The sequence below is a fragment of the Variovorax sp. WDL1 genome (genome assembly GCF_001541225.1).
Taxonomy (GTDB): domain Bacteria; phylum Pseudomonadota; class Gammaproteobacteria; order Burkholderiales; family Burkholderiaceae_C; genus Variovorax.
Genome location: NZ_LMTS01000163.1, coordinates 84,723 through 126,261, shown reverse-complemented (window position 1 = coordinate 126,261; position 41,539 = coordinate 84,723). Strand labels below are relative to the sequence as shown.

Here is a 41,539-nt window from a genome sequence, read left to right as displayed (position 1 = left end):
CCGGCGAGCCGCTGGTGGCGCTGGCGGCGGCCAGGCTCGGCTCGACGAGGTTGATCGACAACCTGGAAATCGACTCCTGAATTCCTGATGAGCGACGGCGTCCCGGTTCAGGCCGCCGGCGGGTCGAGCTCCGCGTCGATCCAGCCCCGCAGGCTGTTCACGAAGGCCAGCGCCTCCACCCGCGGCAGGTCCTGCAGGCGCACCACCGACTCCGCCATCCGGCCTTCGCGCAGCCAGCGCTCCCGGCCGACCCCGCCCAGCAGGCCGCAGGCCAGCGGCGGCGTTACCCAGCTGCCACCGATCAGCAAGGCGACGTTGCCGCGCGTGCATTCGGTCAGCTCGCCGCGCAGGTTCCAAAGCAGGGTGTCGAACACGCCCGCACGCGTGGGTGCGAAGGCCTCGTAATGCGAGCGGCGTGTAGTCTTGAAACGCACGAACTCGCTGCCTGATGCGCCGAAGGCCCGGTCGGCCAGCTGCAGGCGCACGCGCTGCGGCGCGGCGCTCTGCGCGTCGGCCTGCACCTGCACGCGGCCGCCGTGGTCGAGCAGAAGGCGCACGCGCCAGTGGCCCCGCGGATGCGCCTGGCGCAGCGCTTCCAGGCGCTGCGCTGCGGCAAGCTCCTGCCAGGGGTAGCCGAAGTGCCCTGCCGCGGCGGCCATGCGTGCGAGGTGCGCCGGCGCATCGCGCAGGCGGCCGTCTTCCAGCGCGAGCGTCTCCAGCAGTTCGAAGGGCGTGCTGGCGCGATCGAGGAAGGCGCGCTTGTGCTGCCATTCCAGCCATTCGCCGTCCGGCTGCGATTCGGCGACGACGCCGCTGCCGATGCCGCAACGGGCCACCCCACCGCGCAGCGTGACGGTGCGGATCGGCACGTTGAAGGTGGCATCGCCGCCCGGCCGGACCACGCCCACGGCGCCGCAGTAGACGCCCCGGGGCCCGGGCTCCAGCGCGCGGATCATGCGCATGGCACCGACCTTGGGGGCGCCCGTCACCGATCCGCACGGGAAGAGCGCCGCGAACACGTCGGCCAGCGTGCAGCCCGGCCGCGTCCGCGCCTCGATGTCGGAGGTCATCTGCCAAACGGTCGGCAAAGCCTCGGCATGGAACAGCCGGGGCACGCGCACCGAGAACGGCTCGGCGAGGCGCGACATGTCGTTGCGCAGCAGATCGACGATCATGACGTTCTCGGCGCGCTCCTTGGCCGATCGGCGCAGGCGGGCCGCAGCCTCGGCATCTTCCTGCGCGGTTGCGCCGCGCGCGGCCGTGCCCTTCATGGGGCGCGCGAGCAGCCGGCCGGCTCGCCAGTCGAAGAACAACTCGGGCGACGCCGACAGGACTTGCTCCTCGCCATCGTCGATGAAGGCCGCGTAGCCGCCGGGCTGCGCACGCTGCAGGGCAGCAAACAGGGCGCGCGCCGCGGCATGCGGGCCCGCACCCGCAGCCACGTCGAGACGGCCGCGCAACATCGAGGTGTAGTTCACCTGGTAGAGATCACCGGCAGCGATGGCCTCGCGCAGCCGGGCCAGCGCGAGGTCGAACTCGCGCCGGGACAGCGTCTCGTCCCACGTCAACGCCGGCTGGGCCGCATCGTGATCGTCTCCGGGCCAGGGCAGCGCCCTCTCGTGGATACCGAACCAGGCGAGCGGTCCGTCTGGATCGTGCACCGCCAGTGCCGGATCGAAAGCGCAGGCGGCCTCGTAGCGCAGGTAGCCCACGCACCAGCGGCCGTGCCGGGCCTGCGCCTGCACTGCGTCCAGCAAGGGCCGGACCTCGGCCGCCGTGCGCGCCTGCAGGATCTCGCGCGGCACTCCGAAGGCATGCCGCAGCCGCGGCGCATCGCGCGTTTCGCCGGGAGAAGAAAAGTCGATGAGCGCGGAGACGGGCGCCATCAGGCCGCGCCGATACCGGTGACCAGGCTGCCCGCCGGAAGCCCCTTCTTGAGGCCGGCTGTGAAGGCCAGCATGCGATCGATCGGCACGCGCGCACGCAAGCCCAGCGCGGCGTCGACGTGCACCTCGCCCTCGCCTGTCTCCAGCACGCGCGCCAGGCCGGCCAGCCCGTTCATCGCCATCCACGGGCAGTGCGCGCAGCTCTTGCAGGTGGCGCCGTTGCCGGCGGTGGGCGCCTCGATGAAGGTCTTGCCGGGGTTGAGCGTGCGCAGCTTGTGCAGGAGGCCGGTGTCGGTGGCGACGATGAATTCGCGCGCATCCATGCGCTGCGCGGCGGCGAGGATGCCAGAGGTGGAGCCCACGGCGTCGGCCAGCGCAATCACCGGAGCCGGCGACTCGGGATGCACCAGCACCTTCGCGCCTGGATGGGCCTCGATCAGCAGTTCGAGCTCGAGGGCCTTGAACTCGTCATGCACGATGCAGGCGCCGTCCCAGCTCAGCATGTCGGCGCCGGTCTCGCGCCGGATGTAGTCGCCCAGGTGCCGGTCGGGGGCCCACAGGATCTTGCGGCCTTGTGCGTGCAGGGCACCCACCACGTCGAGCGCACAGCTGGAGGTGACCAGCCAGTCGGCACGCGCCTTCACGGCTGCGCTGGTGTTGGCATAGACGACCACCGTGCGGTCGGGGTGTTGGTCGCAGAAGGCGCTGAAGGCTTCGGCCGGACAACCCAGGTCCAGCGAGCAGGTGGCGTCCGGGTCGGGCATCAGCACGCGCTTCTCGGGCGAGAGGATCTTCGCCGTCTCGCCCATGAAGCGCACGCCGGAGACCACGAGGGTCCGCGCCGGATGGTCGCGGCCGAAGCGCGCCATCTCGAGCGAATCGCTGACGATGCCGCCGGTCTCCTCGGCCAGGTCCTGCAGGTCGGGATGCACGTAGTAGTGCGAGACCATCACCGCATTGCGCTCGCGCAGGAGACGGCGGATGCGGGACTTGAGCGCCTCGCGCTCGTCCGGCGAGGGCTCGGCCGGCACGCGCGCCCAGGCGTGGCGCGTGTCGCAGGCGGCACCGGAAACCGGCTGCTCGTAGTCGACGCTGATGACTGCTGATGTCATGGATCACGCTTCCTGGAAACGCATCGAGAAATCGATCGCCTTGATGTCCTTGGTCAGGGCACCGATGGAGATGCGGTCCACGCCGGTCTCGGCCAGGCCGCGCACGCTGTCCAGCGTGACGCCGCCCGAGATCTCCAGCACGGCGCGGGTGCTTGCGGCCGCAGCGTTTCGGCGCACGGCCTCGCGCAGGGTCGGCAGGTCCATGTTGTCCAGCAGGATCATGCGGGCGCCCTGGGCCAGCGCCTCGTCGAGCTGGTCCAGGGTCTCCACCTCGATCTCGACGAACCTGGCCCGGCGACCTGCTTCACCGGCGGCCCGCAGCGCAGCGCCGACGCCGCCGGCGGCAGCGATGTGGTTCTCCTTGATGAGGATGGCGTCGTAGAGGCCGATGCGGTGGTTGGTGCCGCCGCCGGCACGCACGGCGTACTTCTGCGCCAGGCGCAGGCCCGGCAGGGTCTTGCGGGTGTCGACGATCACGGCGCGCGTACCGCGCACCGCCTCCACGTAGGCGGCCGTGCGCGTCGCCACTGCGCTGAGCAGTTGCAGGAAGTTGAGCGCGGTGCGCTCGGCAGTCAGCAAGGCGCGGGCGTCGCCCTCGATCTCCAGCACCACCTGGTCGGCCGCGCAGCGTGCGCCTTCCGCGCCATGCCAGGCGATCCGCGCCTGCGGATCGAGCTGCCGCACGACGGCCTCCACCCAGGGCGCGCCACACAGCACGGCGGGCTCGCGCAGCAGCACGCGCGCAACGGCACGTGTGCCGGCGGGCACCAGGGCGGCGGTGAGGTCGCCGTCGCCGGCATCCTCGCGCAGGGCGCGCGCGCCATCGGCAGCGGCCAGCTCGGCAATCCGGGCCGGGGAAAAGTCGAAGAAGCTGTCGTCCATATCGTGTTGTTCTGTCCGTCTTCGAGCGGAAGCCGGCTTCAGGGCGCTTCTACGCCGGGCTCGCGGCTCATCAGTTCCGTGACCGCCTCGGCGGGCCGCACGCGACCGTCGAGCAGGGCCACCACGCTCTCCGCGATCGGCATCTCGACGCCGAGGTGGCGCGCGCGCTGAACCACGGTGCGCGCGCAGTAGACGCCCTCGGCCACATGGCCGAGCGAGTCCACGGCCTGCGCCAGCGTCTGCCCCTGGGCCAGGAGCAGGCCGACCTTGCGGTTGCGAGAAAGGTCGCCGGTGGCGGTCAGCACCAGGTCGCCCAGGCCCGAAAGCCCCATGAAGGTGTCGGGCCGTGCGCCAAGGGCCACGCCCAGGCGCGTCATCTCGGCGAGGCCGCGGGTGATCAGGGCCGCGCGTGCATTGAGGCCGAGAGCCAGGCCGTCGGCCAGGCCGGTGGCGATCGCCAGCACGTTCTTCACGGCGCCGCCGACCTCGACCCCCACGATGTCCTCATTGGCGTAGACACGCAGGCTCGGACCGTGGAAGGCACCGACCAGCGCCTCACGCAGACCGGGATGGGCGCTGGCGGCGACCAGCGCGGTGGGCCGGCCCTGCGCGACCTCCTGGGCAAAGCTGGGACCGCTGAGCACGCCGGCCACCAGGCCGGGCGCCACCTGGGCCTGGATCTCGTGGGCCAGCAGGCCGTCGGCACCGGCCAGGGCGGGCTCCACGCCCTTGCACAGCCAGGCCACCGGGCAGGCCGCATCGCGCAGCAGCAGGAGCTGCTCGCGCAGGGCGGCCATGGGAGTGGCGATGATCGCCAGATCCGCATCGGCGACCGCGGCGGGAACGGTGCCGCTGCGCAAGGCAAGGGACGGCGGAAGCGGGATGCCGGGCAGGTAGCGCGCGTTCTCGCGCGCCGCCATCATGGCCTGCACCTGGGCCGCGTCGCGCGCCCAGAGGCTGACCGCATGGCGGCCGGCCGCATTGACCGCCAGCGCCGTTCCCCAGGCGCCGGCGCCGAGCACGCAGATCTTCATCGGCGGCTGCGCAACGTGCCGAGGTCTTACTGCGTGATGATCGGCGAGGCCTGGCCGGCCGCCTGGGCCTGCTGCTGCTCGAACATGGCCTGGAAGTTGATTTCGGCCAGGTGAACCGGCGGGAAGCCGCCGCGCTGGATCACGTCGGCCACGTTGCCGCGGAGGTAGGGGTAGACGATCTGCGGGCACGCAATGCCGAGGATCGGGCCCATCTGCTCTTCGGGCAGGTTGCGGATCTCGAAGATGCCGGCCTGCTTGGCCTCGACCAGGAACACGGTGCGGTCCTGGATCTTGGTCTGCACGGTGGCGGAGACGGTGATCTCGAAGATGCCGTCGGTCACCGGCTGGGCATCGACGCCGAGCTGGATGTCGACCGTGGGCTGCTCCTGCTCCAGCAGGATGGCCGGCGAGTTCGGCTGCTCGAGCGACAGGTCTTTCAGGTAGACGCGCTGGATCTGGAAGACGGGGTCTTGGGCTTGCTGGTCGGCCATGGCAGAACTTTCGAAGGTCAAAACAACGCCCGCCGGGGGAAAAGATGTCCCGACGGCGGGCTGGCGTGTTTGGATGGGTGGGAAAAGGGCGATTATCGCCCCGCGGCGTCAGTCGCCCTGCAGCAGCGGCACCAGCGCGCCGCGGCTGTCGAGCGCGATCAGGTCGTCGCAGCCGCCGACATGCGTGTCGCCGATGAAAATCTGCGGGACGGTGCGCCGCTGGGTGATGTTCATCATCGTGATCCGGGCTTGCGGATCGCTGTCGATGCGGATTTCCTCGATCTGTTCGACGCCCTTGGCTTTGAGAATCTGCTTCGCGCGAATGCAATAAGGGCAGACGGCGGTGGTGTACATCTTGACGGCTTGCATCGTGCTCATGTGGGTGGGAAGTTCAGGCCTTTTCGACCGGCAGGTTAGCCTCTTTCCAGGATTTCAGCCCGCCGGCCACCGCTTGGGCTTGCTCGTAACCGAGTTTCTTGGCGATGGCCACGGCACGCTGGGCCCGCGCTCCGGTGGCGCACACCAGCAGCAGGGGCACCGTCTTGTTCTTGACCGCGGCAGCGAGCTTTTCCTCGAGCTGGTTGAGCGGCACGTTCTTGGCGCCGGTCATGTGGCCGGCGGCGAATTCCTCCGGCTCGCGCACATCGACCACCACGGCGCGCTCGCGGTTGATCAGCTGCACCGCGCCCTGCGCCGTCAGTGATCCGGAGGTGGCTCCACGCAGCAGCGGCCAGGCCAGCATGCTGCCGGAGCTGAGCGCAATCAGGATCAACATCCAGTTGTCGACGATGAATTTCACGGTGTTCTCTTGAGTGGCAAACCGCGGATTTTAGAATGTCGGGTTTTGGCAAGCGTTCCCAAAGGCCTCCCCCATGCACAAACTGGTACTGATCCGCCACGGCGAATCGACCTGGAATCTCGAAAACCGCTTCACCGGCTGGACCGATGTCGACCTCACTCCACTCGGCATCGAGCAGGCCAAGCAGTCTGGCCGGCTGCTGAAGGCCGAGGGGTATGACTTCGACGTCGCCTACACCAGCGTGCTCAAGCGCGCCACCCGCACGCTGTGGCACACGCTCGACGAGCTGGACCGCACCTGGCTGCCGGTGGTGCATTCGTGGCGCCTCAACGAGCGCCACTACGGGGCGCTTCAGGGCCTCAACAAGGCCGAGACGGCCAAGAAGTACGGAGACGAGCAGGTGCTGATCTGGCGCCGCAGCTACAGCGTGCCCCCGCCGGCGCTCGACCCCGGCGATCCGCGCAGCGAGCGCGGCGATCCGCGCTACGCCAAGCTCGCACCCGAACAGGTGCCGCTGACCGAATGCCTGAAGGACACGGTGGCGCGCGTGCTGCCCTTCTGGAACGAATCGATGGCGCCGGCGATCCGCGCCGGCCGGCGGCTGGTGGTGGCAGCGCACGGCAACTCGATCCGCGCGCTGGTCAAATACCTGGACGGCATCTCCGACGACGACATCGTCGGACTCAACATTCCGAATGGCATTCCGCTGGTCTACGAACTCGACGACGAGCTCAAGCCGCTGCGGCACTACTACCTCGGCGATGCGGCAGCCGCCGAGAAGGCTGCAGCGGCCATCGCCGCACAAGGCAAAGCCCGAGCCTGAAAATCTGCTGCGGCGCCATCGGGTACGCGGAACCACGGCAGACAACTTGCTTCCAAGCTGTGTATATTGGTTTGACAGGCGACAAGGATATTTAAATGGGGCAGAAACTCAAGATCACGGGCTGGGTCGCAGCCGGCGCCTTTGCAGGCGCGCTGACCACGGTCTCGTTGCAAACAGTTGCACGAGGTTCGCTGGCCCCACTGCCGCTGGAAGAACTGCAGCAGCTCGCAGCCGTGTTCGGGATGGTGAAGAGCGATTACGTCGAGCAGGTCGACGAGAAGAAGCTCATCTCGGACGCGATCTCCGGCATGGTCGCCGGGCTCGACCCGCATTCGCAGTACTTCGACAAGAAGTCCTTCAAGGAATTTCGAGAGGGCACCACCGGCCGCTTCGTCGGCGTGGGCATCGAGATCTCGCAGGAAGACGGCCTGATCAAGGTGGTGTCGCCGATCGAGGGCTCGCCCGCCTTCCGCGCCGGCCTCAAGCCCAACGACATGATCACCCGCATCGACGACACGGCGGTGCGCGGGCTCTCGCTCAACGAGGCGGTCAAGCGCATGCGCGGCGAGGCCAACACCAAGGTGCTGCTGACGATCTTCCGCAAGGATGAGAACCGCACCTTCCCGGTGACCATCACGCGCGAGGAGATCCGTACGCAGTCGGTGCGAGGCAAGGTGATGGAGCCGGGCTACGGCTGGATCCGCCTGTCGCAGTTCCAGGAGCGCACGGTCGACGACTTCGTCAAGAAGGTCGAGGAGATCTACAAGCAGGAGCCCAACCTCAAGGGCCTGGTGCTTGACCTGCGCAACGACCCGGGCGGCCTGCTCGACGCGGCGGTGGCCATCTCGGCTGCGTTCCTGCCCGAGAACGTCACGGTGGTATCCACCGACGGCCAGTTGCCCGAGAGCAAGTCGGTCTACAAGGCCGCGCCCGAGTACTACCAGCGCCGCGCGGGCAGCGACCCGCTGCGCAACCTCCCGCCCTCGCTCAAGACGGTACCGCTGGTGGTGCTGGTGAACGAAGGTTCGGCTTCCGCCAGCGAGATCGTGGCGGGTGCGCTTCAGGACCACAAGCGCGCGATCATCATGGGCAGCCAGACCTTCGGCAAGGGCTCGGTGCAGACGGTGCGCCCGCTCGGCCCGGACACCGGCCTCAAGATCACGACGGCGCGCTACTACACGCCCAGCGGCACCTCGATCCAGGCCAAGGGCATCGTGCCCAACGTGCTGGTCGATGAGAGCGCCGAAGGCAGTCCCTTCGCGGCGCTGCGCATGCGCGAGGCCGACCTTGAGAAGCATCTGGCGAGCGGCCAGGGCCCCGAGGCCAAGGACCCCGAGCGGGAGAAGGCCCGCGACGAAGCGCGCAAGCGCCTCGAGGAGGAAGCCAAGAAGCCGCCGCAGGACCGCAAGGTGCCCGAGTTCGGCAACGAGAAGGACTTCCCGCTGATGCAGGCGCTGAACCGGCTGAAGGGCCAGCCCGTGCTCGTGAGCAAGACGCAGGTGATCGTCGAGAACAAGGAAGAAAAGAAGGAAAACTGATCCGGCACGCCAGCTCCCGTCGGGGGAGCGCCGGCATCGGCCCGCGCGGCGCATGGAAGACCAGGACCTGCTGCGCTATTCGCGCCACATCCTCCTCGAGGAATTCGGCATCGACGGCCAGGGACGCGTCAGCGCCGGTCACGCGCTGGTGATCGGCGCCGGCGGACTGGGCTCGCCGGTAGCGCTCTATCTCGCGGCGGCCGGCGTCGGCCACATAACGCTGGTCGACGACGACGAGGTCGACCTCACCAACCTCCAGCGCCAGATCGCCCACAGCACTGCCCGCGTCGGCCAGGCAAAGGTCGAGTCGGCGGCCGCGGCGATGCGGGACATCAATCCGGAGATCCGCATCGAGACCCACGTGCAGCGCGCCGACGAGGCCCTGCTGCATCGGCTGGTGGCAGCGGCCGACGTCGTCATCGACTGCAGCGACAACTTCTCCACCCGGCAGGCCGTGAACCGCGCGTGCGTGGCTCACGCCAGGCCACTGGTGGCCGGCGCGGCGATCCGTTTCGACGGCCAGCTGAGCGTGTACGACACGCGCGATGCCGCCTCGCCCTGCTACGCCTGTCTGTTTCCCCCCGATGCACATTTCGAGGAAACGCGCTGCGCAGTGCTGGGGGTGTTTGCGCCGGTGGTCGGCACCATCGGGATGCTGGAAGCGCACGAAGCGCTGAAACTGCTCGCTGGCATCGGCCCCTCGCTGGCGGGCAGCCTGCTGATGTTCGACGGACGCCGCACGGCCTTCGACACATTGCGCGTCGCGCGCGATCCGGCTTGCAGCGTCTGCGCCCACCGGCCGGCGGCGACCTGATCGCCACCGCGCAACCTCTTCGCGACTGTTACTGCTTCCTGGCCTTGGCTGCGCCGGCCGCCGCCTCGCCCGCACCAGGCCGCTTGGCTTGGGCCAGGACACCCTGGCAGTCCGCATCCGCGCCCGGCCCGGTCTCGACGGTAGCGGCAAGCGCGAGCAAGGGGTTGAGGGCTCCCAGCACGATGGCCGCAGCGCCGCGCGTGGCCAGCGATCCAGCCTCCAGACCGGCGCTGGGCGAGGCAAACGTGCCGCCAATGATCAGCGGCGTGCGCAGGGACAGGATGCTCCTGTCCTTCGGCTGGGGCCTCACCACGAAGTCCAGCGTCTCCTTTGACAGGTTGATCTGGCCGCTCGCGTTGAACAGGGTGTCCTCCGTATCAAGCACGACGCTGCGGCTCACCATGGTGCCCTTTTCGACGTCGAAGGCCATTGCGGCACAGCGCAGCACCACGTTCTCGTCGCCGCGCAGAAGAAACTTGATGATCTCGCCGCCATCCAGCCCCATGAACTCCAGCAGCAGGTTGCTGAACTCCCCGCGACCCGTCAGCGCGGCAACGTCGCCGGAAGCATTGCCCAGCCAGCTCGCCACCGAGTTGCCGCGCCCGGAAAGATTGATCCGCCCATCGAGCTTGCCGAAACTGGTGCGCATGGTTTCGACCTTGGGAATCAGCCGGCTGAGTTGCATCCTGCGCACGTCCAGCGCCGCCCGGATGTCGGCCGGGTTCTGCGCGCCGTCGATGCGCACGGCACCGGCAAGCGACCCGCCGGCCACTCCCAGGTTGAGCGGATCGAGCGTCAGCACGCCGTCCCGCAGCTTCACTTGCACGCTGCCCTTGTCCAGCGGCAGCTCACGGACGTTCCTGATCCGGTCGGCCGTGTACTTCACCTCGGCGTTCATGGCGCGCAGCCGCTCGAAGTCCAGCGTGGCGGTGGGCAGCACCTTGCGGCCGGGATCGCGCCGCGCACGCTTGACCTCGGTGATGCTCGGCGGCGGTGCCAGGCCCTCGATGGCCTTGGCCGAGCGCTCGGTGGGCGGCAGGCCGATCAGCGGGCCGAGGTCGTCCATGTCCATCACGCGCGAGCGCAGGGCACCGGACAGGAAGGGGACCTTGTTCGACTGGTCGAACTTCATGTCGCCCCCGATGTCGGAGAGGCCCAGCTTGCCCTGGAGACCCGCCGCCTCCCATAGCTTGGCGCGCTTGCGCAGCTCGCCGCTCAACGCATAGGGCGAGGTCTGCGGCAATGCGATCCCGAGCAAGCCGTACAGGTCGCCCAGGTTCTGGCCCTTGAGCTCGAAACGGGCATCGACGCCGTCCAGGTTTGCCAGCTCCGCCACCGTGCCCTTCGCCTTCAGGCGCGTGTGGCCAGCGGCCGCATCGATCTCCAGCGGGAACGGAGGCTGGCCGGCCGCGTTGAGCTGCAATACGTTGCCGGTCCGCCCCTCAGCCGTCAGCGGCTGTCGCTGGTAGCGCCCCTTGATGCGAAAGTCGAGCGGCAGCTCCCCGCGACTGCTGTCGTAACTGAAGTCGGCGCCCAGATCGACCCCGAGGTGTGCGGCCAGGAAGTCGAGCGTGCCCCGGTCGACCTCCAGAAGGCCGATCACCGGGACGGTGCCTTCGTCCGCGGTGTCCTTGCCCAGGGCCCAGGTGCGCCGGCCGTCCTCTTCCATCTGCAGGCCCAGCGCGGGCGAGGCCAGAAAAATGCGTGGAATCACAACCCGCTTCGACAGCAGCGGCCACAGCCGGATGTCGAAGGTCGCGCGCTCCGCCCGGACCAAGTAGGGCTCCCGCGCCCATGGGGGGTTGGCAAACTCGATGCCGTCGAGTTTGACGGTGGCCGCGCGCCACCCCAGATCGACATCCAGGCGGCGAGTGATCTCGAACTTGCGGCCTGTCTGCTCGCTGACATAGCGATTGACCGGCCCGCGCAGCGCATCCCACGGAAACAGGGCCAGCAGCAGCAGCAGCGCCGCCAACAGCCCCAGCACCACCGCGCCGACCCTCATCCAGATCGACAGACGCGGCTTGGGGGCGGGCGACGCGGTCACGGCACGGTCGTCTTCTGATCCGGCGTCGAGGTGATGGAGGCGGGAGAGGCGAGGAAGCCCAGGGCAGTGGTGCCCACGGTAGCGGCCGCGGTGGCGGCCTCGACCACCTTCAACTCTGCGCTCGCGGGTTCCCCGAGAGCAACGACTGCGGCGGCGGCCAGGGTCAACAGGCTGATGGCCCCGTAGTTCCACATCATCTTCATCTTGGCACCTCGGCGACGGAACTCGAAGCTGCGGCAGGAGCGCCGCAACTCTATCCCCCTGAAGGGTAAGGAGCGCCGCCCTGCGCGAGGGTCGGCATCCGACCGCAGCGGTTGTGAGGCTCGGCCTACGGGCAGTCAGACCACAGAACTCGTAAGAACGCGCCTACATCCGCACGGCGCCGCAGGCGGCATGATCCGGCTCAGTCATTCGTAGCAACATTTACAAACTAGCTTTCATCGCGGTCATCCGCTAAGGTCGCGGAGTTTCATTCCAGGCAGACACGCGGTTCTCCATGGACCTCAGATTGAAAACCTACATCGTCGAAGACAACGTCACGATCCGCGAGAACCTCGTCGGCACTCTGGAAGAGCTCACGTGCATTTCGGCAGTCGGCTTCGCCGAAACCGAGGCAGAGGCTGTCCGCTGGCTTGCGGAGAACAGCGAGCACTGGGAACTGGCCATCGTCGACCTGTTTCTCAAGCAGGGCAGTGGTCTCGGCGTGCTGCAGGCTGTCAGCACGCGCCGGCCCGATCAGAAGATCGTGGTGCTCAGCAACTACGCCACGCCCGACATCCGCAAGCGGTGCGCCCAGTTCGGGGTGGATGCGGTCTTCGACAAGTCGAACGAGATCGATGCGCTCATCGACTTCTGCATCGAGCAGGCCTCGGCGCTGCGGCAGACCTCGGGTTCGAGCTGAAGCCACGCAACCCGATTGCGCTCATGGCCCCGCCCATGCGGCGCCCCCGTTCCGCTAAGGGCGCCTTCCGCGCTTCAATCGATCAGCTTGTTCTTCAGCGCGTAATACGTGAGGTCGCTGTTGGAGGAGAGGTTCATCTTTTCCATGAGCCTCGTGCGATAGGTGCTGACTGTCTTGACCGAGAGCGACAGGGTCTTGGCGATGTCACCCGCCGTCTCTCCCTTGGCCAGCTTGAGGAAGACCTGGAACTCGCGTTCAGACAGCTGCTCGTGCGGGGCCGCGTCGTCCTTGCGGTCGAGCTGCCGCGCCAGCAGTTCGGCCACGGCGGGCGTGATGTAGCGGCGGCCCAGCGAGATGGTGCGAATGGCGTTCACGATTTCCATCGGATCGCATTCCTTGTTGAGGTAGCCGCTCGCGCCCTGCCGGATCAGGTTCATCGCGTAGTGCTCCTCGGGGTAGCCGCTGAGGATGAGGATGCCGACGTCCGGAGCCTTGGCGCGGATCATTGCCAGCGCGTCGATGCCGCTCTGCCCGGGCATCGAAAGGTCCATCACCAGCACGTCGAGCTCCGTGGTGCGCACGAGCTCGATCGCCTCGCGCCCGCTCGCTGCCTCCCCGACCACGCGCAGATCGACGTGCTCCGAGAAGAACTGGCGCAGGCCGGAGCGCACGATGGCATGGTCATCCACAATTCCGATTTTGATCATCTGATACCTTCTTTGTCGTGTCGCGGCCTTTTGCGTCGCTGCAAACTGCCCCCTGGTTCACGTCGATTATTCCTGAATTTGAACTGCTCGCGTCCCGCGGAGACCCCATGCGCTGGTTAGCTTTCCCCAAGATGGCCGCCGGCCTCACGCTCGCGATGCTCGCGGCGCTTGCGCTCGTGGGCATCAACGAGGCAGGCTACCGGCAATCCACGAAGGCGCTGACCGAGGTCAGCGAGGCGCAGCGCGTTCGACTCGCGCTCAATCTTCTGCTGCAGAGCATTGTCGATGCCGAAACGGGTCAGCGAGGCTATTTGTTGACCGGAGAGGCACGCTATCGCGAACCTTATGACAGCGCCGTCAAGAAGGTCGATGGCCAACTGGCCGCGCTCCAGTCGCTCTACGCCCATCGCCCTGCCGAAACTGCGCGGCTGGCCGAGCTCACCAAGCATGTCTCGCGCAAGCTCGCCGAGATCGACATGAGCGTACGGCTGCGGCGGGAGGGCAACGACGATGCCTGGAAATTCGTGATCACCACCGATGTCGGCCGCGAGGAGATGGAAGCCATCCGGCAGCAGACCGCCGAGCTGACAGCGCTCAGCAACGAAGCCCTGATGCGGGGGCAGGCACAGATCGCGAGGTCGCTGCGCTTCGCCCGCATCGGCATCGGGCTGGTGGCGCTGGCGGGGCTGGCGGCCTTCTATCTCTACCTGCGCCAGACGCATGCCCTGCGCTCGGCCGGCGAGCGCCAGCAGGAAGCCTTGCAGCGCGAGCGCAACGCGCTGGAGGACGAGGTGCGCGAGCGGACTGCGACGCTCGCCGAGCTCGCCACCCATCTCCAGGAGGTGCGCGAGACCGAGCGCGGCTTCCTGGCCCGCGAGCTGCACGACGAACTGGGTTCCCTGCTGACCGCTGCCAAGCTCGACGTCGCACGGTTGAAGTCCCGCCTGGTCGATTCGCCGGAAGCGATACAGCGGTTGCAGCACATGAACGAACTGCTCAACAGCGGCATCGCTCTCAAACGCCGGATCATCGAGGACCTGAGACCGTCCTCGCTCGCCAACCTCGGCCTGATTGCCTCGCTGGAGATCCTGGGGCGCGAGTTCGCCGAGCGCTCCGGCGTCGAGGTCGAGATGGTGCTCGAGCCGGTGTCACTCGACGAAGCCAACCAGCTCACCGTCTATCGGATGGTGCAGGAAAGCCTGACCAACATCGGCAAGTACGCGCATGCGACCGAAGCCAGCATCGTGATGAAGAACTACGGCAACCATGTCGTGGTGGAGGTGAGCGACAACGGCAAGGGCTTCGACCTCCAGGCCACCCGCGCGTCCTCCCACGGCCTGGCAGGCATGCAGCATCGCGTCCAGACGGCCAAGGGCAAGCTGACCATATCGTCGATCCCGGGCCAAGGGACGCGCCTGAGCGCCAGCCTGCCCACCGCCGCCGCGGCCGCCCCTTCCACGGCCAGTCAGCTGGCCTGAGCGCAGTCCTCGCATCCGCAGGGTGCCTTTCGGCCCTCTCCTACGCCCCCAGGCCTCGGCTGCTGACAGGGTCTTTATGGGCCCTCGTTTAACTTTCGCTCCATGCTCTCGCCAACGCGAAGAGCCGTGATCCACAACAACGAGACGAGCTCGCGAAAGGAGTCCAGCATGTTGTACTACGCAGTCGTGTTCCTGGTCATTGCGCTGATCGCCGCGGTCTTCGGTTTCGGTGGCATCGCGGCCAGCGCGGTGGGTATCGCCAAGATCCTCTTCGTCATCTTCATCGTGCTGGCGCTCGCCAGTTTCATCGCGGGCTTGATGCGACGATGACTGCGTCGTTACGATGAGCAGGCTCTCGCAATTTTTCTCCCGGAAGGACTTTTCTCATGAGCACGATCAAGACCCCGTCGCAGGTTGCTGAAGAGGCACGTCAAGCTGCCAGCGACGCCCTCGACACCACCCGCGCCTATGCCCAGAACGCGGTGAATGCTGCAGGCGAGAAGGTTCGCGACCTGCGCCGCGAGGCCGAACCCACGGTCGAGCAGCTCGCGGCCCGCGTGCAGCAAGCCGTGCAGCGCGGCCTGGATGCCGCCTCGACGACCAGCGCCCGCGCCCAGCGCCGCCTGGAACAGGCGGCTGACGTTACAGGCCGCTACATTGCGGATCAGCCAGTGCGCTCGGTGCTCGTTGCAGCCGCAGCCGGCGCCGTCATCACCGCGCTGATCGTGCTCGCCAGCCGCCGCAGCCGGGACGACTATTGACCTGAAGCCGCCCCGTCGCCTGCCGCACCATGTTCCATCCCATTTTTTCCTCGGTGCTCAGGCGCCCCGAGCTGTTCGCCGAACATGCCTCGAACTACGCGGCGCTGCTCAGGCTGGAGGCTGCAGAAGCCAGCAAGGGCCTGATAGCGCGGGTCGTTGCCGGTGTCCTGGCAGCGGTCGCGGGCATGCTGGCCCTTGGGCTGACGGGGACGGCCATCATGCTGGGAGTGGTCCAGGGTGGGTTTCATTGGGTGCTGGTCGCTGTTCCCGGCGTGTCGGCGGCCATCGCGCTGATCGCCGGCTACGTGGCCGCGCGCCCCATCGAATTCCACGGCTTCAACGAGTTGCGCGCACAGGTGGATGCCGATATCCATGCCCTCCGTGCTGCGGGAGACGCCAATGCCCGCTGAGCCAGAGAGCCTGACGCCGCAGCAGCGCCTCGCCATTTCGCGCCGTGCGCTGGTCGCGCAGCTGCAGGGACGCGAACAGCCCGCATACGACAGAGAGCCGGTTGATGAAGCAACTGCGCATGAAACGCGGCGCGAAACGATCATCGATCGCGTGGCGTGGGCTTCGGTGGCACGCAACGTGGTGCAGCGCTGGTGGCGCCGCCATCCGGCCAACGCGGCCGGACAGCTCGCCCGCCCCCTGATCGAACGCTATGCGCGCGAACAGCCGGTCAAGCTCATCGCCGCCGCGGCGGGGACCGGGGCGCTGGTCGTGCTGATCAGGCCCTGGCGCCTGTTGTCCATCACGGCAGTGCTCGCCGCAGTGCTCAAGACATCCGACGTGGCCGATCTCGTGACCACGCTGATGCACAAGAACCCGAATAGCCCCCCACAAAAGGATTCCCCATGACGAACGCAACAGCCGAGAAACCCCAGCGCCTGGTGCTGGACCAGGCCAAGATCGACGCCGCCTCCCAAAACCTCGACGACGGTGCGGTGACGCCTGGGTATGGGCCGTGGCGCGACGACCTCGTGCAACTGCTCAACGAAGCCCTGGCGACCGAGCTGGTTTGCGTATTGCGCTACAAGCGTCACTACTTCACCGCGAGCGGTCAGGCCTCACCGGCAATTGCCGACGAGTTCCTGGTTCACGCGAACGAAGAGTCTGCCCACGCGGACAAGATTGCGGAGCGCATCGTGCAGCTGGGTGGCGATCCGGACTTCAACCCGCAGACGCTGCGCGAGCGCAGCCACGCCCAGTACGACGAATCCAAGGACCTGCAGGCCATGGTGCGCGCCAACCTGGTGGCCGAGCGCATCGCCATCGAGACTTACCGGCAGATGATCTCGCTGCTCGGCGACAAGGACCCCACCACCCGTCGCATGCTGGAGGAGATCCTCGCCGACGAGGAAGAGCATGCCGACGAGCTGAAGGACTGGCTCGGCCACTGAGACGGCGTGCGAAGCGCGTGCCAGCAAAAAAAGCCCGGCGGTGCCGGGCTTTTTTGCTGGCCTGCCCATGGGGCCTACATCGTCTTGACCTGCAGCTGGTTGTCGACCGCGCCGACACCCTTCACCGCCTTGGCGATCTCCGTCGCGCGGATCTTGGCCGCTGCATTGGGCGCCGGCCCCTTCAGCATGACAGTTCCGCCCTTGGTGTCGACGTCGATCCTCGTCGCGTTCAGGTCGGGATCCTTCGCCAAGCCGGCCGACACGGCGGCGGTAATCGCTGCGTCGTCGACGGTGGCGGCCACCGAGGCGCTTGCTGTCCTGGCCGCGTCGGCGGCTTCCTGGGTCTCTCGCTTGATCGTGGATTCGGCCGACGCGCTCGACGACTCGGCCTTCTGCACGGCTTCCCGGGCCAGGCGTTCGGCCTTCGCCTTCGCCTCGTCTCCTGCCTGCTCGGTCTTGGCGATGGCAGAATCCAGCTTCTCGCCTGCCGTCTGGTTGCCGCCCTTGTCGCAGGCGGCGAGCACAAGGACACCACCCGCCAGCAGCAGTGCCAGCCGGTTGCGATCGGAAATGGGTGTGATCATGACAAGCTCCTTGGATGAGCGGTCCGTTCGGACCACGCGCCAGCGTAGCGAGGGGGCACCAAAGTCGGCCACGGCACCATCCTTGAGGTCCTGTAGGACTTCAGGCGGTGAGGATCCAGCCTTCCAGCGGGTCCATGGCCACCGGCAGCCCGTAGCCCGGGCCGGCGCTCATCCGGCGGGCCGCGCCCCAAGCGGCCTGCACAAGGCAAAGCGCCGCATCAAGGGAGTCGCCACGCGCGTCGGCCAGCAACTGGGCGCGCTCGTCACCGCCCAGCTCCAGCCTGAGGCCCAGGCGCGTGGCGCCGCCTTCGAGCGCAGCGAGCAGTTCGGCGCGCGCTTCGCTCCGCTGCGCGGTCTGGAAGGCGGCATCGTCGCTCTTGTAGCTGCGTCGGCCGATCAGCTCTCGCGCCAGCAGGCCCGGGTAACCCTCCAAAGCGATGCGCTTGGCCGCGCTGGCCGGCGCATGCAGGCCCGGCAGGGCCGCACCGGCCTCCAGCAGTCGCGGCACGCCGGCATGCAGCATGAAGGCGACGGGCGGGTTGACCCATTTCATCGAAGGGCTGGAGCCGGCCGGCGCGTCGGTCGCGCGGTGTGCGAACTTGCCGCCGGCGGGGCGCGCTGCGCAGAAGGCGGCAAAAGTCTCGCGGATCAGGGCCCGATCCAGGCTCGTAAAGTGCGCGATGAGTGCCCGCCATTGCATTGGCCAGCCGAGATGCGTGACCAGTTCACGCGGCAGGCCGAAAGGAAAGTCGAAAGCTCCGATCCAGGCAGGCTGGTCGGCCAACCACCCGCGCCAGGCTTCCAGCGAGGCGAAGCGCTCGAGCCGCCGCAAGGCCACGCCATCCGGGGTGGCGTAGCCAAGGGCCAGCACGATGGGCTTGCGCGCGCTCGGCGCGCTGGAGAAATCGCAGCCCAGCAGCGGGGCGGGCACCGCGGAGAGGCCCCTCAGTGGCGGCCGACGATGGCTGCAGTTGCCATCAGCTCTTCCAGCAGCGCGAGCGAAACCTTGCCCGAGACCGAATACGGGTCCAGCTCCGGTTTTTCAGAGTACTTGAGCAGGGTCGAGACGTTGAGCTTGGACAGGTTGACCTGTCCCATCGTCCAACCGCCGAAGCGGCGTTCCGAGATTTCCTCGTAGTGCAGCAGCACCACGTCCTTGTGCCGCGGGTCTCGCTGGATGTGGCCATAGAGCTCGCTGATGGCGGTCCGTCCCCCCTCGATGGCCTGCAGGAACACCCCGCCGCCATAGCAAAGGATGCCTGTGATGCCGCAGGCGGGGTTGTGGGAGCGCGATTGCGCAAGGATGGCCTCCACTGCCCCGGGGCTGGTGTCGACGGCACGGCTGACATAGAGCAGGCGTACGAGCATGGCATTCAACTCCGGCGCGGGATCAGCGCGAGGAATTCGCGCCGCAGGTTGGAATCCTTGAGGAAGACGCCGCGCATCACGGAGTTGATCATCTTGCTGTCCATCTCCTTGACGCCGCGCCACTGCATGCAGAAATGCTCGGCCTCCATCACCAGCGCCAGCCCGTCCGGCTGGGTGCGCTCCTGGATCAGGTCGGCCAGCTGGACCACGGCCTCTTCCTGGATCTGGGGCCGGCTCATGACCCACTCGGCCAGCCGCGCGTACTTCGACAGGCCGATGACATTGGTCTTCTCGTTCGGCATCACACCGATCCAGAGCTTGCCGATGATCGGGCAGAAGTGGTGCGAGCAGGCGCTGCGCACCGTGATGGGGCCGACGATCATGAGCTCGTTCAGATGCTCGGCGTTGGGGAACTCGGTGAGCGAAGGCGGGGCCACGTAGCGGCCCTTGAATACCTCGTTCAGGTACATCTTGGCGACGCGGCGCGCGGTGTTCCCGGTGTTGTGATCGTTATCGAGGTCGATCACCAGGGCCTCGAGCACGTCCTTCATCTTGTGCTCGACCTCGTCGAGCAGGCTCTCGAGCTCGCCGGGTTCGATGAACTCGGCGATATTGTCGTTGGCATGGAAGCGCTGGCGCGCGGCGAGCAGGCGCTCGCGGATCTTCACGGAGACAGGCGTGCCCTCATCCCCGGCGTCCGGCTCGGGGCGCTCGGCGGTATCGATTTTCCTTAGCATCAGCGCATCCTAACAGCGAATGAACTCCAGCGAATATCCCTGCAGCGCGCTTCCTGCCTGATCCTAAAGCTATTGTTTTGATAGCACAAAGTCCGCGACCAGCGGCAGATGATCGGACATTCGGGCCCAGATCGGCCCGCGCGGCACGGTGGTCGCCACCGCCTCGACCTGCCGGCCGTAGATGAAGTCGAGCTGCGTCACCGGCAGCCGCGAGGGATAGGTCAGCGTGCGCGGCCCGCGCAGGTCGCTGGTGTCGCGCAGGCCCATGGCGTTCATCGCGTAGCGCATGCGTGCACCCCAGTCGTTGAAGTCGCCGGCCACCACCAGGGCCTCGCCCGGCGGAATCTCGCGGTCGATGAACTCGCGCAGCAAGCCGACCTGGCGCACCCGGCTGCCCCGGATCAGCCCCAGGTGCACCACGATCGCATGCACCGGCTGGCCTTCGACCTCGATCGCCACATGCAGCAGGCCGCGCTGCTCGAATCGGTGGTCGGAAATGTCCTGGTGGGTCTTGCGCAGCACCGGCCAGCGCGTCAGGAGCGCGTTGCCATGTTCGCCATGCCGCGTGATGGCATTGGTCTCGTAGATCGCGGTGTAGCCCTCGGGGGCCAGAAAGTCGGCTTGCGGCAGCTCGGGCCAGTGCCGGAACCGGGAGGCGGCCTGGCGGTTCATCTTGCGCACTTCCTGCAGGCAGACGATGTCGGCGTCCAACTGCTCGATGGCATGGCCGAGGTTGTGGATCTCGAGCCGCCGCGTCGGTCCGATACCTTGCACCCCCTTGTGGATGTTGTAGGTGGCGACGCGGAGGTTGCTGCCGCTCGGGGTGCTGCTCGGCGGATTCATTGCGCAAATTTTGGCAGCAGCAGGATCGCTTCTGCGTTCGAAGGGGAAAAACAGGCATCGGCCGCCTCGCGGTAGGGCAACCAGCGCCAAGCCGTGTGCTCGCGCGGGTCCAGCCGCGGGCTCAGGCGCTCGGGCACGCACAGGCCGAACAGGTGCTCGGTGTTGTGAGTGACGCCGGGCGCGTAGCGGGCACGCCAGCGCGGGTAGATCTCGTACACGTTCTGGAGCTGCCAGTCGCACAGGCTGCAGCCCAGTGCGCTGCCTTCACGGCAGTCGATGCCGGTCTCCTCCGCGACTTCGCGCGCCGCCGTCAGCGCCAGGGGCTCTTCTTCCGTGTCCTTGCTGCCGGTGACGGACTGCCAGAAATCCTGCGCGTCCGCCCGCCGGATCAGCAGCACCTCGAGCGCCGGTGTGTGAATCACGACCAGCACCGATTCGGGAATCTTCCAGGGCCGCCCGCTCATGCTTGCGCCCCCTTCACTCTCAAGCGGCCGGCTGGGGGTTGCGCAAGCGGATGTGCAGCTCGCGCAGCTGCTTCTCGTCGACCGGACTCGGCGCCTGCGTCAGCAGGTCCTGGGCGCGCTGGGTCTTGGGGAAGGCAATCACGTCGCGGATGGACTCGGCGCCCGTCATCAGCATGACCAGCCGATCGAGGCCGATCGCGATGCCGCCATGGGGCGGCGCACCGTACTGCAGCGCATCCAGAAGGAAGCCGAACTTGTTCTGCGCATCCTCAGGGCTGATCTTGAGGGCCCGGAAGACCTTGCTCTGCACCTCCTCGCGGTGAATACGCACAGAGCCGCCGCCCATCTCGATGCCGTTGAGCACCATGTCGTAGGCCTTGGCAATGCACTTCTCGGGAGCGGTGTCCATGAGATCCTCGTGGCCGTCCTTGGGCGAGGTGAACGGGTGGTGCACGGCCGACCAGCGCTGGCCGTCCTCGTCGAACTCGAACATCGGGAAGTCGACCACCCACAAAGGCGCCCAGCGCTCCTCGAACAGGGCGTTCTTTCGGCCGAAGGCGCTGTGGCCGATCTTCACGCGCAGCGCGCCGATGGCGTCGTTGACGATCTTCTCCTTGTCGGCGCCGAAGAACAGGATGTCGCCGTTGCGTGCGCCGGTGCGCGCGATGATCTCGGCCAGCGAAGCGTCGTTGAGGTTCTTCACGATCGGGCTCTGCAGGCCCTCGCGCCCCTGGGCCGCGTCGTTGACCTTGATATAGGCCAGGCCCTTGGCGCCGTAGATCTTGACGAACTCCGTGTAGGCATCGATGTCGCCGCGCGAGAGGCCGCCCTCGGCGCCGCCGCCGGGCACGCGCAGCGCGACCACGCGGCCGCCAGTCATGCCGGCCGCCTGCGCGAAGACCTTGAACTCGACATTGCGCATCACGTCGGTCAGCTCGGTGAACTCCAGTTTCACGCGCAGGTCGGGCTTGTCGGAGCCGTACTTGAACATCGCGTCTGCATAGCTCATGACCGGGAAGGGCGGCAGCTCGACCTGCGCCGCGCCGCGGAACACCTTGCGGATCATGCCTTCGAACATTTCGCGGATCTCCTCTTCGGCCATGAAGGAGGTCTCGATGTCGATCTGCGTGAACTCGGGCTGGCGGTCGGCGCGCAGGTCCTCGTCGCGGAAGCACTTGACGATCTGGTAGTAGCGGTCGAAGCCGGACACCATCAGCAGCTGCTTGAAGAGCTGGGGCGACTGCGGCAACGCGAAGAAGCTGCCGTCGTGCACGCGGCTGGGCACCAGGTAGTCGCGAGCGCCCTCGGGCGTCGATTTGCCGAGCATCGGCGTCTCGATGTCGATGAAGCCGTTGGCGTCGAGGAACTTTCGCACCTCCATCGTGACCTTGTAGCGCAGCATCATGTTGCGCTGCATGGCCGGACGGCGCAGGTCCAGCACGCGATGCGTGAGACGGGTGGTCTCGGACAGGTTGTCGTCATCGAGCTGGAAGGGCGGCGTCACCGAGGGGTTGATCACCTTCAGCTCGTGGCTGAGCACCTCGATCTTGCCGCTCTTGAGGTTCTCGTTGATCGTGCCCTCGGGGCGCGCGCGCACCAGGCCCGTGACCTGCACGCAAAACTCGTTGCGCAGGCCTTCCGCGGTGGCGAAGGTGGCGGCGCGGTCGGGGTCGCACACCACCTGGACATAGCCTTCGCGGTCGCGCAGGTCGATGAAGATCACGCCACCATGATCGCGGCGGCGATTGACCCAGCCGGACAGGGTGACGGTTTGGCCCAGCAGGGCTTCGGTCACGAGACCGCAATAGTGTGTACGCATGGCCATAGTGGATTCCGGCGCCGTGGGGGCGCGTGTTCTATCTGTTCGCGATGGTCGCGGGGCCGCCGGGAACGACCACGCCCATCGACACGATGTACTTGAGCGCGTCGTCCACGCTCATCCTGAGTTCGATGCAGTCGCTGCGCTTGAGCATCACGAAGTAGCCGCCCGTCGGGTTGGGCGTGGTGGGCACGTAGACGCTCAGGTAGTCGCCGCCGCCCAGTACCGAAAGCACCTCGCCGCCTGGAGCGCCGGTCACGAAGGCGATGGTCCAGACGCCGTCGCGCGGCCACTGGACCAGCACCGCGGTTCGGAAGGCATTGCCGTTCTCGGAGAACAGCGTGTCCGACACCTGCTTGACGCTGGAATAGATCGAGCGCACAACCGGGATGCGGCGCACCACCGCGTCGCCCCAGCCCAGCAGGCGCTTGCCGATGAAGTTGCTGGCTGTCGCGCCCACGACCAGCAGGATCGCCAGCGTCAGCAGCACGCCCAGCCCGCGCACCTTGCGCGCGGTGAGCCACTGCTGCCAGTGCTCGGGCAGGAGCCACAGCGTCTGATCCAGCGTGCCGATGATCCAGTTCAGCACGCCCAGCGTGATGACCAACGGCACGATGACCAACAGGCCGGACAGCAACCATTTGCGCAGGGCGAGCATGTGGCGTGGGCGCGGCTCTCAGTCGCCCTTGGAGGCAGCTGGCGCAGGTGCGGCCGCCGGGGCCGTGGTGGGCGACGTGGATGCCGCGGGCGCGTCGGCGGCGCCGGTCGAGGCGGCAGCGCCCTCTGCGGGCGCGCTCGTCCCCTTGTCGGCATTGCCTTTCTCGGCCGCCTTCTTGCCGCCGCCATCGCGGAAATCGGTCACGTACCAGCCCGAGCCCTTCAGCTGGAAGCCGGCTGCGGTGACCTGCTTGCTGAACGCGCTGGCGCCGCACTGCGGGCACTCCGTCAGCGGCGCATCGGACAGTTTCTGCAGCACGTCCTTGGCAAAGCCGCAGGCGCTGCACTTGTAGGCGTAGATAGGCATGGGTAGGAGGAGAGAAAGAGCGGCCGGCGGCCGCTCGCAAAGCCTTTAATTATAGGTTGGCATGCAGGTGCCATGAGGGTTGCTCTTCCTGCCTCCACGACCGGCCCACGAGGCGTACTTCACACCTTTTCAAACAGGATCGACCGCAAGCGGGCGGTGCGGCGTACGCCGATTGGCGAGCCATTGCGGCCCCAGCGAGCCTGCGAACATGCCCGCGAAGGACGCCAGCACGCCGGCAAGCTGGGCCGGGAATTCCTCGCCCCACGGCATGGCGAGGAACAACAGCCACACCCCGATGCCGAGCACCACCGAGGCCACCGCGCCCTGGGTGGTGGCCCGCTGCCAGTAAAGGCCGCAGACCAGCGGCACGAAGGCGCCCACCAGCGGCACCTGGTACGCGCCCGAGACCAGTTCGTAGATAGGGGTGCCTTGCATCCGGATCGCATAGGCGAGTACCGCGGCGCTGAACAGCAGCACCGTGATGCGCATGGTCAGCAGGTTCTCGCGGTCGGTGCCGGCCGGGCGGAACTGGCGCCAGATGTTCTCCGTGAACGTGACGCTGGGCGCCAGCAGGGTGGCCGACGCGGTGGACTTGATGGCCGACAGCAGCGCGCCGAAGAAGAACACCTGCATCACGAACGGCATCTTCTCCAACACCAGGGCGGGCAGAACCTTCTGCGGGTCCTCCTTGAGCAGCACCGCGGTTTGCTCCGGCATGATGAGCAGGGCGCTCGCCACCAGGAACATGGGCACGAAGGCGAACAGGATGTAGGCGATGCCGCCGATCACCGGGCCGCGGGTCGAGGCCTTGACGCTGTTGGCCGACATGACGCGCTGGAACACGTCCTGCTGCGGAATGGAGCCCAGCATCATGGTGATGGCCGCGGCGAAGAAGAAGATGATGTCCTTCCAGCTCGGCTCGGGCCAGAAGCGGAACAGGTCCTTGCTGGCCGCGAAGGCCACCACCTTGTCGGCGCCGCCGGCCATGTTGCCGGCGAACATCGCGATCACCGCCAAGCCGAGCACCAGGATAATCATCTGGATGAAGTCGGTCACCGCCACCGACCACATGCCGCCGAACAGCGTGTAGGCCAGGATCGAGATCACCCCGATGACCATGCCGGCCGTGATGCTGACGACGCCGCCCGACAGCAGGTTGAACACCAGCCCGAGCGCCGTGACCTGCGCCGAGACCCATCCCAGGTAACTCAGCATGATGATCAGCGAACAGGCGACCTCGACGGTGCGGCCGAAGCGCTCGCGGTAGTAGTCGCTGATGGTGAGCAGCGTCATGCGGTAGAGCTTGCCGGCAAAGAACAGGCCGACCAGGATCAGGCAGGTGCCGGCGCCGAAGGGGTCCTCGACCACGCCCTGAAGCCCGCCTTCGATGAACTTGGCGGGGATGCCCAGCACGGTCTCCGAGCCGAACCAGGTGGCGAAGGTCGTGGTCACGATCATGAAGAGCGGCAGGTGCCGCCCGGCGATCGCGAAGTCGGTGGTGTTCTTCACGCGCCTGGCGGCATACAGTCCGATGGCGATCGTGACGAGCAGGTAGACGATGACCAGTGTCAGCAGCACAGCGGAATCCTCCTATTCAGAACAGACGCACGCGCACCAGCACCTGCATCGCGATCAACCCCAATACAAAACCTATGCCACCGTAGATGATCGCCTGCAGGAGCCGGTTGGTCCGCCTTTGAGCGGCCAGCAGCTCCAGCAGTTCGCGGCGGTGGTCGGCGGGCCGATTTTCAAGGAAATCGTGCATCAGCCGAGGCAGCTGCGGCAGCAGCTTGGCGTAGCGCGGCGCCTCGGCGCGCAGCTGCTCCAGCAGCTTGCGCGGGCCGATCTGGTCGCTCATCCACTTCTCCAGGAACGGCTTGGCCGTATGCCACAGGTCCAGCTCCGGGTCGATCTGGCGGCCCAGCCCCTCGATGTTGAGCAGGGTCTTCTGCAGAAGCACGAGCTGCGGCTGGATCTCGACATGGAAGCGGCGCGAGGTCTGGAACAGGCGCATCAGCACCATGCCCAGCGAGATTTCCTTGAGCGGGCGATCGAAATAAGGCTCGCAGACGGTGCGGATCGCGGCCTCCAGCTCGTCGATGCGCGTGCCTTCGGGCACCCAGCCGCTCTCGAGGTGCAGCTCCGCCACCCGCTTGTAGTCGCGGCGGAAGAAGGCGGCGAAGTTCTGCGCCAGGTACTCCTTGTCGGACTCGGTCAGCGTGCCGACGATGCCGAAATCCAGCGAGATGTAGCGCCCGAAGGTGGCCGGGTCCAGGCTGACCTGGATGTTGCCGGGGTGCATGTCGGCATGGAAGAAGCCGTCGCGGAACACCTGCGTGAAGAAGATGGTGACCCCGTCGCGCGCCAGCTTCGGGATGTCGACGCCGGCGGCGCGCAAGCGGTCGAGCTGTGCAATAGGCACGCCCTTCATCCGCTCCATCACGATCACCTCGGGATGGCAGAAGTCCCAGAACATCTCGGGGATCATTACCAGCTCGAGCTTGGTCATGTTGCGCCGCAGCTGCGCCGCGTTGGCGGCCTCGCGCACCAGGTCGAGCTCGTCATGCAGGTACTTGTCGAACTCGGCCACCACCTCGCGCGGCTTGAGGCGCTTGGCGTCGCTCGACAAGCTCCCGACCCAGGCCGCCATCATGGCCATCAACTCGAGGTCCTTCTCGATCACGTCGCGCATGCCGGGCCGCAGCACCTTGACCGCGACCTCGCGAACCTCCCCGCCAGGTTCGCGCAGGGTCGCGAAGTGCACCTGGGCGATCGAGGCGCTGGCCACCGGCGTCTCGTCGAAGTCGACGAAAACCTCGCCCACCGGCCGGCGAAAAGCGCGCTCGATGGTCGCGATCGCGATCCTGGAGTCGAAGGGCGGCACCCGGTCCTGCAGCCAGGCCAGCTCGTCGGCGATGTCCGCCGGCAGCAGGTCGCGCCGCGTCGACAGCACCTGCCCGAACTTGACGAAGATCGGCCCCAGCCTCTCCAGGGCCTCGCGCAGCCGCTGGCCCCGGGGCGCATCGAGCTTGCGGCCGAAGGACACGATGCGCGCCACCACCCGCAGCCAGGGCTTCTGGAAGCTGGTGAGGACGAGCTCGTCGAGCCCGTAGCGCAGCGCGACCAGGACGATGAAGACCCCGCGGTAAAAGCGCCTCATTCGGCGCCTGCGGAGCCCGCGGGCTTGCCTCCGCGCTCACCGACGAATTGCCGCAGTCCCTCCACGACGCGCCGCGCGCCGTTGGCAATGGTGTGGGCCGGCACATCGCCGATGACGCGCGCCAGATCGTCTTCCACGTCCCAGCGCACGTGGTCGACCAGCCAGTTGACCTCGGCGGCCAGCTGCACGTCGCCCTCGATCTGCACCGCCGGCTTCTCGCCGCGCGCGGCAGCCCGCGCCAAGCCGAAGGGCGAGGTCTCGGCCAGTACCAGCATGAGCTCAGGCGCCGCGCCCTCCGGTGCCAGGTCGAGCAGTCCGGCCGGCGTGGCGACAACCTTCATAGTCACGAAGCGCCATTCGAATTCGACCACCCTGCCTTGCTGGCGCGCCAGGCGCTGCTGGGCCTCGGGCTCCTGCTGCAGCACGTGATTGAGGAAGAGCACGGCGCGATGCTGGACCTCGTGAATCACCCAGCCCGGCGGCTGCAGGCGGCTGCCGACGCGGTTGATGAAATCGTCGAGAAAAGAAAAAGGGGACGATGGTGTGACCATGTCCCCATTATCCGGTCTTGCGACCGGCTTCGAAGCGTCAGGCGCCTACTGCAGGGCCTGCACGCCCGCCACCAGCCAGCCGCTCGAACCGCTGGTCGGCTTGGTCATGTTCCAGACCTCGCGGAAGGGGCTCGGGCCAGAGGACAGGTCCTCGCGGATCATGCCGGAGAACTCGACGCTCGCCAGGTAGGCATCGGGCAGCTCCTCGATGCCCAGCAGCTTGGCATCCAGCATGACCACCTCGGTCTTGTTGGCCTGGCCACCCGTATGAGCCTCGCGCTCCCCCAGCTGCTGGCGGATCTCGCCCACCATGCCGTCGGTCATCATCGAGCGCAAGGTGCCGATGTCGGCACGGTCCCAGGCGTCCTGCAGCGTCACGAAGTTGCGCTTCGCCGCAGTCAGGAAGCCGTCGGTGTCGAAGCCGGCCGGAATGCCCCAGGACTGCGCGCCGCTCAGCGCCGAGCCGATCAGGCTGCCGCCGCTGGCCGCCGCAGCACCCGCCATCGACGAACCACCGCGGTCGGCCGCGTGCTCGGGCTGTGCCGGGCTGGCGTCGAAGGCCGCGGTGTTGCGCTCCCAGGGGCGGGCAGAAGCGTCGTTGCCGACGTTGTTCGGGCTGTACTGCACGGGCGAAGCAGGGTTGCCGGGACCGCCTGCACCCTGGAAGGCGAAGCCGCCGCTGCGCTGGGTGCCGTTGGCACGCGACCGGGCTGCGAAGATGCGCCACACCACCACGGCTGCAAGCACCAGGAGCGCGATCAGCAGGATGTTGCCGAAGGCCGCGCCCAGCCCGAGCGAGTTGGCGAGCCAGGCCAGGCCCAGGCCCGCGGCCAAACCGCCGAGCATGGCGCCCCACGGCCGCTTGGGCGCTGCAGCGGGCGCCGCCGCGGCCGGCTTGGCCGCTGCGCTGTTCACGTTGCTCTGTGCGGGCGCGCCGGGCGCAGCCGGCGCGGTGGGGGCCGCCTCGCGCTGCGTCACGTTGCTCGACTGCTTGCCGACGGACTTCCCGCCACCCAGGCGGCGTGCGTCGGCATCCATGCTTCCGACAGCCAGGGCACAAACCAACAGGACGGATAACAAACTTTTCATGACGTCTCCTCTAACGGCAAAGAAATCTCTTCTGATCATCATCAGCACTTGATTCCAACATGCAGGGCAACGACGCCCCCTGTCATGTTGTGATAGTCCACATGACCGAAACCGCCCTCTTTCATGAGGGTCTTGAGCTCCTCCTGCGAGGGATGCACCCGGATCGATTCGGCCAGGTAGCGGTAGCTCGCGTCATCGCCCGCCACCACCTTGCCCAGGCGCGGCAGAACGTTGAAGGAGTACCAGTCGTAGACCTTCGACAAGGGCTTGGCAACCTTGGAAAACTCAAGCACAAGCAGCTTGCCGCGCGGCTTGAGCACCCGGTTCATCTCCTTGAGTGCCAGGTCCTTGTGCGTCATGTTGCGCAGACCGAAGGCGACACTCACCAGGTCGAAATGGTTGTCGGGGAAGGGCAGCTTCTCGGCATCGCAGACCAGCGTGGGCAGCGCGACGCCGGCATCGAGCAGCCGGTCGCGGCCCGCGCGCAGCATGGCCTCGTTGATGTCGGTGTGGATCACCTCGCCGCTGGCGCCCACCTTCTTCGCGAAGGCCAGCGCGAGGTCGCCGGTACCGCCCGCGATGTCCAGCACCTTCGAGCCCTCTCCGACATTGGCGACCATCACGGTGTAGGCCTTCCAGGCACGGTGCAGGCCACCCGACATCAGGTCGTTCATCAGGTCGTAGCGGTTGGCGACCGAATCGAACACGCCGCGTACGCGCCGTGCCTTGTCGCCTTCCTCGACCGTCTCGAAGCCAAAATGAGTGCTGCTCATCCGTCCGATGTTAGGTCGGAAGCGTTCATGTCAAGCCGACGCCCCTGCAAGGACGCCGGGCATTCGTTGCTTTTGCGGCGAGGGGGCTCGGCTTCTTCAGTGGCTGCCGCAGGCGTGGCCACCCTTCTCGGCCATCGGCGCATCGCGATCGACGCCGGCAGCGGCGAGGCGCCGCTCGTACTCGGCCCACAGGTCGCCCTGCTTCGCGCCTAATTCGTACAACAGGTCCCACGAGTAGATGCCGGTGTCGTGGCCGTCGGAGAAGCTGGGCTGCACGGCGTAGTTGCCGACCGGCTGCAGGTCCAGCAGGTTCACGTCGCGCTTGCCGGTCTGCAGCACTTCCTGTCCCGGCCCATGGCCCTGCACCTCCGCCGAGGGCGAATAGATGCGCATCAGCTCGAAGGGGATGCGGAAGCTCGCGCCATCGGAAAAGCTCACCTCCAGCACGCGCGATTGGCTGTGAACGGTGATCGACTGGGGCGTCGGCGCGCCCGTTTGCAAACCTGCCATCAAGAACTCCTTGTCGCCAGACGCCGGGCCATGTCCCGCTCCAGCGCCTCCAGTTTGACCTCGATCGCGGCCTCGCGCTGCAGGTCGCGGTCGCGTTGCGCAGCAGCCCAGACCGGCGCCGGGAAGCGCGCGTCCCAGTCGAAGCGCGCGATCACGTGCCAATGCAGGTGCGGCACCATGTTGCCGAGGGCTGCGAGGTTGATCTTGGCGGGTGCCAGCGTGTCGCGCAGGCATCGCTCCACCGCCACCACCGCGTCCATGCACAGCGCGCGATCTTCCGGCGCAAGATCGGACCACTCGGCCACATGGTCTTTCCAGACGACACGATAGAAGGCAGGAAAACCCTCCTCGGCCGCGTGGATGACGCGAAATTCGGGCGCCTCGAAAACCACGCGGCCCCCGGGCTCCTCGCACAGCGGGCAACCCGCCACGCGCAGCCCCGTCATACCAGCACCCGCTCGATCCCGCCCTGGTTGGCAGCCGCCACGTACGTTGGCATCCAGTCCTTTCCGAGGATCCTGTTGGCCATCTCGACCACGATGTAATCGGCCTCGAGCAGGCCGTTCTCGAGGTCCTTGCCGTAGCGGCTCAGGCCCTGCAGGCAGCTCGGGCAGCTGGTGAGGATCTTGACGTTGTCCTTGGGAGCGACCATGCCGCCGCTGCGCAGCGCCGCCTCGCCCTTGCGCAGCTCCTCTTCCTTGCGGAAGCGGACCTGCGTCGAGATGTCCGGCCGCGTCACGCCCAGCGTGCCCGACTCGCCGCAGCAGCGGTCGTTCTTGAGCACCTGGTCGCCGACCAGCGCCTTCACCGTCTTCATCGGGTCCTGCAGCTTCATCGGGCTGTGGCAAGGATCGTGATAGAGGTAGGCGGAGCCGTTGCCCCCGTTGGCATTGGCCGCGTTGTCCAGGGTGATGCCCTTCTCGAGCAGATACTCATGGATGTCGATGATCCGGCAGCCAGGGAAGATCTTCTCGAACTGGTAGCCCTGGAGCTGGTCGTAGCAGGTGCCGCAACTCACCACCACGGTCTTGATGTCCAGGTAGTTCAGCGTGTTGGCGACGCGATGGAAGAGCACCCGGTTGTCGGTGATCATCTTCTCGGCCCGGTCGTACTGGCCGCTGCCGCGCTGGGGGTAGCCGCAGCAGAGATAACCCGGCGGCAGCACGGTCTGGACGCCCGCGTGCCACAGCATCGCCTGCGTGGCCAGACCCACCTGGGAGAACAGGCGCTCCGAGCCGCAGCCCGGGAAATAGAACACGGCCTCGGTCTCTGGCGTGGTGGCCTTCGGATCGCGGATGATCGGGACGTAGTCGGCATCCTCGATGTCCAGCAGCGCCCGCGCGGTCTTGTTGGGCAGGCCGCCCGGCATCTTCTTGTTGACGAAGTGGATCACCTGCTCCTTGAGCGGCGCCGGCCCCAGTGTGGCCGGCGGCGCGGCGGTCTGCTTCCTGGCCAGTCCGCGCAGCAGGTCGTTGGCCAGGCGCTGGGCCTTGAAGCCGATGCCCACCATGCCGATGCGCATGGCCTTGATGGTCTGCGGGTTGGTGGCATTGAGGAACAGCATCGCGGCGGCGTTGCCGGGCCGGAAGGACTTCTGCCCCATCTTGCGCAGCAGGTTGCGCATGTTCATCGAGACGTCGCCGAAGTCGATGTTCACCGGGCACGGCGTGAGGCACTTGTGGCAGACAGTGCAGTGGTCCGCCACATCCTCGAACTCCTCCCAGTGCTTGATGCTGACGCCGCGCCGGGTCTGCTCCTCGTAGAGGAAGGCCTCGACGAGCAGCGAGGTCGCGAGGATCTTGTTGCGCGGCGAGTAGAGCAGGTTGGCGCGCGGCACATGGGTGGCGCACACGGGCTTGCACTTGCCGCAGCGCAGGCAGTCCTTCACGCTGTCGGCAATGGCGCCGATGTCGCTCTGCTGCATGATCAGCGACTCGTGGCCCATCAGTCCGAAGCTGGGCGTATAGGCATTGGTGAGGTCGGCATAGAGGCCAGGCCCGGCGTGCATCGAGGGCCGCAGCAGCTTGCCCTTGTTGAAGCGTCCTTCGGGGTCGATGCGGTGCTTGTAGTCCGCGAAGGGCCGCAGCTCGTCATCGGACAGGAACTCGAGCTTGGTGATGCCGATGCCGTGCTCGCCGGAGATCACGCCGTCGAGGCTGCGCGCCAGCCCCATGATGCGCGCCACTGCCGCATGCGCGGTCTGCAGCATCTCGTAGTTGTCGCTGTTGACCGGGATATTCGTGTGAACGTTCCCATCCCCGGCATGCATGTGCAGCGCAACCCAGACCCGACCCTTGAGCACCCGCTGGTGGATCGCGTTGCACTCGGCCAGGATGGGCGCGAACTCCGCGCCGGAGAAGATGGCGGCAAGGGGAGCGCGGATCTGCGTCTTCCAGCTGGCTCGCAAGGAATGGTCCTGCAGCTGCGGGAACAGCGTGTCGATCTGGTCCAGCCACCCCTGCCACAGCGCACGCACCTCGCGCACAAGCGCCACGGCCTGGGCCACGCGGTCCTCCAGCAGCTCGGCCGAAGAGATCTCGCTGGCGTCATCGCTCTTGCCCAGCGGCAAATGGCCGCGCAGGAAGAAGGCTTCCAGCTCGTCGGCGAGCGCCAGCTTGTTCTGCAGCGACAGCTCTATGTTGATGCGCTCGATGCCGTCGGTGTACTCGGCCATCCGCGGCAAGGGGATCACCACGTCCTCGTTGATCTTGAAGGCGTTGGTGTGGCGGCTGATTGCAGCGGTGCGCTTGCGGTCCAGCCAGAACTTCTTGCGCGCCTCGGGGCTGATGGCGATAAAGCCCTCGCCGCTGCGCGAATTGGCGATGCGCACTACTTCCGAGGTCACCCGCGCGACGGCGTCGGCATCGTCGCCAGCGATGTCGCCGAACAGCACCATCTTGGGCAGGCCACCGTGCTTCTTTGACTTCGTCGCGTAGCCGACGGCCTTCAGGTAGCGATCATCCAGATGCTCCAGGCCCGCGAGCAGCACTCCAGAGCGCTTTTGCTCCGCGAACATGAAGTCCTTGATCTCGACGATGCTGGGCACCGCGTCCTTGGCATTGCCGAAGAACTCGAGGCACACGGTGCGGGTGTGTGCCGGCATGCGGTGCACCACCCAGCGGCAGCTGGTGATCAGGCCGTCGCAACCCTCCTTCTGGATGCCCGGCAGGCCAGAGAGGAACTTGTCGGTCACGTCCTTGCCCAGGCCCTCCTTGCGGAAGGTCTTGCCCGGGATCTCGAGCCGTTCGGTGCGCAGCTTGGTCCGGCCGTCGGCCGCGAAATACTGCAGATCGAACACGGCGCTCTCGGCGTCGTGGATCTTGCCCAGGTTGTGGCCGATGCGCGTGATCTCCAGCCATTCGGCGTCCGGGGTCACCATGCGCCAGGAAGCCAGGTTGTCGAGCGCGGTGCCCCACAGCACCGCCTTCTTGCCGCCCGCGTTCATCGCCACGTTGCCGCCGACGCAGGAAGCCTCGGCCGAGGTGGGGTCGACCGCGAACACGAAGCCCGCGCGCTCCGCCGCGTCGGCCACGCGCTGGGTCACCACGCCGGCCTCGGTCCAGACGGTGGGTACGGGCTGGTCGACGCCTGGCAGGGAGATCATTTCGACCTCGGTCATCGACTCCAGCTTCTCGGTGTTGATGACGGCGCTGTTCCAGGCCAGCGGGATCGCCCCGCCTGTGTAGCCGGTGCCGCCGCCGCGCGGGATGATGGTGAGCCCGAGTTCGATGCAGCCCTTGACCAGCGCGGCCATCTCGGCCTCGCTGTCCGGCGTCAGCACGACGAAGGGATATTCGACGCGCCAGTCGGTTGCGTCGGTGACGTGCGACACGCGCGAGAGGCCATCGAACTTGATGTTGTCGCGCGCAGTGAGCCGGCCCAGGGTGCGCGTGGTCTTGCGGCGCAATGCCGCGACATCGCGGAACAGGGTGTCGAAGGCCTGCACCGCCTGCGCCACCAGCGCGGTGAGTTCGCCCACCAGTGCATCACGCTGGGCGGCGCCGTCGGGGGTGCGCCGCTTCTGCACCTCGGACAGGCGATGGTTGAGCGCATCCACCAACTGGCCGCGGCGGCGCGGGTTGTCCAGCAGGTCGTCGACCAGGTAGGGATTGCGCTGCACCACCCAGATGTCGCCCAGCACCTCGTACAGCATGCGGGCGGAGCGGCCGGTGCGGCGCTCGGCGCGCAAGGTCTGCAGCAGATCCCAGCCGCGCTCGCCCAGGAGGCGGATCACGATCTCGCGGTCGGAGAAGCTGGTGTAGTTGTAGGGGATCTCACGCAATCGCGCGGGCTCTGCGGCCTGCGACAACAACGCCGTCAACGCGGTCGGTGCATTCATCGGGGTGGGCCTCGGTCGGGCGCTGCGCGCCCCTGAACCAGGGCCGTCGATTTTAAGTCAGGGGCGCGTGCTGCGCCGGTCGTCCAGCGCTCAGAACAGCACCCGGCTGCGGATCGTGCCCGGCACCTGCGCCAGTTTTTCGAGCGCGAGGTCGGAATAGGCGGCGTCGATGTCCGTCACCACATAGCCCACCTTCTCGTTGGTCTGCAGGTACTGTGAGGCGATGTTGATCTTGTTCTCGGCGAACACGCCGTTGATGTCCGAGAGCACGCCCGGCACGTTGCGGTGGATGTGCAGCAGCCGGTGCTTGCCCGGGTGCGCCGGCAGCGCCACCTCGGGGAAGTTGACCGACGAGGTCGAGGTGCCGTTGTCGCTGTACTTGACCAGCTTCTCGGCCACCTCGAGGCCGATGTTGGCCTGCGCCTCCATGGTGGAGCCGCCGATGTGCGGCGTGAGGATCGCGTTGTCCAGGCCGCGCAGCGGCGACTGGAACTCCTCCTTGTTGCTGCGAGGCTCGACCGGGAACACGTCTATCGCGGCGCCCAGCAGCTTCTTCTGCTTCAGCGCCTGGGCGAGCGCCTCGATGTCGACCACCGTGCCGCGCGAGGCATTGATCAGGATGGAGCCGGGCCGCATGGCCGCGATCTCCTTCGCGCCGATCATCCATTGGGTGGCCGGCGTCTCCGGCACGTGCAGGCTCACGATGTCGCTCTGAAGCAGCAGTTCGTTCAGCGTGCGCACCTGCCTCGCGTTGCCCAACGGCAGCTTGGTGACCACGTCGAAGAAGGCCACCTGCATGCCCAGCGCCTCGGCCAGCACCGAGAGCTGCGCGCCGATGGAACCGTAGCCCACGATGCCCAGCGTCTTGCCTCGGATCTCGAAGGCGTTCTCGGCCGACTTGAGCCAGCCGCCGCGGTGCGCCACCGCGCTCTTCTCGGGGATGCCGCGCAGGAGCAGGATAGCCTCGGCCAACACCAGTTCGGCGACCGAGCGCGTATTGGAATAAGGCGCGTTGAAGACCGCCACGCCGTGCTCGCGCGCGGCATCGAGATCGATCTGGTTGGTGCCGATGCAGAACGCGCCGACCGCGACGAGCTTCTGCGCGGCGGCAAAGACCTCGCCGGTCAGCTGCGTGCGCGAGCGGATGCCGAGGAAATGCACGTCTGCCACGCGCTGCTTCAGGTCCTCTTCCGGCAAGGCGCCCGGCAATGTCTCGATGCTGGTATAGCCCGCGGCCCGCAGCACTTCGACAGCCGACGGGTGGATGCCTTCGAGTAGAAGGAACTTGATCTTGCTTTTGTCGAGGGAGGTCTTGCTCATACGCGTCGCGGAGGCCCCCGGCCGGGCTTCAGGAGGAGGCAGGGAGGAGGCAGCAGTACCTGAAAAAGGGAGGGCGATGCTAGCATGGTGCGGCGCAGCAAGCAGCCCCCTGCGGCCCCGCGGCCCACACGCCAAAAGGGTTTCCCCGTCTACTGGCGCACTGCCGAGCTGCGACAGAATGTGACGCGGCCGTGTCATACGCACGGCCTAGCATCTGCGCTTTTGTTTCCTCCTCAGGAGTCTCTCTCATGCGATTCAAGACGTTCGCCGTGGCATCGGCGCTTTCGGCAACGCTTTCGGCACCGGCCTTGGCCCAGACTGAAATCCAGTGGTGGCATTCCATGAGCGGTCCGCTCGGCGAATGGGTCAACGACCTGGCCAAGCAATACAACGAAAGCCAGAAGGACTACAAGGTCGTGCCCACCTACAAGGGTCAGTACGATGAGTCGATGACGGCCGCCATCGCCGCCTACCGCTCCGGCAATGCACCTGACATCCTGCAGGTGTTCGAGGTGGGCACCGCGACCATGATGGCCTCCAAGGGCGCCATCAAGCCGGTGGGCGAAGTGATGAGCTCCGGCGGAGCCAAGTTCGATCCCAGTGTCTACGTGCCCGCGGTGGCCGGCTACTACACGGCGCCGAACGGGCAGATGCTGAGCTTCCCGTTCAACAGCTCGACGACGATCTTCTACTACAACAAGGATGCCTTCAAGGCGGCCGGCCTGGACCCCGAGAAAGCTCCCCTCACCTGGCCCGAGGTCATCGCGGCGGCCGACAAGCTGAAGGCCAGCGGCCACAAGTGCCCATTCACGACGAGCTGGATGAGCTGGACCCAGCTGGAAAGCTTCTCGGCCTGGCACAACACCCTGTACGCGACGCAGAACAACGGCTTCGGCGGCACCAGTGCCCGCCTGGCCTTCAACTCGCCGCTGCAAGTGCGTCACTTCGAGAATCTGGCCAAGATGTCCAAGGACGGCACCTTCGTCTACAAGGGCCGCAACAACACGGCCGACGCCGCGTTCCCTTCCGGCGAATGCGCCATGATGACCGGCTCTTCGGGCCTGTACGCCCGCGTGGCGAAGGACGCGAAGTTCAAGTACGGCATCTCGACCCTGCCCTACTACCCCGACGTGAAGGGCGCACCGCAGAACACCGTGATCGGCGGCGCCAGCCTGTGGGTGATGTCCGGCAAGCCGGCGGACCACTACAAGGGCGTGGCCAGCTTCTTCAACTACCTGTCCGATACCAAGGTGCAGTCCGAGAGTCACAAACGCACCGGCTACCTGCCCATCACCACGGCCGCCTACAAGCTGACCGACGCCTCGGGCTTCTACAAGGAGAAGCCGGGCACCGACGTGGCCGTGACGCAGATGATCCGCAAGACCACCGACAAGTCGCGCGGCGTCCGCCTGGGCAGCTTCGTGCAGATCCGCACGATCGTCGACGAGGAAACCGAGCAGATCTGGAGCGGCAAGAAGAGCGCCAAGGAAGCACTCGACGCGGCCGTCAAGCGCGGCGACGAGCAGCTCGAGCGCTTCCAGAAAGCAAACAAGGGCTGACGCAGGCTCGCGCCTGCGCAGCCCTTTGGGTGCCACGGCACCCCTCCCTGCCCTCCCGCCGAGCGGGGAGGGTGCCTGCCGGCGATGGTTGCGCCACAGTAGACTCCGACGCCCGCCCTGATCTGATGCCGGGGCGGGCGTTCTGTTTTTGAGGGGATCGAGGGATATGGAGAAACGCGTTCTTTTCCGGTCGGCGTGGCTGCCCTGGCTGCTGGTGGCGCCGCAGATGGCGGTGATCCTGGTGTTCTTCTTCTGGCCGGCAAGCCAGGCCATCTGGCAATCGCTGCAGTCGGAGGACGCCTTTGGCACCTCCACCGCCTTCGTCGGCCTGGAGAACTTCGAGGTCCTGTTCGACGATCCGGCCTATGTCGAATCCTTCAAGGTCACCGCACTTTTCTCGGTTCTGGTGGCCGGCAGCGGCATCGCGCTTTCGTTGATGCTGGCAATCTTCGCCGACCGCATCCTGCGAGGCGGCCTGGTCTACAAGACCTTCCTGATCATTCCCTACGCGGTGGCGCCTGCCATTGCGGGCGTGCTGTGGGTGTTCATGTTCTCGCCCAGCATCGGCGTGGTGTCGTACTTCCTGCGCCACATCGGTGTGGACTGGAACCACCTGCTCAACTCCAACCAGGCGCTCACGCTGATTGTGGTGGCCGCCGTGTGGAAGCAGATCTCCTACAACTTCCTGTTCTTCCTGGCCGGCCTGCAGTCCATCCCCAAGGCATTGATCGAGGCCGCCTCCATCGACGGCGCCGGGCCGCTGCGGCGCTTCGCCACCATCCAGTTCCCGCTGCTGTCGCCCACCACCTTTTTCCTGCTGGTGATCAACATCGTCTACGCCTTCTTCGACACCTTCGCGATCGTGCATGCGACGACCGAGGGCGGGCCCGGGCGCGACACCGCGATCCTGGTCTACAAGGTGTGGCACGACGGCTTCAAGGCGCTGGACCTGGGCGGCTCGGCCGCGCAGTCGGTGGTGCTGATGGTGATCGTCATCGGGTTGACCGTGATCCAGTTCCGCTACGTTGAAAAGAAGGTCCAGTACTGATGGCCGCCCACTCCGTCGCCCGTTGCGTCGCCCCTGCCCTGCCCTTCCCCCGGAGGCAACACCATGGTTGAACGCCGCCCCGGCCTCACCGTCCTTTCGCATGTGGTGCTGATCCTGGGAATCGCCATCGTGGCCTTTCCCATCTACCTGGCCTTCGTCGCATCCACCCACACGCGCGACGCGATCCTGCAGGTGCCCATGCCGCTCGTGCCGGGCGGCCACATGTTCGAGAACTACAGCGCCGCCTTGCTCGGCGCGGACACCCAGGGCGCACGCGTGGTCGTGGGCCGCATGATGTGGATCAGCCTGGTCACGGCGCTGGTCATCAGCATCGGCAAGATCGCGATCTCGCTGTTGTCGGCCTTCGCCATCGTGTACTTCCGCTTTCCATTCAAGAAGATCGTCTTCTGGATGATCTTCGTGACCCTGATGCTGCCCGTGGAGGTGCGGATCCTGCCGACCTACAAGGTGCTGGCAGACCTCAACATGCTCAACACCTACGCGGGGCTGACAGTGCCGCTGATCGCATCGGCGACCGCCACCTTCCTGTTCCGGCAGTTCTTCCTGAGTGTGCCCGACGAACTGGTGGAAGCGGCACGCATGGACGGCGCCGGGCCGATGCGCTTCTTCAAGGACATCCTGGTGCCGCTGTCGCAGACCTCGATCGCGGCACTGTTCGTGATCCAGTTCATCTACGGCTGGAATCAGTACCTGTGGCCGCTCCTGGCCACGACCAGCGAAGACATGTATCCGGTGGTGATCGGCATCAAGCGAATGATCGCCTCGGGCGACGCCGCGGTGGACTGGAACCTGGTGATGGCCACCGCCATCCTGGCGCTCGTGCCGCCAGTGATCGTGGTGGTGCTGATGCAGCGCTGGTTCGTCAAGGGCCTCGTGGATACCGAGAAATAACCGACAAAGAAGCAACGACTCAATGGCTGCCATCTCTCTTCGAAACGTCATCAAGCGCTACGGCCACGGGGCCAAGGCCAACCAGGTCATCCACGGCGTCTCGGCCGACGTCAAGGATGGCGAGTTCGTCGTCATCGTGGGGCCCTCGGGCTGCGGCAAATCCACGCTACTGCGCATGGTCGCGGGCCTGGAGGAAATCAGCGCAGGCGAGATCGCCATCGGCAACCGCGTGGTGAACGACATCGAACCGGCCCGGCGCGACATCGCGATGGTTTTCCAGAACTACGCGCTCTACCCGCACATGTCGAACTTCGACAACATGGCGTATGGCCTCAAGATCGCGAAGGTGCCCAAGGAGGAAATCAAGGCACGCGTGGACAAGGCCGCCAAGATCCTCGAACTCGGCCACCTGCTCGATCGCAAGCCGCGCGAGCTGTCGGGCGGCCAGCGCCAGCGCGTGGCCATGGGCCGCGCGATCGTGCGGCAGCCGCAGGTCTTCCTCTTCGACGAGCCGCTGTCCAACCTCGATGCAAAGCTGCGAGCGCAGACCCGGCTGGAGATCCAGAAGCTGCACCGCGAACTGGGCATCACCTCGCTCTTCGTCACTCATGACCAGGTCGAGGCGATGACGCTGGCGCAGCGCATCATCGTGATGAATGCCGGGGTGATGGACCAGTTCGGCACGCCCGAGGAGGTCTACGCGCGCCCCGCCACCACCTTCGTGGCCAGCTTCATCGGCTCACCGCCGATGAACCTGCTCAAGCACGCGCCGGGCGTCCGCCACGGGATGATCCTTGGCGTCCGGCCGGAGCATCTGACGCTCGACACCGATGGCTGGTCGGTGCAGGTCGAGTACGTCGAGCTGCTGGGCGCCGAGCGGCTGATCTACGGCCGCGTCGGCGACGAGCAGTTGGTGGTGCGCGCCGACGAAGGCCAGCCGGCGCCGGTCGCCGGGGACACGGTGAAGATCGCGGCGAGGCAAGACAAGCTGCACTGGTTCGACGCCGGCTCGGGCAAACGCGCGGCATGAAAGCCTGGCCCTATCCTTTCTGGATCGCCCACCGCGGCGCCGGCAGGCTGGCGCCGGAAAACACGCTCGCCGCCTTTCGCCTGGGCGCCGAGCACGGCTACCGCATGTTCGAATGCGACGCCAAGCTCAGTGCCGACGAGGTTCCCTTCCTGCTTCATGACAGCACCCTCGAGCGCACCACCAATGGCCGCGGCGTCGCGGGCGAACATTCATGGAGCGCGCTCGCCCAGCTCGATGCGGGTGCCTGGCATTCGCGCCGCTACGCCGGCGAGCCGCTGCCCACCCTCGAAGCGCTGATCCGCTTCTGCCTGGCCAATCGCCACCTGATCGACATCGAGATCAAACCCACGCCGGGCGTCGAGCGCCGCACCGGCGAGCTGGTTGCGCAAGTGGCGGCCAAGCTCTGGGCGGGCGCCGACCTCCCGCCGCCCTTGCTGACCTCCTTCTCGCCTGAATCTCTCGAGGGTGCGCTCGCAACAGAGCCCGGCCTGCCGCGCGGGCTGCTGCTCGACACCCTTTGGGAGGGTTGGCTCGACACTGCGCGCCGCCTGGAGTGCGCGGCGATCGTCTGCAACTACGCGCTGTGGGACGCGACCACCGTTGCGCAGGTGCATGCGGCCGGCATGCGCGCGCTGAGCTACACCGTCAACGACGCGTCGGTGGCCCGCTGGCTGGCCGGGCTCGGCACCGACGGCATCGTGACCGACCGCGTGGACCGCTTCAGCCCGGCTGCCTGACCCCGGCGCCGTGAGGGGCCGCCGCAACGCCCTTCTATGATCGGACCATGAGCCGCACGGCCGTTCCGAAGGCGAATAGCACCGTAGCTGAAGGCGAAGGTACTCCACTGAGCTGGATGCCCCGTCTCGCGGCCCTGTTGCTGGCCGCCGTCCTCGGAAGCGCCGTCCTCGCGCAGGATGGCGCCGCCCCGCCGGAACCGACGGTGGCCGCACTGCGGACCCAGCTCGACGGCATTCCGAGCTCGGTCGAAAGCAATGCGCAGGTCCGCGAGCTGCTGGGCCGGATCAACGCCATCGGCAGCCAGGCAGACAAGTTCGTTGCGTCCCGCACCGGCCAGCTCAGCGACCTCAACGCACGCCTTGGCGAACTGGGAAATCCGCCGGCTGCCGGCGCGCCACCCGAGGACCCCGACATCACTCGTCAGCGTGCCGCCCTGCTGAAGGAGCGCAACACGCTCGACGCCGACATCCGCCTGGCGCGGCTGATCACGGTCGACGCGCAACAGCGCGGCAGCGAGCTGCTCTCCAAGCGCCGCAAGCTGTTCGAAGCCCAGCTCACGGAGCGCGCGCCGTCGCCCCTGGGCCGCCAGTTCTGGTTCGACATCAGCGACGCGTGGCCCGCCGACCTGGAGCGCCTGGCGAGCCTGCGCACCGAGCTGCGCGGCGCGGTGGAAACGGCGATGGACCCGGCACATCGCGTATCGGTGCTGGCCAGCCTTGCCGCGGCGCTGCTGCTCGCACTGCTGGGCAACTGGGCGGCCGAACACGGGCTGGTTCGGCTGGCCGCGCGCGTGCTGCCGGGCGGGCGACTGCGCCGCTCGCTGCTGGTGATCGCGGTGGTGGGTGTGAACGTGCTGCTGGTGGCACTGGCAGCGCAGGGCGTGTTCGCCACGCTGGACCGCCACGGGATCCTCGGGCCGCAGATCCGGAAGCTGGGCCAGGCGGTGGTGCAGTCCATCATCTTCATCGCCTTCGTGGTCGGGCTGGGCCGCGCGCTCC

The 41,539-nt window shown here is 67.0% G+C and carries 45 protein-coding genes; 17 read left to right on the top strand and 28 right to left on the bottom strand.

Annotation, left to right across the window (positions count from 1 at the left end):
- Positions 1-80, top strand: an 80-nt coding sequence (locus APY03_RS45385) for a hypothetical protein (RefSeq protein WP_269747400.1), incomplete at its 5' end; no start/stop codon positions are given.
- 27 nt (positions 81-107) lie between these two features.
- Here the strand turns inward: APY03_RS45385 and pabB are convergent.
- From pabB to APY03_RS22255, 7 genes are all read right to left on the bottom strand, one after another.
- Positions 108-1,886: an aminodeoxychorismate synthase component I gene (gene pabB, locus APY03_RS22285; RefSeq protein ID WP_068680125.1), complete on the bottom strand. Its 1,779-nt coding sequence runs from the start codon at positions 1,884-1,886 to the stop codon at positions 108-110.
- On the bottom strand, positions 1,886-2,998 hold the full coding sequence (gene nadA / locus APY03_RS22280) for a quinolinate synthase NadA (protein ID WP_068680123.1): 1,113 nt from the start codon (positions 2,996-2,998) through the stop codon (positions 1,886-1,888). Before nadA ends, pabB begins: the two co-directional genes overlap by 1 nt.
- Positions 2,999-3,001: 3 nt before the next feature.
- Entirely contained in the window at positions 3,002-3,880 is an 879-nt protein-coding gene (gene nadC, locus APY03_RS22275) for a carboxylating nicotinate-nucleotide diphosphorylase (RefSeq protein WP_068680121.1), read from the bottom strand.
- Between the two features lie 38 nt (positions 3,881-3,918).
- Complete coding sequence (locus tag APY03_RS22270) at positions 3,919-4,914, bottom strand: NAD(P)H-dependent glycerol-3-phosphate dehydrogenase (RefSeq protein WP_068680119.1); 996 nt, start codon at positions 4,912-4,914, stop codon at positions 3,919-3,921.
- A 26-nt stretch (positions 4,915-4,940) separates the two neighbouring features.
- A complete protein-coding gene (secB, locus tag APY03_RS22265; RefSeq protein WP_068680343.1) occupies positions 4,941-5,405 on the bottom strand; it encodes a protein-export chaperone SecB in 465 nt (154 codons plus the stop codon).
- Between the two features lie 108 nt (positions 5,406-5,513).
- Positions 5,514-5,774 (bottom strand): glutaredoxin 3, encoded by a 261-nt coding sequence (gene grxC / locus APY03_RS22260; protein WP_068680342.1) that lies wholly within the window; start codon positions 5,772-5,774, stop codon positions 5,514-5,516.
- 22 nt (positions 5,775-5,796) lie between these two features.
- Complete coding sequence (locus tag APY03_RS22255) at positions 5,797-6,204, bottom strand: rhodanese-like domain-containing protein (protein ID WP_068680117.1); 408 nt, start codon at positions 6,202-6,204, stop codon at positions 5,797-5,799.
- A gap of 73 nt (positions 6,205-6,277) precedes the next feature.
- On the opposite strand from APY03_RS22255, the gene gpmA reads away from it, so the two are divergent.
- The 3 genes from gpmA (at position 6,278) to APY03_RS22240 (ending at position 9,379) form a co-directional block, all read left to right on the top strand.
- The gene (gene gpmA, locus APY03_RS22250; RefSeq protein WP_068680114.1) at positions 6,278-7,027 is read left to right on the top strand and encodes a 2,3-diphosphoglycerate-dependent phosphoglycerate mutase; all 750 of its coding nucleotides are present in this window, start codon (positions 6,278-6,280) and stop codon (positions 7,025-7,027) included.
- 95 nt (positions 7,028-7,122) lie between these two features.
- Positions 7,123-8,565, top strand: coding sequence for a S41 family peptidase (locus APY03_RS22245; protein WP_068680113.1), 1,443 nt, complete (start codon positions 7,123-7,125; stop codon positions 8,563-8,565).
- 52 nt (positions 8,566-8,617) lie between these two features.
- Positions 8,618-9,379, top strand: coding sequence for a HesA/MoeB/ThiF family protein (locus tag APY03_RS22240; RefSeq protein WP_068680111.1), 762 nt, complete (start codon positions 8,618-8,620; stop codon positions 9,377-9,379).
- Between the two features lie 28 nt (positions 9,380-9,407).
- Here the strand turns inward: APY03_RS22240 and APY03_RS22235 are convergent, their stop codons facing one another.
- Entirely contained in the window at positions 9,408-11,384 is a 1,977-nt protein-coding gene (locus tag APY03_RS22235) for an AsmA family protein (protein ID WP_068680341.1), read from the bottom strand.
- Between the two features lie 38 nt (positions 11,385-11,422).
- The gene (locus tag APY03_RS22230; protein WP_102906103.1) at positions 11,423-11,629 is read right to left on the bottom strand and encodes a hypothetical protein; all 207 of its coding nucleotides are present in this window, start codon (positions 11,627-11,629) and stop codon (positions 11,423-11,425) included.
- A gap of 293 nt (positions 11,630-11,922) precedes the next feature.
- On the opposite strand from APY03_RS22230, the gene APY03_RS22225 reads away from it, so the two are divergent.
- Complete coding sequence (locus APY03_RS22225; protein ID WP_068680107.1) at positions 11,923-12,327, top strand: response regulator; 405 nt, start codon at positions 11,923-11,925, stop codon at positions 12,325-12,327.
- Positions 12,328-12,401: 74 nt separating this feature from the next.
- Here APY03_RS22225 and APY03_RS22220 read toward each other — a convergent pair whose 3' ends face one another.
- Entirely contained in the window at positions 12,402-13,034 is a 633-nt protein-coding gene (locus APY03_RS22220) for a response regulator (protein WP_068680104.1), read from the bottom strand.
- Positions 13,035-13,141: 107 nt separating this feature from the next.
- Between APY03_RS22220 and APY03_RS22215 the strand changes: the two genes are divergently transcribed.
- The 6 genes from APY03_RS22215 (at position 13,142) to APY03_RS22195 (ending at position 16,673) form a co-directional block, all read left to right on the top strand.
- Positions 13,142-14,512: a CHASE3 domain-containing protein gene (locus tag APY03_RS22215; protein ID WP_068680102.1), complete on the top strand. Its 1,371-nt coding sequence runs from the start codon at positions 13,142-13,144 to the stop codon at positions 14,510-14,512.
- 168 nt (positions 14,513-14,680) lie between these two features.
- Positions 14,681-14,842 (top strand): DUF1328 domain-containing protein, encoded by a 162-nt coding sequence (locus tag APY03_RS40470; protein WP_083944504.1) that lies wholly within the window; start codon positions 14,681-14,683, stop codon positions 14,840-14,842.
- A 56-nt stretch (positions 14,843-14,898) separates the two neighbouring features.
- The gene (locus APY03_RS22210) at positions 14,899-15,273 is read left to right on the top strand and encodes a hypothetical protein (protein ID WP_068680101.1); all 375 of its coding nucleotides are present in this window, start codon (positions 14,899-14,901) and stop codon (positions 15,271-15,273) included.
- A 29-nt stretch (positions 15,274-15,302) separates the two neighbouring features.
- Positions 15,303-15,683: a hypothetical protein gene (locus APY03_RS22205; RefSeq protein ID WP_068680100.1), complete on the top strand. Its 381-nt coding sequence runs from the start codon at positions 15,303-15,305 to the stop codon at positions 15,681-15,683.
- Positions 15,646-16,131, top strand: coding sequence for a hypothetical protein (locus APY03_RS22200; protein WP_232081236.1), 486 nt, complete (start codon positions 15,646-15,648; stop codon positions 16,129-16,131). Before APY03_RS22205 ends, APY03_RS22200 begins: the two co-directional genes overlap by 38 nt.
- Positions 16,128-16,673, top strand: coding sequence for a ferritin-like domain-containing protein (locus APY03_RS22195; RefSeq protein WP_068680098.1), 546 nt, complete (start codon positions 16,128-16,130; stop codon positions 16,671-16,673). Before APY03_RS22200 ends, APY03_RS22195 begins: the two co-directional genes overlap by 4 nt.
- 74 nt (positions 16,674-16,747) lie before the next feature.
- Here APY03_RS22195 and APY03_RS22190 read toward each other — a convergent pair whose 3' ends face one another.
- From APY03_RS22190 to serA, 18 genes are all read right to left on the bottom strand, one after another.
- Positions 16,748-17,257 (bottom strand): BON domain-containing protein, encoded by a 510-nt coding sequence (locus tag APY03_RS22190; protein ID WP_068680097.1) that lies wholly within the window; start codon positions 17,255-17,257, stop codon positions 16,748-16,750.
- 100 nt (positions 17,258-17,357) lie between these two features.
- Complete coding sequence (locus tag APY03_RS22185; RefSeq protein WP_068680096.1) at positions 17,358-18,188, bottom strand: DUF429 domain-containing protein; 831 nt, start codon at positions 18,186-18,188, stop codon at positions 17,358-17,360.
- 14 nt (positions 18,189-18,202) lie between these two features.
- Positions 18,203-18,625 (bottom strand): BLUF domain-containing protein, encoded by a 423-nt coding sequence (locus APY03_RS22180; protein ID WP_068680094.1) that lies wholly within the window; start codon positions 18,623-18,625, stop codon positions 18,203-18,205.
- 5 nt (positions 18,626-18,630) lie between these two features.
- The gene (folE, locus tag APY03_RS22175) at positions 18,631-19,362 is read right to left on the bottom strand and encodes a GTP cyclohydrolase I (protein ID WP_068680092.1); all 732 of its coding nucleotides are present in this window, start codon (positions 19,360-19,362) and stop codon (positions 18,631-18,633) included.
- A gap of 69 nt (positions 19,363-19,431) precedes the next feature.
- Positions 19,432-20,205, bottom strand: a complete 774-nt coding sequence (locus APY03_RS22170; protein ID WP_068680090.1) for an endonuclease/exonuclease/phosphatase family protein — start codon at positions 20,203-20,205, stop codon at positions 19,432-19,434.
- The gene (nudB, locus tag APY03_RS22165; RefSeq protein WP_068680088.1) at positions 20,202-20,669 is read right to left on the bottom strand and encodes a dihydroneopterin triphosphate diphosphatase; all 468 of its coding nucleotides are present in this window, start codon (positions 20,667-20,669) and stop codon (positions 20,202-20,204) included. The genes APY03_RS22170 and nudB overlap by 4 nt, the downstream gene beginning before the upstream one ends.
- A gap of 19 nt (positions 20,670-20,688) precedes the next feature.
- Positions 20,689-22,494 carry an aspartate--tRNA ligase gene (gene aspS, locus APY03_RS22160; RefSeq protein WP_068680086.1) on the bottom strand — a complete coding sequence of 602 codons (1,806 nt, stop codon included), beginning with the start codon at positions 22,492-22,494 and terminating at the stop codon, positions 20,689-20,691.
- Between the two features lie 31 nt (positions 22,495-22,525).
- A complete protein-coding gene (locus APY03_RS22155) occupies positions 22,526-23,146 on the bottom strand; it encodes a DUF502 domain-containing protein (RefSeq protein WP_068680084.1) in 621 nt (206 codons plus the stop codon).
- 18 nt (positions 23,147-23,164) lie between these two features.
- A complete protein-coding gene (locus APY03_RS22150) occupies positions 23,165-23,512 on the bottom strand; it encodes an FmdB family zinc ribbon protein (protein ID WP_068680082.1) in 348 nt (115 codons plus the stop codon).
- A gap of 129 nt (positions 23,513-23,641) precedes the next feature.
- Positions 23,642-25,090 carry a sodium:solute symporter family protein gene (locus tag APY03_RS22145; protein WP_068680080.1) on the bottom strand — a complete coding sequence of 483 codons (1,449 nt, stop codon included), beginning with the start codon at positions 25,088-25,090 and terminating at the stop codon, positions 23,642-23,644.
- A 16-nt stretch (positions 25,091-25,106) separates the two neighbouring features.
- Positions 25,107-26,672 (bottom strand): ubiquinone biosynthesis regulatory protein kinase UbiB, encoded by a 1,566-nt coding sequence (gene ubiB / locus APY03_RS22140; protein WP_068680077.1) that lies wholly within the window; start codon positions 26,670-26,672, stop codon positions 25,107-25,109.
- The gene (locus APY03_RS22135) at positions 26,669-27,223 is read right to left on the bottom strand and encodes a ubiquinone biosynthesis accessory factor UbiJ (protein ID WP_068680075.1); all 555 of its coding nucleotides are present in this window, start codon (positions 27,221-27,223) and stop codon (positions 26,669-26,671) included. The genes ubiB and APY03_RS22135 overlap by 4 nt, the downstream gene beginning before the upstream one ends.
- A 45-nt stretch (positions 27,224-27,268) precedes the next feature.
- Positions 27,269-28,312 (bottom strand): Tim44 domain-containing protein, encoded by a 1,044-nt coding sequence (locus tag APY03_RS22130; RefSeq protein WP_068680073.1) that lies wholly within the window; start codon positions 28,310-28,312, stop codon positions 27,269-27,271.
- A 41-nt stretch (positions 28,313-28,353) separates the two neighbouring features.
- Positions 28,354-29,085, bottom strand: coding sequence for a bifunctional demethylmenaquinone methyltransferase/2-methoxy-6-polyprenyl-1,4-benzoquinol methylase UbiE (ubiE, locus tag APY03_RS22125; RefSeq protein WP_068680071.1), 732 nt, complete (start codon positions 29,083-29,085; stop codon positions 28,354-28,356).
- Positions 29,086-29,181: 96 nt separating this feature from the next.
- Positions 29,182-29,595 carry a gamma-butyrobetaine hydroxylase-like domain-containing protein gene (locus APY03_RS22120; RefSeq protein WP_068680069.1) on the bottom strand — a complete coding sequence of 138 codons (414 nt, stop codon included), beginning with the start codon at positions 29,593-29,595 and terminating at the stop codon, positions 29,182-29,184.
- Complete coding sequence (locus tag APY03_RS22115; protein WP_068680067.1) at positions 29,595-30,041, bottom strand: HIT family protein; 447 nt, start codon at positions 30,039-30,041, stop codon at positions 29,595-29,597. Before APY03_RS22115 ends, APY03_RS22120 begins: the two co-directional genes overlap by 1 nt.
- Positions 30,038-33,934 carry a DUF3683 domain-containing protein gene (locus APY03_RS22110; RefSeq protein WP_068680066.1) on the bottom strand — a complete coding sequence of 1,299 codons (3,897 nt, stop codon included), beginning with the start codon at positions 33,932-33,934 and terminating at the stop codon, positions 30,038-30,040. The genes APY03_RS22115 and APY03_RS22110 overlap by 4 nt, the downstream gene beginning before the upstream one ends.
- 90 nt (positions 33,935-34,024) lie before the next feature.
- The gene (gene serA / locus APY03_RS22105; RefSeq protein ID WP_068680064.1) at positions 34,025-35,254 is read right to left on the bottom strand and encodes a phosphoglycerate dehydrogenase; all 1,230 of its coding nucleotides are present in this window, start codon (positions 35,252-35,254) and stop codon (positions 34,025-34,027) included.
- A 248-nt stretch (positions 35,255-35,502) separates the two neighbouring features.
- Here serA and ugpB point away from each other — a divergent pair, with 248 nt between their 5' ends.
- The 6 genes from ugpB to APY03_RS44310 all read left to right on the top strand — a co-directional run.
- Complete coding sequence (gene ugpB, locus APY03_RS22100) at positions 35,503-36,813, top strand: sn-glycerol-3-phosphate ABC transporter substrate-binding protein UgpB (protein ID WP_068680062.1); 1,311 nt, start codon at positions 35,503-35,505, stop codon at positions 36,811-36,813.
- Positions 36,814-36,979: 166 nt separating this feature from the next.
- Positions 36,980-37,861 carry a sn-glycerol-3-phosphate ABC transporter permease UgpA gene (gene ugpA, locus APY03_RS22095; RefSeq protein WP_068680060.1) on the top strand — a complete coding sequence of 294 codons (882 nt, stop codon included), beginning with the start codon at positions 36,980-36,982 and terminating at the stop codon, positions 37,859-37,861.
- A 63-nt stretch (positions 37,862-37,924) separates the two neighbouring features.
- Positions 37,925-38,773 carry a sn-glycerol-3-phosphate ABC transporter permease UgpE gene (gene ugpE / locus APY03_RS22090; protein ID WP_068680058.1) on the top strand — a complete coding sequence of 283 codons (849 nt, stop codon included), beginning with the start codon at positions 37,925-37,927 and terminating at the stop codon, positions 38,771-38,773.
- Positions 38,774-38,795: 22 nt separating this feature from the next.
- Complete coding sequence (locus APY03_RS22085) at positions 38,796-39,803, top strand: sn-glycerol-3-phosphate import ATP-binding protein UgpC (protein WP_068680055.1); 1,008 nt, start codon at positions 38,796-38,798, stop codon at positions 39,801-39,803.
- Entirely contained in the window at positions 39,800-40,540 is a 741-nt protein-coding gene (gene ugpQ / locus APY03_RS22080) for a glycerophosphodiester phosphodiesterase (RefSeq protein ID WP_068680054.1), read from the top strand. Before APY03_RS22085 ends, ugpQ begins: the two co-directional genes overlap by 4 nt.
- Before the next feature lie 47 nt (positions 40,541-40,587).
- Positions 40,588-41,539, top strand: a 952-nt coding sequence (locus tag APY03_RS44310) for a DUF3772 domain-containing protein (RefSeq protein WP_232324370.1), incomplete at its 3' end; no start/stop codon positions are given.

What these genes read in the sequence shown, in the direction of transcription:
- pabB (WP_068680125.1), bottom strand. Translation starts at nt 1,886, where the DNA reads ATGGCGCCCGTCTCCGCGCTCATCGACTTTTCTTCTCCCGGCGAAACG.
- nadA (WP_068680123.1), bottom strand. Translation starts at nt 2,998, where the DNA reads ATGACATCAGCAGTCATCAGCGTCGACTACGAGCAGCCGGTTTCCGGT.
- nadC (WP_068680121.1), bottom strand. Translation starts at nt 3,880, where the DNA reads ATGGACGACAGCTTCTTCGACTTTTCCCCGGCCCGGATTGCCGAGCTG.
- APY03_RS22270 (WP_068680119.1), bottom strand. Translation starts at nt 4,914, where the DNA reads ATGAAGATCTGCGTGCTCGGCGCCGGCGCCTGGGGAACGGCGCTGGCG.
- secB (WP_068680343.1), bottom strand. Translation starts at nt 5,405, where the DNA reads ATGGCCGACCAGCAAGCCCAAGACCCCGTCTTCCAGATCCAGCGCGTC.
- grxC (WP_068680342.1), bottom strand. Translation starts at nt 5,774, where the DNA reads ATGCAAGCCGTCAAGATGTACACCACCGCCGTCTGCCCTTATTGCATT.
- gpmA (WP_068680114.1), top strand. Translation starts at nt 6,278, where the DNA reads ATGCACAAACTGGTACTGATCCGCCACGGCGAATCGACCTGGAATCTC.
- APY03_RS22245 (WP_068680113.1), top strand. Translation starts at nt 7,123, where the DNA reads ATGGGGCAGAAACTCAAGATCACGGGCTGGGTCGCAGCCGGCGCCTTT.
- APY03_RS22240 (WP_068680111.1), top strand. Translation starts at nt 8,618, where the DNA reads ATGGAAGACCAGGACCTGCTGCGCTATTCGCGCCACATCCTCCTCGAG.
- APY03_RS22235 (WP_068680341.1), bottom strand. Translation starts at nt 11,384, where the DNA reads ATGAGGGTCGGCGCGGTGGTGCTGGGGCTGTTGGCGGCGCTGCTGCTG.
- APY03_RS22230 (WP_102906103.1), bottom strand. Translation starts at nt 11,629, where the DNA reads ATGAAGATGATGTGGAACTACGGGGCCATCAGCCTGTTGACCCTGGCC.
- APY03_RS22225 (WP_068680107.1), top strand. Translation starts at nt 11,923, where the DNA reads ATGGACCTCAGATTGAAAACCTACATCGTCGAAGACAACGTCACGATC.
- APY03_RS22220 (WP_068680104.1), bottom strand. Translation starts at nt 13,034, where the DNA reads ATGATCAAAATCGGAATTGTGGATGACCATGCCATCGTGCGCTCCGGC.
- APY03_RS22215 (WP_068680102.1), top strand. Translation starts at nt 13,142, where the DNA reads ATGCGCTGGTTAGCTTTCCCCAAGATGGCCGCCGGCCTCACGCTCGCG.
- APY03_RS40470 (WP_083944504.1), top strand. Translation starts at nt 14,681, where the DNA reads ATGTTGTACTACGCAGTCGTGTTCCTGGTCATTGCGCTGATCGCCGCG.
- APY03_RS22210 (WP_068680101.1), top strand. Translation starts at nt 14,899, where the DNA reads ATGAGCACGATCAAGACCCCGTCGCAGGTTGCTGAAGAGGCACGTCAA.
- APY03_RS22205 (WP_068680100.1), top strand. Translation starts at nt 15,303, where the DNA reads ATGTTCCATCCCATTTTTTCCTCGGTGCTCAGGCGCCCCGAGCTGTTC.
- APY03_RS22200 (WP_232081236.1), top strand. Translation starts at nt 15,646, where the DNA reads ATGCCCTCCGTGCTGCGGGAGACGCCAATGCCCGCTGAGCCAGAGAGC.
- APY03_RS22195 (WP_068680098.1), top strand. Translation starts at nt 16,128, where the DNA reads ATGACGAACGCAACAGCCGAGAAACCCCAGCGCCTGGTGCTGGACCAG.
- APY03_RS22190 (WP_068680097.1), bottom strand. Translation starts at nt 17,257, where the DNA reads ATGATCACACCCATTTCCGATCGCAACCGGCTGGCACTGCTGCTGGCG.
- APY03_RS22180 (WP_068680094.1), bottom strand. Translation starts at nt 18,625, where the DNA reads ATGCTCGTACGCCTGCTCTATGTCAGCCGTGCCGTCGACACCAGCCCC.
- folE (WP_068680092.1), bottom strand. Translation starts at nt 19,362, where the DNA reads ATGCTAAGGAAAATCGATACCGCCGAGCGCCCCGAGCCGGACGCCGGG.
- APY03_RS22170 (WP_068680090.1), bottom strand. Translation starts at nt 20,205, where the DNA reads ATGAATCCGCCGAGCAGCACCCCGAGCGGCAGCAACCTCCGCGTCGCC.
- nudB (WP_068680088.1), bottom strand. Translation starts at nt 20,669, where the DNA reads ATGAGCGGGCGGCCCTGGAAGATTCCCGAATCGGTGCTGGTCGTGATT.
- aspS (WP_068680086.1), bottom strand. Translation starts at nt 22,494, where the DNA reads ATGGCCATGCGTACACACTATTGCGGTCTCGTGACCGAAGCCCTGCTG.
- APY03_RS22155 (WP_068680084.1), bottom strand. Translation starts at nt 23,146, where the DNA reads ATGCTCGCCCTGCGCAAATGGTTGCTGTCCGGCCTGTTGGTCATCGTG.
- APY03_RS22150 (WP_068680082.1), bottom strand. Translation starts at nt 23,512, where the DNA reads ATGCCTATCTACGCCTACAAGTGCAGCGCCTGCGGCTTTGCCAAGGAC.
- ubiB (WP_068680077.1), bottom strand. Translation starts at nt 26,672, where the DNA reads ATGAGGCGCTTTTACCGCGGGGTCTTCATCGTCCTGGTCGCGCTGCGC.
- APY03_RS22135 (WP_068680075.1), bottom strand. Translation starts at nt 27,223, where the DNA reads ATGGTCACACCATCGTCCCCTTTTTCTTTTCTCGACGATTTCATCAAC.
- APY03_RS22130 (WP_068680073.1), bottom strand. Translation starts at nt 28,312, where the DNA reads ATGAAAAGTTTGTTATCCGTCCTGTTGGTTTGTGCCCTGGCTGTCGGA.
- ubiE (WP_068680071.1), bottom strand. Translation starts at nt 29,085, where the DNA reads ATGAGCAGCACTCATTTTGGCTTCGAGACGGTCGAGGAAGGCGACAAG.
- APY03_RS22120 (WP_068680069.1), bottom strand. Translation starts at nt 29,595, where the DNA reads ATGGCAGGTTTGCAAACGGGCGCGCCGACGCCCCAGTCGATCACCGTT.
- APY03_RS22115 (WP_068680067.1), bottom strand. Translation starts at nt 30,041, where the DNA reads ATGACGGGGCTGCGCGTGGCGGGTTGCCCGCTGTGCGAGGAGCCCGGG.
- APY03_RS22110 (WP_068680066.1), bottom strand. Translation starts at nt 33,934, where the DNA reads ATGAATGCACCGACCGCGTTGACGGCGTTGTTGTCGCAGGCCGCAGAG.
- serA (WP_068680064.1), bottom strand. Translation starts at nt 35,254, where the DNA reads ATGAGCAAGACCTCCCTCGACAAAAGCAAGATCAAGTTCCTTCTACTC.
- ugpB (WP_068680062.1), top strand. Translation starts at nt 35,503, where the DNA reads ATGCGATTCAAGACGTTCGCCGTGGCATCGGCGCTTTCGGCAACGCTT.
- ugpA (WP_068680060.1), top strand. Translation starts at nt 36,980, where the DNA reads ATGGAGAAACGCGTTCTTTTCCGGTCGGCGTGGCTGCCCTGGCTGCTG.
- ugpE (WP_068680058.1), top strand. Translation starts at nt 37,925, where the DNA reads ATGGTTGAACGCCGCCCCGGCCTCACCGTCCTTTCGCATGTGGTGCTG.
- APY03_RS22085 (WP_068680055.1), top strand. Translation starts at nt 38,796, where the DNA reads ATGGCTGCCATCTCTCTTCGAAACGTCATCAAGCGCTACGGCCACGGG.
- ugpQ (WP_068680054.1), top strand. Translation starts at nt 39,800, where the DNA reads ATGAAAGCCTGGCCCTATCCTTTCTGGATCGCCCACCGCGGCGCCGGC.